Consider the following 49,314-nt stretch of genomic DNA (forward strand, 5'->3'; position numbering starts at 1 on the left):
CTTAGTGTTCGGCAAGCACCTGTACGGCGGCCTCGGGCAGAACCCGTTCAACCCGGCGATGCTCGGCTACGTGGTGGTGCTGGTGTCCTTCCCCCTGGAAATGACGCGCTGGCCCAGCCCAGACGCCGGCCTCGGCCTGGTCGACGGCCTGTCGCGCATCCTCGGCCTGGGCGCGCCGCCGCCGGACGCCTGGGCCGGCGCCACCGCGCTGGACGTGCTGAAGAACAACCACAGCCTGACCATCGACGAACTGGCGGCGCAGAGCGCGGCCTTCGGCCACGTCGGCGGGCGCGGCGTGGAGCTGGTCAACCTGGCCTTCCTCGCCGGCGGCCTGTTCCTGCTCTGGCGCAAGCTGTTCACCTGGCACGCGCCGCTGGGCATGCTCGGCGGCCTGTTCGTCATGAGCCTGCTGTTCTGGAACGGCTCGGGCTCGGATTCCCACGGCTCGCCGCTGTTCCACCTGTTCAGCGGCGCGGCCATGCTCGGCGCGTTCTTCATCGTCACCGACCCGGTTTCCGGCGCCACCAGCAACCGCGGGCGCCTGGTGTTCGGCCTCGGCGTGGGCATCGTCACCTACGTGATCCGCACCTGGGGCGGTTACCCCGACGGCGTGGCCTTCGCCGTGCTGCTGATGAACCTGGCGGCGCCGACCATCGACTACTACACCCGCCCGCGCACCTACGGGCACAAGAAGCCCAAGCGCGGCTTCAAGCTGGGGGAATGAGATGGCCGACAGCCGCCGTTCCATGCTGAAGAACGCCCTGCTGCTGGGAGCCTTCGCGGTGCTCTGCGTCGGCCTGGTGGCGGTGGTCCACCAGTTCACCCAGGCGCGCATCGAGCAGGCCCAGCGCGAGGCGCGCGGGCGCCTGCTGCTGGAACTGCTGCCCAAGGGCAGCTACGACAACCACCCGCTGGACGCCCCCGTCGAAGTCTTCGAGCCCAAGCTGCTGGGCAAGCCGCAGCCGGCCCAGGCCTTCGTCGCCCGCCTGCAGGGCCGCGCCACCGGCGTCATACTCCCGGCCACCGCGCCGGACGGCTACAGCGGCGCCATCGAGCTGCTGGTGGGGGTCAGCGCCGAAGGCCGCCTGCTCGGCGTGCGCGTGGTGGCGCACAAGGAAACCCCGGGCCTGGGCGACAAGATCGAGCCGGGCAAGAGCAACTGGCTGCACGGCTTCGACGGCCGCTCCCTGGCCGACCCGGACGAGGCCGGCTGGAAGGTGAAGAAGGACGGCGGCCGGTTCGACCAGTTCGCCGGTGCCACCGTCACCCCGCGCGCCGTGGTCAAGGCCACGCACAAGGCGCTGCAGTATTTCGACGCGCACAAGGCCGCGCTGCTGGCGCCGGCGGCCGGAGGCGAACAACATGAATAGCTACCGCGAGATCGCCCGCCAGGGCCTGTGGCAGAACAACCCCGGCCTGGTCCAGCTGCTGGGCCTGTGCCCGCTGCTGGGCACCAGCAACTCCATGGTCAACGCCCTCGGTCTGGGCCTGGCGACCATCTTCGTGCTGGCCTGCTCCAACGCCGCCATCTCCGCGACGCGGCGCTGGGTCGGCGCGGCGGTGCGACTGCCGGTGTTCGTGCTGATCATCGCCGCGCTGACCACCTGCATCGAACTGCTGATGCAGGCCTGGACCTACGAGCTGTACCAGATCCTCGGCATCTTCATCCCGCTGATCACCACCAACTGCGTGATCCTCGGCCGCGCCGAGGCCTTCGCCGCGCGCAACGGCGTCGCCCGCGCGGCCTTCGACGGCCTGATGACCGGCGCCGGCTTCGCCCTGGTGCTGCTGGTGCTGGGCACCTTGCGCGAACTCATCGGCCACGGCACCCTGCTGGCCGACATGAACCTGCTGTTCGGCCCGGCCGCCGCCGGCTGGAAGCTGCAGATAGCCAATTACCAGGGCTTCCTGCTCGCTGTGCTGCCGCCCGGCGCCTTCCTCCTGCTGGGCCTGCTGATAGCCCTGAAGAACCGTATCGATGAAAGCCTGGCGGAACGCGCCAAGGCGCAGGCGGGCAACGTACCCGCCGCAGAGCGCCAGCGCGTCCGCGTGACCGGAGTGATCGAATGAATGCCGCCAAGCGCGCGGAGATTTTCCGCCGTCTGCAAGAAGACAACCCCGACCCCAAGACCGAGCTGGCCTACGACTCGCCCTTCGAACTGCTCATCTCGGTGATCCTCTCCGCCCAGGCCACCGACGTCGGGGTGAACAAGGCCACCGCCAAGCTCTACCCGGTGGCCAACACCCCGGAAGCCATCTACGCCCTGGGCGTGGACGGGCTGTCGGAGTACATCAAGACCATCGGCCTGTACAACAGCAAGGCGAAGAACGTCATCGAGACCTGCCGCATCCTCATCGAGAAGCACGGCAGCCGGGTGCCGGAGAACCGCGAGGACCTGGAGGCCCTGCCCGGCGTCGGGCGCAAGACCGCCAACGTGGTGCTCAACACCGCCTTCCGCCAGTTGGCCATGGCGGTGGACACGCACATCTTCCGCGTCGCCAACCGCACCAACATCGCACCGGGGAAGAACGTCCTGGAGGTGGAGCGCAAGCTGCTCAAGTTCGTGCCCAGGGAATACCTGCTGGACGCCCACCACTGGCTGATCCTGCATGGCCGCTACGTCTGCAAGGCACGCAAGCCGCAGTGTGGCAGCTGCCGCATCGAGGACCTGTGCGAGTACAAGCACAAGACTTCCGACGATTGAGTGCTATCGTCAAAAGCATCGCCGCTCATTGAAAAAATCTTTTTTACCGCCCCGAGCTTTGTCGCTATAAGGGGCGCCAAGCACACCCCGCACGTTGGAGTGATCGTTATGGCCGATAAAGAAGATCTCGAGCTCGAAGACGAAGTGAGCACCGACGATGCCGACGACAGCGTCGAAGCTGCCGCCGAAGTCGCCAAGACCAACCTCACCAAGCGCCGCATCATCGACAACTACCTCGAAGAGCGCCGCCTGCAGCGCCAGCTGTCGGACTACGATTTCGACCTCTGAGCCTTGCGCCCAAGCTGAAAAAAGCCCCGCACTTGGCGGGGCTTCGTTTTTTTCGGTTCTCACCTCCGGCACGCACGGGTGCATGCCTGCGCTCATCGGAAAACCATATTGTCATCGGCCAGCGCGATGCGCCCTCCATACAGCGCCTGCAAGCGCAGCAGCAGGTCACTGCGCGCCTCCCCGTGCGTCAGCGCGTGGGTGCCGATCAGCAGCCTGGGCTGCACCTTGGCCATCAGCGCCGCCAATTGGGTTTCCGTGGTGTGGGCATCGAGCATGTAGTCGCGCCACTCGCCGGGAAGCTTCGCGGTGCCCGCCGAGCTCATGACTTCGCTGATGACGATGTCGCTGCCCGCGAGCTTCTCTTCCAGCGCCGGCGTCAGGCGGTACGAATAGTCGCCGGTGATGGATATCACCAGGTCCGGTGTTTCCACCCTGTACCCGTAGGTCCTGCCGGGATCCCAACTACCATGGACGACCTGGAAGGCGGAAACGCGAACGTGCTCATCGGAGAAGACCGGGCCAGGAGCTGAAAACTCCTTGGTTTCCACGGTGATGCCCGCCTTGTTCTTCGTTCTCGTCGAAGCCAGGCGATAGTCTATCCACTGCTTGTTCCCCTTCAGCACGCCGCGCACCAGCGCCTCCGTGCCCGGCGGGCCATGGACCCGGGCCGGCCCCTGGCGGCCATAGATCTAGAAGCGCAGGAGAAACGCCGGCACGTCGAGAACATGGTCGCTATCCAGGTGCGTCAGGAATAGCTTGTCCATGTAGCCGGCCCCCGGATACCCGGTAGGCATCTTCCACGGTGGGAAGACCTTGCCGTCGCCGTACCTGGACAGGTTGTTCATGCTGCCGTGCCCGGCATCGAACACGTAGACGCTGTCCCTGACCACGATCGCGATCGACTGCCCCGCCTTGTTCGGCTCGAGGATGGGACTTCCCGTCCCCAGGAAGACGATCCGCGTCTGGTATTCCCTGCCCGTCCCCATCGCTCGGCCCAGGTCGACGGTGCGGTAGAGGGGAGCCTCATCCTTCGACGCAGCGACGCTCGGCAAACCGAGGACACAGAGCGACAGCAACAACAGGATCAGCTTGTTGTTCATAGCCCCTCCTCAGAAGCCCTTGTGGATATTGGCGATCACCCGGGTGCCCTGGCCCCGGTTCCTGGCATCGAACTCCTCGTACCAGGCCACTCCGAAGCCCAGCCGCGCCTGGCGATGGAAATAGGAAAAGGCCGGTCCGAGCGCCGAGACGGACTCCTTCGAACGGCTGACCCTGCGCCCGTCGAGGCGATCGTCGTTCAGCTGTTCCAGCCTGTAGCCCGCCAGGCCCAACCTGAGGCGCTCCGACAGCAGATAGCCGCTCGACAGGCTCAGGTTCATGGCGGTGCCGGGCTGCGCGCTGCGGGCTCGACCGCCGACCGGATCGTCGTTGCGGTCGCTCCAGACGTATCCGAGGTTGAAGCTGTGGCTCCAGCGCCCACTGAAGTAGGTGCCGGCGAACATGGGGTTCAGGTAGAGGTAGTTGCTCCCGACATTGACGTACCGCTTGTCGTCGTATGCGCCGGTCGGCAGCGTCAGCGCCAGGATCGACTGCAGGGTGAGCCGTCCGGAACCCAGCGGCATGTCGCGCCAGGTCAGTTTCACCGGCCGCAGGGTGATGTCCCCCACGCCGGAATCGCGCCCCTTGGCTCCGCCTTCGACATCGATGTCCGAGTGGATGACAGGCACCCTGACGGTGAAACCGTACTCGGCGCCAAATATCTTCCATGGGGTATTGAGCGCGTACTGAAAGATACTGGTGCTTATCCGGTTGTTCTTCTCCCCGGGTGTTTCATCGCCTTCGCCGTCCTTTATGTTTTCGACTGAATAGAAGTTCTGTTGGAACATCAGGTGATGCCCCGGCCTCGCCAGTCCCTCGGAGAAAAAACCACCGCCGAGATTGACCGGCGGCAGTTTCACCGGGTCGATGTTCTTTGCCAGAACGGGCTGCTGCAACATACAGCCCAGGATGCCCAAGGCCAGAAGTGACGCTTTCATTTCCATTCCTTTTCTTGTTATTCGCTACCTTCGGGCAAAGCCGTCCCTTGACCGCGATCGTCACGTCGACGAGCAGCGCACAGGAGGCTCAGGAACCGAAATGGCTATTCAATGGAGCGCCACTGGCAGCGCTCCCCCGGCTCGTCCCTGAGCAAGGCTCTGACTCAGCTATTTCCCCCGCGAAACAATGTTTCCCTGAGAAAATTGCAGGAGGCATGCCAGCTCATGGAGAAGGAAGGGAAATGCCTGTTTCAGGCATTAAACCTTTGGAATCAGCCGGTTGAATGGAAACTCGCCAAGGACCGATATGCCGGCCGGTTTTCGATGTTTCACTACCGAATAAGCGGATGAAGGGATAGGCAGGGTGAGGCGATCATGCCCACGCCCCTGCCGGTGCGCGGCTCATTCGGTAACACCCGGCGCCTGGCCGGAGGGACCAGGCGGTTCGAACATGGCGTCGGAGGCGGTCGCCCCCAGGAACGACCTCAGTCCTTGCGCTGCGGCGACAGCAGCTCGATCTTGTAGCCGTCCGGGTCCTCGACGAAGGCCAGGATGCTGGTGCCGTGCTTCATCGGGCCCGGCTCGCGGGTGATCTTGCCGCCGCGCGAGCGGATGTCCTCGCAGGCCTTGTAGACGTCATCCACTTCCAGGGCGATGTGGCCGTAGCCGGTGCCCAGCTCGTACTTGTCCACGCCCCAGTTGTAGGTCAGCTCGATGACACTGTTCTCGTCCTCGGCGCCGTAGCCGACGAAGGCCAGGGTGAACTGGCCGTCCGGGTAGTCCTTGCGGCGCAGCAGGGTCATGCCCAGGACTTCGGTGTAGAAGGCGATGGACTTGTCCATATCGCCGACGCGCAGCATGGTATGCAGCAGTCTCATGGGGGTCGTTCTCCTCATCCGGCCCGTTTCGGGCGCATAAAAGCAAACCCCGGCTCGTGGCCGGGGCTTGTCTGGCTCAGGCTGGCAAGCTTATCAGAACAGCTTGCGGCCCTTGTTCGCGGCGATGCGCATGCGCAGCGCGTTGAGCTTGATGAAGCCCGCGGCGTCGGCCTGGTTGTAGGCGCCGCCGTCTTCCTCGAAGGTCGCGATGTTGGCGTCGAACAGCGAGTCGTCGGACTTGCGGCCGACCACGATGACGTTGCCCTTGTACAGCTTCAGGCGCACCACGCCGTTCACGTACTCCTGGGAGGCGTCGATCATCTGCTGCAGCATCTCGCGCTCCGGGCTCCACCAGTAGCCGGTGTAGATCAGCTTGGCGTAGCGCGGCATCAGCTCGTCCTTCAGGTGAGCGACTTCGCGGTCCAGGGTGATCGACTCGATGGCGCGGTGGGCCCTGAGCATGATGGTGCCGCCGGGGGTCTCGTAGCAGCCGCGGGACTTCATGCCGACATAGCGGTTCTCGACGATGTCGAGGCGGCCGATGCCGTTGGCGCCGCCGATGCGGTTCAGCTCGGTCAGCACCTGCGCCGGGGTCATTTCCTTGCCGTCGATGGCGACGATGTCGCCCTTGCGGTAGGTCAGCTCGATGTAGGTCGCAGCGTCAGGGGCCTTCTCCGGGGAGACGGTCCACTTCCACATGTCCTCTTCGTGCTCGGTCCAGGTGTCCTCCAGCACGCCGCCTTCATAGGAGATGTGCAGCAGGTTGGCGTCCATGGAGTACGGCGACTTCTTCTTGCCGTGGCGCTCGATCGGGATGCCGTGGGTCTCGGCGTAGTCCATCAGCTTCTCGCGGGACAGCAGGTCCCACTCGCGCCAGGGGGCGATGACCTTGACGCCCGGCTTGAGCGCATAGGCGCCCAGCTCGAAGCGCACCTGGTCGTTGCCCTTGCCGGTGGCGCCGTGGGAGATGGCGTCGGCGCCGGTCTCGTTGGCGATCTCGATCAGGCGCTTGGCGATCAGCGGACGGGCGATGGAAGTACCCAGCAGGTACTCGCCTTCATAAATGGTGTTGGCGCGGAACATCGGGAAGACGAAGTCGCGGACGAACTCTTCTCGCAGGTCCTCGATGTAGATTTCCTTCACACCCAGGGCCTTGGCCTTGGCGCGGGCTGGCTCGACCTCTTCGCCCTGGCCGAGATCGGCAGTGAAGGTCACCACTTCGCAGTTATAAGTATCCTGCAGCCACTTGAGAATCACCGAGGTATCCAGGCCACCGGAATACGCCAGGACTACCTTCTTCACGTCCGCCATGCCATCACTCCACGGGGGGTTGTCACGAAAACCCCCGATTCTACTGCTGCGTTTCAGGAAATTACAGAGGCGCGACAGCTTTTGACGACAAAGCGACAGATTCTATCGTGAGTGCGACTAGGCGCCACGGGCTGGCGACTGGCCCGGCGGCGCCGAAGCCGGGGCGTTGCCGGCCGGGGCCTTGGCCTGCGGGGCCGCGGGCGCGGGGGCTGGCGGCACGGGCGGCATCGCGTTGGGCGCGGCGGTGGGCGCCGGCGGGGTTTCCGGCACTGCCTCGCGGGACAGGTGCAGGGTCACCCGGCGGTTGCGCGCGCGGTTGGCCTCGGAGTTGTTCTTCACCAGCGGGTAGCGTTCGCCGTAGAAGCGCACGGTGATCTGCTCCTCGGGCACGCCGTGAGCCTTGAGGTATTCCATCACCGCCACCGCTCGGCGCCGCGAGATGTCACGGTTGCTCAGGCGGTTGCCGCTGTTGTCGGAATGCCCGTCCAGCTCGATGCGGTTCACCGTCGGGTCGGCCTTGAGGTACTGCAGGACGATGTCCAGCTTGGCGCGGGCCACGGCGTCCAGGGCGTCGCCGCCGCCGGGGAAGCCGACCTGCGCCTGGCGCACCTGTTCGAAGTTCACCGGCAGCATCTTCGTCGAGCAATCCTGCAACTGCGCGTAGCCATCGGCGAAGCGCGCCGGCAGCAGGCGCACCCGCAGGTCCTGGCCGCCCGTCGCGCGCAGGCGCACCTCGGGGCTGCGCCCTTCCAGCACGCCATCGAGCAGGCGTCCGGCCTGCTGCTGGCTGCTGGTGAAGGGCACATCGCCGGCGACCAGGGCCACCGAGCCCAGGTTGATGTCGCCCTGGGTCGGCCGCCACGGCGGCGCCGCCGCCAGGAGCGTCGCCGAACCGCCGCCGGGCCAGTTGCGCTGCGGCTTGAGACGGAAGGTCGGCTGCTCGCCGGCGCGCCAGACGAACTCGCCGACGCCGAAGCCGTCCACCTGTTGCGACAGGCGGCACTCGAACTGGTCGCCCGCCGCCGTCCAGCGCGCGTTCTCCAGGCGCGTCTGGAAGGTCAGCCCCCAGGCCGGCAGACTGGCGCACAGGCCGAGCAGGAGAAAGTAGGAATGGCGCACGGACGGCTCCGGGTAATGCTGGAAAGTACCCAGGAGATATCGGACGGTCCCGGCGAAACTTGATAGCGAGTGCCGGCGGCGGGCTTTTCCGGTAGCATTTCCCCACTTCAATTCCGCTGCAAATCGTCCTCTGGTATCCCCATGTCCGACCGCCTGACCCTGCTGCGCCCCGACGACTGGCACATCCACCTGCGCGACGGCGCCGCCCTCGCCCAGACCGTCGGCGATGCCGCGCGCACCTTCGGCCGCGCCATCATCATGCCCAACCTGGTGCCGCCGGTGCGCAACGCCGGCGAAGCCGACGCCTACCGCCAGCGCATCCTCGCCGCGCGCCCGGCCGGCAGCCACTTCGAACCGCTGATGGTGCTCTACCTCACCGACCGCACCAGCGCCGAGGACGTGCGCAACGCCAAGGCCAGCGGCTTCGTCCACGCGGCCAAGCTGTACCCGGCCGGCGCCACCACCAACTCCGATTCCGGCGTGACCAGCATCGACAACATCTTCCACGTGCTCGAGGCCATGGCCGAAGTCGGCCTGCCGCTGCTGGTGCACGGCGAGGTGACCCGCGCCGAGGTAGACGTGTTCGACCGCGAGAAGCGCTTCATCGACGAGCACCTGGCCCGCGTGGTCGAGCGCTTCCCGACGCTCAAGGTGGTGTTCGAGCACATCACCACCGGCGATGCGGCGCAGTTCGTCCTGGCCGCCCCGGCCAACGTCGGCGCCACCATCACCGCCCACCACCTGCTGTACAACCGCAACCACATGCTGGTTGGCGGCATCCGCCCGCACTTCTATTGCCTGCCGATCCTCAAGCGCAACGTGCATCAGGAAGCCCTGCTCGACGCCGCCACCAGCGGCAGCCCGAAGTTCTTCCTCGGCACCGACTCGGCGCCCCACGCCCGCCACGCCAAGGAAGCGGCCTGCGGCTGCGCCGGCTGCTACACCGCCTACGCCGCCATCGAGCTGTACGCCGAGGCCTTCGAGCAGCGCAACGCCCTGGACAAGCTGGAAGCCTTCGCCAGCTTCCACGGCCCGGACTTCTACGACCTGCCGCGCAACGCCGACAGCATCACCCTGGTCCGCGAGGAATGGCAGGCGCCCGCCAGCCTGCCCTTCGGCGACCATGAGGTGGTGCCCCTGCGCGCCGGCGAAAAACTGCGCTGGCGCCTGCTGGAGGCCGGCGCATGAGCGAGGAGCATTACGAAGAAGAGTTCGACGGCAACTTCCCCCCCGGCCCGCGCCACCCCATGGCGCGCCGCTTCCGCGGCTACCTGCCGGTGGTGGTGGACGTCGAGACCGGCGGCTTCAACTGCGCCACCGACGCCCTGCTGGAAATCGCCGCGGTGACCATCGGCATGGACGAGAACGGCTACCTGTTCCCGGAACATACCCATTTCTTCCGCGTCGAGCCCTTCGAAGGCGCCAACATCGAGCCGGCGGCCCTGGAGTTCACCGGCATCAAGCTCGACCACCCGCTGCGCATGGCGGTGGCCGAGGAGCAGGCGCTCACCGAGATCTTCCGTGGCGTACGCAAGTCGCTGAAGGCCAACGGCTGCAAGCGGGCGATCCTGGTCGGCCACAACAGCAGCTTCGACCTGGGCTTCCTCAACGCCGCGGTGAACCGCACCGGGCTCAAGCGCAACCCGTTCCACCCCTTCTCCAGCTTCGACACCGCCACCCTCGCCGGCCTGGCCTACGGCCAGACGGTCCTGGCCAAGGCCTGCCAGGCCGCCGGCATGGAATTCGACAACCGCGAGGCGCACTCGGCACGCTACGACACCGAGAAGACCGCGGAGCTGTTCTGCGGGATCGTCAACCGCTGGAAGGAATGTGGTGGGTGGATGGAGGATGAGGACTGATTCTGGTTCTTGGCCCTCTGCTATGAAAAAGCCCCGCCGGTGCGGGGCTTTTTTATTGGATCGATGCCGGGGGCTGTTCGTGCCACCGGGGCGTCCGGCGTGGCCGGTGAACCCCATCGCGGACGGAGTCCGCTCCTACGCCCGTACCTCCCTGAACCTCAGGCTTATGCCGAGGTGCTCTTCGTAGGATGGGTTGAGCTTGCGATACCCATGCTGCCGTGGTGATGGGTATCGCTTCGCTCAACGCCATCCTACGAAAAACCGTGCTTCCTGGAACCGGAGCGGACTCCGTCCGCGATTGGGCCCTTCCCCCCGAAAGACCGTTCGTCGACACGCCAAAAAGTCTCCCCTCAACTTTTGACAATCATTCTCATTAACATTAGTATCGACGCCAACAACCCCACACCAGTAGTGCCATCCATGTACGTCTGCCTCTGCCAAGGTGTTACCGATACCCAGATCCGCGACGCGATCTATGAAGGATGCTGCAGTTACCGCGAAGTGCGTGAAAGCACCGGCGTCGGCACTCAGTGCGGCAAGTGCGCCTGCCTCGCCAAGCAGGTGGTGCGCGAGACCCTCGGCGACCTGCAGGGCGCGCAAACGATGAACTACTCGCTGGCCTATGCCGCCAGTTGAGCGATGCCGATTCGGCATACGCCAGAAGAACCGGGCCCAGGCCCGGTTTTTTTATGCCCGTAATTCAAGGATTTAGCGTCTAACTGCGGAATGAAAACATTCGTATTCATATTCCTTTTTATAACTAAATCAATAGCTTACGTTTGACATCCGGTTATAAGAGGGCGAAAATTCCAGTCCTACCCACTCCACACGGCAGGACTCGGCATGAAAGGCGACAAGAAAGTCATCCAGCATCTGAACAAGGTCCTCGGTAACGAGCTGATCGCCATCAACCAATACTTCCTGCACTCGCGCATGTGGAACGACTGGGGCCTGAAGCGCCTCGGCGCCCACGAGTACCACGAGTCGATCGACGAGATGAAGCATGCGGACAAGCTCATCGAACGCATCCTCTTCCTCGAGGGCCTGCCCAACCTGCAGGACCTGGGCAAGCTGCTGGTCGGCGAGAACACCCAGGAAATGCTGCAGTGCGACCTGAACCTGGAACTCAAGGCCGCGAAGGACCTGCGCGACGCCATCGTGCATTGCGAAAGCGTGCATGACTACGTCAGCCGCGACCTGCTCAAGAACATCCTCGAGTCCGAGGAAGAGCACATCGACTACCTGGAGACCCAGCTCGGCCTGATCCAGAAGGTCGGCCTGGAGAACTACCTGCAGTCGCACATGCACGAAGACGACTGACGGTTGCGGGCGCCGCCTCGCGCGGCGCCCCCGTTCTTCCCTACCCCGCCTGCTGCGGGCGGCGCACCAGGTGCGCCCAGAACAGCAGCCCCGCGCACAGCCCCACCACCACCAGCAATGCCAGGCGCAGGCCGATGTGCTCGGCCAGGATGCCGATCAGCGGCGGCCCCAGCAGCAACCCGCCATAACCGAACGACGCCACCGCCGCGACCCCGCTCGATGCCTCCACGCCCGGCCGGTTGCCGGCCGCGCCGATGAGGATCGGCACCACCACCGACAGGCCCAGGCCGACCAGGGCGAAGCCCGCCACCGACAGCTCGACGCGGCCGCCGAACAGCGCCAGCAGCATGCCGGCGATGGCCAGCAGGCTGAGCCCGCGCACCAGGGCGACGTCGGCGACGTGCAGGCGCAGGCGGTCGCCGAACAGCCGGCCGATCACCATGGTCGCCGAGAAAGCGGCGAAGCCCAGCGCTGCCATCCGCTCCGAAGCGCCCAGCACGCTGTGCAGCAGCAGCGCGCTCCAATCCGCCACCGCGCCTTCGGAGACGAAGGCGCAGAGCGTCAGCAGCCCCAGGCCGACCAGCGCCGCCGGCGGCAGCCGGAGCCCCCGCCGGCGCGGTTGCGCGTCGGCCTGAGGTTCGCTGCGCCCTTCCAGCAGGCGCCGACCGAACAGCGGCAGGGCCAGCAGCGCCAGCACGGCGAGCAGGCTGAAATGCCGGAACGGCGTGAGGTCTGCCAGCAAGGCCGCGCCCAGCGCGCCGATCAGGCCGCCGAGGCTGTACATGCCGTGCAGGCTGGACAGGCAGGGCCGGCCCAGCAGGCGCTCCACCTCCACCGCCTGGGTGTTCATCGCCACGTCCAGGGTGGCGAAGGTCAGCCCTACCAGCAGCAGCGCGAGAGCCAGCGCCCACCAGCTCTGGCACAGCCCCAGCAGCGGGAACACCAGCAGCAGCGCCGCGGCGCTGGCCAGGGTCACCCGCCGGCTACCGAGGCGCCGCACCAACGTGCCGGCGAAGGAGAACGCCAGCAATGCGCCGAGTCCGGCGCCCAGCAGCGCCTGGCCCAGGCCCTGTTCGTCGACGCCGGTGAGGCTCTTCAGCGCCGGGATGCGCCCCATGACGCTGCCATGCACCAGCCCGCCGGCGCCGAAGCAGAAGGCGCAGGCCCAACGGGCCGCGCGGGCCCTCTTGCGGTCGTCCATCGGTTCGAATCCTTTCTCCGCACAAATGAAAAACCCCGCGCTGGCGCGGGGTTCTTCGCTACGACGGCTATGCCGTCGATCAGGCTTCGGCGTTGCCGACGGCCTGCTTGATCAGCGGCTGCAGTTCGCCCTTTTCGAACATCTCGACGAGGATGTCGCTGCCCCCGACCAGTTCGCCCCCCACCCACAGCTGCGGGAAGGTCGGCCAGTTGGCGTACTTCGGCAGGTTGGCGCGGATTTCCGGGTTCTGCAGGATGTCGACGTAGGCGAATTTCTCGCCGCAGGCCATCAGTACCTGCGCGGCGCGGGCGGAGAAACCGCACTGCGGAGCGTTCGGCGAACCTTTCATGTACAGCAGGATGGGGTTGTTGGCGATCTGCTCTTTGATGGTATCGATGATGTCCATTGGCTAACCTCGGCTGAACTTCGCTACTGCCCGGCAATGCAGCCGGTACTTTGCCGACAGTGTACCGGAAAGCCGAGCACAGCGCTCGGCTTTGCCGCGCGCCTCAGGCCGCCTCCACCTCCACCGGCACGCCGTTGAGCGCGGCGTTGCCGGACAGCGCGTCGAGGTGGCGCTCGTCGGTCAGGTCGTTGGCGCTGGCGCCGCCCTGCCCGCTGGCGATGGCCAGTTGCACGCCGGGGCGCGCATGGCCCCAGCCGTGGGGCAGGCTGACCACGCCAGCCATCACCTCGTCGCTGGCCGCCACCTCGATCTCGACGCTGCCCACCCGCGAACGCACCCGCACCCGCTGGCCATCCACCAGGCCGCGGCTGGCCAGGTCCTGGGGGTGCATCAGCAACTGGTGGCGCGGCTTGCCCTTCACCAGGCGGTGGTAGTTGTGCATCCAGGAGTTGTTGCTGCGCACGTGACGGCGGCCGATCAGCAGCAACTGTCCCTCGGCCGGCGCCGGGGTGTCGGCGAAGCGCCCGAGGTCGGCGAGGAACAACGCCGGCGCGGCTTCCACCTGCCGGCTGGGGGTCTTCAGGCGCGCCGCCAGGTTCGGCCGCAGCGGGCCAAGATCCAGGCCATGGGGATGCTCGCGCAGGCGCGCCAGGCTGAGCTTGTGCTCGCTGGCATCGCCATAGGGACCGAAGCGCAGGCCCATGTCGATCATCTGTTCCGGCGCCACGGTCGGCTTCAGCTCGGTGCCCTGGCGCGCAGCATAGGCCTTGGCCAGGCCGACGAAGATCTCCCAGTCGTGCAGCGCGCCGGCGGGCCTGGGCAGCACCGCCTCGTTGAAGCGGGTGACGTTGCGCACTGCGAAGACATTGAAGGTGCTGTCGTAGTGCTCGTGCTCCAGCGGCGCGGTGGGCGGCAGGATGAGATCGGCGTAGCGCGTGGTCTCGTTGATGTAGAGGTCGATGGCGAGCATGAACTCCAGGCCGTCGAGGGCCTGCTCCAGGCGCCGCCCGTTGGGGGTGGAGAGCACCGGGTTGCCGGCCACGGTGACCAGCGCGCGGACCTGGCCCTCGCCCTCGGTGAGCATTTCCTCGGCCAGCGCTGCCACTGGCAGTTCACCGCCGTACTCCGGCAAGCCCGACACCCGGCTGCGCCAGCGGCCGAAGGCACCACCGGAAGTGCTCGCCACCAGGTCCACGGCCGGCGTGGTGCAGAGACTGCCGCCGACGCGGTCGAGGTTGCCGGTGACCAGGTTGATCAGTTGCACCAGCCATTGGCAGAGGGTGCCGAAGCGCTGGGTGGAAACGCCCATGCGCCCGTAGCACACCGCCTTGTCGGCGGCGGCGAAGTCCCGGGCCAGCTCGCGGATGCTCGCCGCCGGCACGCCGCAGCGCTGCGCCATGGCCTCGACGCCGAAGGGCGCCAGCGCCGTGCGCACCTCCTCCAGCCCGGCCACCGGCAGGTGGCTGGCGCGCCCCAGGTTCTCACTGAACAACACGTCGAGGATGCCCAGCAGCAGCGCCGCGTCCTGCCCCGGGCGGATGAACAGGTGCTGGTCGGCCAGCGCCGCGGTCTCGGTGCGCCGCGGGTCCACCACCACCAGGCGGCCGCCGCGGGCCTTCAGGGCCTTGAGGCGTTTCTCCACGTCCGGCACGGTCATGATGCTGCCGTTGGAAGCCAGCGGGTTGCCGCCGAGGATCAGCATGAAGTCGGTGTGGTCGATGTCCGGGATGGGGATCAGCAGGCCGTGGCCGAACATCTGCTGGCTGACCAGGTGGTGCGGCAGCTGGTCCACGGAGGTGGCCGAGTAGCGGTTGCGCGTCTTCAACTGGCCGAGGAAGTAGTTGCTGTGGGTCATCAGCCCGTAGTTGTGCACGCTGGGGTTGCCCTGGTACACGGCCACCGCGTCGTTGCCGTGGCGCTCGCGGATCTCGGCCAGGCGCGCGGCGACCAGCTCGAAGGCCTCATCCCAGGCGATCGGCTGCCACTCGCCGCCGACCCGCCGCATCGGCTGGCGCAGGCGGTCGGGGTCGTTCTGGATGTCTTGCAGGGCCACTGCCTTGGGGCAGATGTGGCCGCGGCTGAAACTGTCCTGCGCATCGCCCTTGATCGACAGGATGCGCTGCTCCTCGGTTTCGATGGTCAGGCCGCAGATGGCCTCGCACAGGTGGCACGCACGGTGGTGGAGGGTCTTGCTCATGGCTCGCCTCTTGTTGTTGCGCCGGCCTTCATGGGCCGGTCGTTACCAGAGCGAGCACTATGGAACGGCGCCGCGGCGAACGCCACAAGCCTAAGTGCAGTGAATCGGGGGGTATAGACGTGAATCGGGCCGGCACGGGGCCGGCCCTCCACCAGGGGACGACGGTCGGCAGAGGGGGGATGCCGACCGTGCTGGCATCAGCGGATGCCGGCGATGTTGCCTTTGTTGCCGGTGACCTTGACGTCGACCTTCTTGAACACGAAGTAGTCCTGTACCGACACTTCGTAGCGCGGCGCGACGATCAGGTCGGCGCCGGAGCTCTTCACGGCCTTGAAGGCCGCGGCGGACTTGACGCTGGACACCGGGTCGAAGGACAGCAGCGAGCCGCCGTCGGTGCCGCCGTAGGCCACGCCGTCAGCGAACTGGTTGTCGCCGCCGAACTTGAGGAAGCCGAACAGGATGTTCACCGAGGATTGGCCGGTGATCGGCTCGCCGACGCGGACGTCGGCCTTGAGGTCGGTGCTCACCACGCCATCCATGGGCGCCGACGGCTGGTTGACGTTGTAGCTGGTGCAACCGCTGGCGGTCACGATCACCGCTGCCAGGGCGGTGCTCATCCATAGTTTCTTCATTGAAAACTTCTCCTAATGGCTTGTGCCGCCGGACTCGGCGGCGGCGAAAAGCTATCAAGGGAGACGCGGGCGTTTATGTAGTCCCGCTCGCCAGACCCAATAGGACCTTTCCGTTCGTTTCCGAAATGTTCCGAAACCCGCCGCCACCGGGCCCGGCGGGGCTCTCCGCGGCAAACTTGCGTGGATGCGTAATTTCCTTATAGGATCGCGTCTTCCCCCTAAATTTCCGCTGCATGCGGTCAGGCCGCAGGTTCAGTCCGTTTTTTCTCGAAAAGCCGGCCAGACCCTCGGTCGCAACTCTGAGAATAAGCAGTAGGTACTGAATCATGAGCGCAAGGCACTTCCTCTCGATGCTGGATTACACGACCGACGAACTCCTCGGTCTGATCCGCCGCGGCAGCGAGCTGAAGGACCTGCGCGACCGAGGCGTGCTCTACGAGCCACTGAAGAACCGCGTGCTGGGCATGATCTTCGAGAAGGCCTCGACGCGTACGCGGATCTCCTTCGAAGCCGGCATGATCCAGCTCGGCGGCCAGGCGATCTTCCTCTCCCCGCGCGACACCCAGCTGGGCCGCGGCGAACCCATCGCCGACGCGGCGAAGGTGATGTCGCGCATGGTCGACGCGGTGATGATCCGCACCTTCGCCCACAGCACCCTCACCGAGTTCGCCGCCAACTCGCGGGTGCCGGTGATCAACGGCCTGTCCGACGACCTGCACCCCTGCCAGCTGCTGGCCGACATGCAGACCTTCCACGAGCACCGCGGCAGCATCGCCGGCAAGACGGTGGCCTGGATCGGCGACGGCAACAACATGTGCAACAGCTACATCGAGGCGGCCATCCGCTTCGACTTCCAGCTGCGCGTGGCCTGCCCCGAGGGCTACGAGCCCAGCGCCGCGCTGCAGGAACTGGCCGGCGAGCGCGTGCGCGTGGTCCGTGACCCGCGCGAAGCGGTGGCCGGCGCGCATCTGGTGAGCACCGACGTCTGGGCCTCCATGGGCCAGGAAGACGAAGCCCAGGCGCGCCTGCGCACCTTCCGCCCCTACCAGGTGAGCCGCGAGCTGCTCGACGGCGCCGCCGCGGACGTGCTGTTCATGCACTGCCTGCCGGCGCACCGTGGCGAGGAGATCAGCGAGGACCTGCTGGACGACCCGCGCTCGGTGGCCTGGGACCAGGCGGAGAACCGCCTGCACGCGCAGAAGGCGCTGCTCGAACTGCTGGTCGAACACGCCCACTACGCCTGACCTTCACCCAGCCGCACGGCCCCGGCCCGCCGTGCGGCACGGGGTCGCCGCGTTCGCGCCGGCGAGTAATTCTCATTCGCCACGTGTAAACTCTCTGCCTCCGCTTCTTTCTCCACGGCCCGATCCATGACCCGACCGCTGTTGCTCGAACTCAGAAACCTCTCCTGTGGCTATGGGCAGCAGCGCGTGGTGCAGGACGTCAGCCTGCACCTGAACGCCGGCGACATCGGCTGCCTGCTGGGCCCCTCCGGTTGCGGCAAGACCACCACCCTGCGCGCCATCGCCGGGTTCGAGCCGGTGCAGGAAGGCGAGATCCATCTGGCCGGCGAGGCCATCTCGCGCCCCGGCTTCACCCTGGCGCCGGAGAAGCGCCGCATCGGCATGGTGTTCCAGGACTACGCACTGTTCCCGCACCTGACGGTGGAGGACAACGTCGCCTTCGGCATCCGCAAGCACCCCGAACGCCGGCGCATCGTCACCGAGCTGCTGGAGCTGGTGAAGCTCGACAAGCTCGGCCGGCGCTACCCCCACGAGCTGTCCGGCGGCCAGCAGCAGCGCGTGGCCCTGGCCCGCGCGCTGGCCCCCGAGCCGCTGCTGCTGCTGCTCGACGAGCCCTTCTCCAACCTCGACGTGGAGCTGCGCCGCAAGCTCAGCCACGAGGTCCGCGAAATCCTCAAGGCGCGCGGCACCAGCGCCGTGCTGGTGACCCACGACCAGGAAGAGGCCTTCGCCGTCAGCGACCAGGTCGGCGTGTTCAAGCACGGCCACCTGGAGCAGTGGGACACCCCCTTCAACCTCTACCACGAGCCGCAGACGCCCTTCGTCGCCAGCTTCATCGGCCAGGGCTATTTCATCCGCGGGCAGATGCTCGACCCGGACAGCGTGCAGACCGAACTGGGCGTGCTGCGCGGCAACCGCGCCTACAGCCTGCCCCAGGGCAGCGCGGTGGACGTGCTGCTGCGCCCGGACGACCTGGTCTACGCCCCCCAGGGCACCCTGAAGGCGCGCATCGTCGGCAAGTCGTTCCTCGGCGCGGCAACCCTGTACCGCCTGCAACTGGCCACCGGCACCCTGCTGGAGTCGATCTTCCCCAGCCATGCCGACCACCAGCCGGGCGAGGAAGTGGGCATCGGCGTGGCCGCCGACCACCTGGTGCTGTTCCAGGCCGAGGGCAGCGTGGCGCTGGACTCGCCGCGCTGACGCCGCCCCGGAGGGAGAGGGGCTGTTCGTGCCACCGGGACGTCCGGCGTGGCCGGTGAATCCCATCGCGGACGGAGTCCGCTCCTACGGTTCCAGGAAGCACGGCTTTTCGTAGGATGGCGTTGAGCGAAGCGATACCCATCCTACGGGGCTTCCCTGGAACTGTAGGACTCCGTCCGCGATAGCCGGAGCCACCAGCGCGATTCGCGGATGAGATCCGCTCCTACGCTGCCCCATCCACGCCATTCCCCTGTAGGAGCGCGCCCTGCGCGCGAGTCGCGGGCAGGGCCCGCTCCTACAGGTTGCCGGGAAGCACGGTATGCCTCCCCCGTAGCGGACCTTGTCCGCGATAGCCGGACGATCCGGCGCGATTCGCGGATGAGATCCGCTCCTACGCTGCCCCACCCACGCCATTTCCATGTAGGACGCGATTTCGCGGGCAGGGCCTCCTACAGGTTGCCGGAAAGCACGGCATGCCTCCCCCGTAGGAGCGGACTCTGTCCGCGATTCGGCGGATAACGCCGTAGTGATCAGCATTACGCCGCGGCTCAGGCCTTCTCCGCCTGCCCCGCCTCGACGATGGCCAGCACCGCCGCTTCGTCCACCACATCCATCTGCTCCGGCCGCAGGAAGCGCTCGCCGTACTCGCGGTACACGCCGCTGGCCACGAACAACCGGAACAGCCCCGCGTCCACATGGCGGTCGCGGGCCATGCAGGCGAGGATCTTCAGCGACTCGGACAGCGTCTTCGGCGCCTTGTAGGGACGGTCGGCGGCGGTCAGCGCCTCGAAGATATCGGCGATAGCCATGATCCGCTCGGGAATGCTCATCGCCTCGCCCGACAGCCGCCGCGGGTAGCCGGTGCCGTCCATCTTCTCGTGGTGGTTGGCGGCGATGGTCGGCACCCGGCGCAGGTGCCGGGGCAACGGCAGCGCGCTGAGCATCATCAGCGTCTGGACGATGTGCTCGTTGATCTTGAAGCGCTCCTCGTCGGTCAGGGTGCCACGGCGGATGCCCAGGTTGTACAGCTCGCCGTAGTGGCTGGCGAAGGCCGGCAGGCGCATGTCGAAGCCCCAGGTGTTGCGCGGATCGTCCTTGGCCACCGGCGGCTTGCGTTCGCCCCAGGGCACCTGGTGCGCGGGCTTGTCGGCCAGCAGGCGTTCCTCCACCGGCAGCGGCTCGACCGGCGTCGCGGCCAGGCGCTCGGCCTCGTCGTGGGAGATGCCGATGCGGTCGTCGAAGTGCCGCCACCAGCGGCGCTCGCCGATGCGCGCCAGGCGCTCGATGTCCTCGTCCTTCATGAACTCGCCGCCGACGTTGGCCTGGGCGACGAAGGCGAAGTCCTCGCGCAGCGCCTGCTGCTCGGTATCGAGCCGCTCGCGCAGCAGGCTTTCCTCGCCGCCCTCGGCGCGGCCGCGCCAGTAGCGGATGTCGGCGTCGCGCCAGAGCACCTCGAAGCGCATGCGGACTTCGTGCAGGCGGTTGTACAGGGTCTCCAGCTTGGTGGCCTTGTCCACCACGTACTCGGGGCTGGTGATCTTGCCGCAGTCGTGCAGCCAGGCGGCGATCTGGAATTCGTAGCGCTCGGCGTCGCTCATGGCGAAGGCCGCGTAGGGCCCGTCGCGGTCGTCGATGGCCTTCTGCAGCAGCATGTCGGCCAATTGCGGCACCCGCTCGCAATGGCCGCCGGTGTAGGGGCTCTTGGCGTCGATGGCGTCGGCCAGCAGCTTGATGATGGCGTCCAGCAGGCGCTGCTGGGCCTCGATCAGTTGGCGCGTCTCGATGGCCACGGCGGCGGCGCCGGACAGCTCCTCGACGAAGCGCTTGAACGGCCGCCGCGGCGTGCGCCGGCGCTCGCCCTCCTCCTGCAGCTGCAGCACCAGAATGCCCAGCAGCTCCTCGCTGCGGTTGCGCAGCGGCACCTCCATGTGCCGGCCGCGGCCGCTCAGGGCCTGGTCCAGCAGGCTGGCCAGCTGTGCCTCGTCGAAGCCCTCGATGAGCAGTGACTGCGGGTAGTGCTCGCCGTTCTCCGCGCAGGCCTGCACCAGGCGGTTGTCCTGTTCCTGCAGCAGATACACCGCGCCGCCCTGTACGCCTGTGGCCACCACCAGGCGCGACAGCACCTCGGCGAGCATGCTGTCCAGGCGCGTCTCGCGGCTCAGGCTGAGGGTGATGCCCTGGAAGTTGTGGATGGTCCGCGACATGCCGCCGAGCACCCGGCTCAGCTCGCGCACCTCGCGGATCTTCGAGTCGACGCCCACCGGCCGGGCGAAGTCGAAGGCCGCCAGCGCCCCCACCTGGTCGGCCAGGGCCCGCAGCGGGCGGGCGATGCGCCGGCCGATCAGCCAGCCGAGCAGCAACAGGGCCAGCAGCAGCGCACCGCTCCAGGCGGCCTGGTGCAACAGCATCTGCCGTGCGCCGGCCAGCAGTTCGTCGGCTGGGATGCCGATCAGCACCCGCGCCTGGCCGCTGGCGAAGTTCACCAGCGGCACCCAGATGCCGTACCAGTCCTGCCCCGCCACCTGGTAGCGCTGCGGCGTGCCGGGCGGGCCGCCAAGGTCCACCAGGCGTTCCAGGCTGGGCACGCCGAGTTCGTCGAGGTGAGCCAGGCGCACCTCGCCGCCCTGGTGCAGCAGCAAACGCTCCAGGTCCGGGTAGGCGATCACCGTGTTCTGCGCGCCGAGCACCGCCAGCTCGGTGTTGGCGGTCTGGCGCAGGCCGCCCATCTCGGTGGCCAGGTCGTCCACCGAGGCGTCCATGCCGATCACCGCCGCGCCGTCGACGCTGCGCAGGGCCAGGGTCAGGCCGATCTCCTGGGTGGTGAAGAACACGTAGGGCTGCGTCAGCACCGTGCCCTTGCCGGCGTAGGCGTCCTTGTACCAGGGGCGCTGGCGCGGGTCGTAGCGGTAGTCGGGGCGTTCCTGGCGCTGCAGCAGTTGCAGGCGCGCGTCGTAGAAGCGCCACTCGCCGACCAGCGCGCCCTGCTCGCCGAGGGTCTGGCTCTGCACCAGGTAGAAGGTCTTCTCCGGGGCCTTGAGCGCCTGGCGCGCCTTGGCCGTGCGCAGGGCGCGGATCAGCAGGAACTCGCCGTTCGGGTAGCCGATATAGAGCGCGCTGAGGGTGCGGTTGGCGCGCAGGTTCTCGGCCAGCATCGGCAGGCGCTCCAGGCGCGCTGGCAGGTTGTCGGTCTGCGAGATGCCGTCGTAGCTGAGCAGGCGCAGGGTGTTCTGCGCCGGGTCGAGCAGCCTACGGATGCGCTCGTTGACCGTCACCCCGAGCTGCGCCGCGGATTCCCCCGCCGCCGTCACCAGCGCCCCTTCCACGCCCCGGTAGCCCTGCACCAGCAGGGACACGGCCAGCACCAGCATGCTCAGGATGATGGCGCCGGTCACCAGGACCTGCAGGGGGATGCCGCGCTTGTCTGCCCTCATGGTGCCTCGTCCTGTCCGCCTTGCCCGTCGGGGGTCGGCCGGTAGCCGTTGTCGAGAAGCGACGCTGCGACGTCCAGCGGCGCGTTGCGCAGGAAGATGCGGACCAGCGAGCCGTCCAGCCGCAGGTCCTCGAACAGGCGCTGCCACTGCGCGCTCTGCGCCGCGCTGAAATGCCCGCGGGCCAGCACCAGGCTGCGCGGCACGCCGGGCCCGCGGGCCACGTCGATGCCACGGAAGCGGTGGCGCAGCGCCGGCTCGTGGAGCAGCCCGGACAGGCTCAGTTCGTGGCCGATCAGCCCGTCCACCTCGCCGCCCAGCAGGGCGTTGAAGCAGGCCGTCTCGTCGACGTATTCGCGCACCCGCCCCTCGCTGCGCAGGATGCGCAGCATGGCGTCCAGGTAGGGGCCGTGGTTGTAGCCGGCGACCGCGCCCAGGCGCACGCCCGGCAGCGCGTGGAAGTCGTCCAGGCTGTGCAGGTCGGCGGACAGGTCCAGCGGCACGATCAGCCGTTCGCGCAGGCGCAGGTAGGGCACGAAGTAGGCGTAGCGGCGCTGCTCGACGGTGGCCACGGCGCTGGTGGCCATGTCCAGTTCGCCGCGCTGCAAGGCCGTCCAGATCTGCGCCCGCGGCCGCACCGAGACCTCGAAGGCGCAGCCGGTGCGGCGCGCCAGTTCCGCCACCAGGTCGGCGTCCAGGCCCTTGCCGTCGTGGTAGAACACCTGGTTGCGGTAGAACGCCAGGCGCACCGGTTGCGCGCAGCCGTAGAGGTCATCCGCGGCCGCGGGCGGACCCGCGCAGGCCAGCACGGCGAAAACCAGCCCGGTTCGCAAAACAGGGTGCACGACCATGAATCCGACCCATCCGTTGTGTCGGCCAGGGAGGAGCGCAACGACCTCTTCCGCGGCAGGAGAGTTAGTTAGAAAGAGCTGTAGGAAAGTGTAATAGGACGCTGGCCTTTTGCCGGAAAAACGCAGTTCGTCGGATTCCACCCCGGCGGCGGCGGGAAAACGCCCGGCACAGGCTTGCGGCGGGCGAACCGTCCTGCTTAACTCTGCCCCATGCGTGACTCATCGGTCACGCATCACGTCCAAGAAGATTTTTTCCGCTCGGCACTTCCCGGCCCAGCCTTTCCTACCTGCCTCGAAAGCCCCGTGCACGGCCCTCCCGAAGAGGTTCGGCGCTTCGCTTTTGCACTTATAAGTTTTTGAAAATAAAAGAAATATGAACTTTCGCCGAGTGACATGAAGCTGTCACCTCGAGGCGTTTTCCTTCTGCCTGGTAGTTCTCTCGTACCCAATCGTGGGTGCATCCATTCGAGCTGCGTATGGAGGAAGCGACATGAGGCCGGAAACCGCCGTCGTCGAAATTCTGCAACACCGGGTCTACACGGAGTTCCACGCCAACAGGGAAGCACGCCAGACCATCATCCTGGTCAACGGCTCGCTGGCTACTACCGCCTCCTTTGCGCAAACGGTGAAATACCTGCAACCGCACTTCAACGTGGTCTGCTACGACCAGCCCTATGCCGGCGGGTCCAAGGCGCACAACGACTGCCGCGAATTCATCAGCAAGGAGTACGAGGCGCAGCTGCTGCTCGGGCTGATCGAGCACTACCGCGCCGACGTGGTGATGTCCTTCTCCTGGGGCGGGGTGGCCACCCTGCTGGCCCTGGCGCAGCGACCCAGCCGCATCCGCAAGGCGGTGATCAGCTCCTTCTCGCCGCTGCTCAACGCCTCGATGCTCGACTACCTGCACCGCGGCCTGGACTACCTGGGCGCCTGCGACCGGCCGAACGTCGCCAGCCTGGTCAACGAGACCATCGGCCGCTACCTGCCGCAGTTGTTCAAGCGCTACAACTTCCGCCACGTCGCCGGCCTGGACGAGCACGAGTACCGGCAGATGCATTTCCACATCTGCCAGGTGCTCAAGCTCAGCGCCGAGAGCTACATGGAGAAGTTCGCCGCCATCGACATCCCGCTGCTGTTCCTCAACGGCGAGCTGGACCTCTACACCACGCCGGCCGAGGCCAAGCTGTTCCAGCAGCTGATCCGCGATTGCGAGTTCCGCACCATCCGCAATGCCGGGCACTTCATCGATGTCGAGCACAAGCAGGGCTGGCACGACACCCGCGATGCCCTGCTCGGCTTCCTGAAGCCACAGCGCCAGCCGATCAGCCTGTCCCTGGGCAACGGCTACCTGCCCAACCAGCAGGGCATTCCGGTGGCCGCCCTGGCCGGCTGAACGCCCCGCCCCGTCGTCCGGCTCCCGCCTTCCCGGCGGGTGGCCGAGGCCTTCCCGCAGCCGTGATGGCAATCCGCAGGGCTCGCGGCCTCGCTCCCCACGCACTACTATCCGCTTAAGCCCCACCCTCACCGGGCCGCCCTTGCGGCCATCCCGGGGCAGGACACCGCCACCGCGCGGTCGAGTACCCAGGTGCCCTCCCGGGCATCCGCACCAATGGAAGCTGTAATGTCCCCCAGACCCACCATCAATGCCTCGGTCAGCCCCAAGGGCACCCTCGAAACCCTGTCCCAGCGCGAAGTCCAGCAACTCAGCGAAGCCGGCTCGGGCAGCGTCTACCAACTGTTCCGCCAGTGCGCCCTGGCCATCCTCAACACCGGCGCGCGCATCGACAACGCCAAGACCATCCTCGACGCCTACCGCGACTTCGAGGTGCGCATCCACCAGCAGGACCGCGGCGTGCGCCTGGAACTGGTCAACGCGCCGGCCGACGCCTTCGTCGACGGCGAGATGATCGCCGGCACCCGCGAGATGCTCTTCAGCGCCCTGCGCGACATCGTCTACACCGCCAACGAGCTGGACAACCAGCGCGTCGACCTGCACACCTCCCAGGGCATCACCGACTACGTCTTCCACCTGCTGCGCAACGCGCGCACCCTGCGCCCGGGCGTGGAGCCGAAGATAGTCGTGTGCTGGGGCGGCCACTCCATCAGCACCGAGGAATACAAGTACACCAAGAAGGTCGGCCACGAACTGGGCCTGCGCAACCTGGACGTCTGCACCGGCTGCGGCCCGGGCGTGATGAAGGGGCCGATGAAGGGCGCCACCATCGGCCACGCCAAGCAGCGCCACCACGGCGGCCGCTACCTGGGCCTGACGGAACCGGGGATCATCGCCGCCGAGGCGCCCAACCCGATCGTCAACGAACTGGTGATCCTGCCGGACATCGAGAAGCGCCTGGAGGCCTTCGTCCGCGTCGGCCACGGCATCATCATCTTCCCCGGCGGCGTGGGCACGGCGGAGGAATTCCTCTACCTGCTGGGCATCCTCATGCACCCGGACAACCAGGACCTGCCCTTCCCCCTGGTGCTCACCGGGCCGCGCAGCGCCTCGGCCTACTTCGAGCAACTGCACGCCTTCGTCGGCGCCACCCTGGGCGAGGCGGCGCAGCGGCGCTACCAGATCATCATCGACAACCCCGCCGAAGTGGCGCGGCACATGGCCCAGGGCCTGAAGGAGGTCAAGCAGTTCCGCCGCGAGCGCAACGACGCTTTCCACTTCAACTGGCTGCTGAAGATCGACGTCGGCTTCCAGCGCCCCTTCGACCCCACCCACGAACACATGGCCGCCCTGCAGCTGAGCACCGACCTGCCGGCCCACGAACTGGCCGCCAACCTGCGCCGGGCGTTCTCCGGGATAGTCGCGGGCAACGTCAAGGAAAAGGGCGTGCGCGCCATCGAGGAATTCGGCCCCTACGAAATCCACGGCGAACCCGCGCTGATGCGACGCCTGGATGAACTGCTGCATGCGTTCGTCAAGCAGCACCGGATGAAGCTGCCGGGTGGGGCGGCGTATGAGCCGTGCTATCGGGTGGTGGAGGGCTGAGTTACGCCGCGCGCCCTGCGCGCGAATCGCGGGCAGGGCCCGCTCCTACGGGAGCCGCTATTGCGCTCGGGTATTGGCCAGCTTTTCGTAAGAGCGAGCTTGCTCGCGAACGAGGTAACCGGCGGCTCCGCTGCCATGCCAACCTCCGCGCCCTCTCCCTAACCCTCTCCCTGAAGGGAGAGGGGACCGTTGGGCAGATACGGATGTTCTGGAGTTAGCCGGCAATACCGAAGGTTTCCAACTGAAACCATTCCTCCTCTCGGCACGGACAAGCCCCCTCTCCCTTCAGGGCGGGGCGCGCAGCCGAGGGCTGGGGAGAGGGAGCGCCCCCCACCAAAACCACCGGCGAGCCCCCACAAAAAACACCCCTCACTCCCCCTGCAAATTCGCCTCCACCCGCGCCAACAACCCCTGCAACTGCTCCCGCTCCTGCGCACTGAACCCCCGCACCGCCACCTCCGACAAATGCCGGCCCTGCCCTTCCACCTCGGCGTAAACCGCCTGACCCGCAGCGCTCAAGCTCAGGCACACGCTGCGCTTGTCCAGCACATCGGCGCTGCCCTCCAGCAAACCACGGTTGCGCAGACCCTGGATCAGCCGGGCGATCTGCGCCTTGTCGCGGCCGCTGTGTTCCACCAGTTGGCGCTGGGTGGCGCCCGGGCGGCGGGCGAAGAAGGCCAGCACCTTGAATTCCATGTGCGTCAGGTCGTGGGGGCCGTCGCGCAGTTCGCGGTATTGCCGCGAACGGTACAGGTGCATGACGGCATGGATGGTTTCGAGAACGTCGTCGGCTTTCATGGCTATACGGTTGACTTTATCAACTAATGATTCTTATGATCGTTGATATTATCAACCATAGCCCAAGAGGGCCACCCATGACCCAAGCCACCCAACAACGCCGCGTGCAACGCGTCCGCCACGAACTGCGCATGCGCGAAGTGAAGGTCGCCCGCCGCGAACAGCTCAGCCCGCACTTCGTCAGCCTCACCTTCGTCAGCCTCACCTTCGCCGGCGAGGCCCTGGCCGATTTCGTTTCCGCCGGCTTCGACGACCACGTCAAGTTCATGTTCGAGGACGACGACGGCAGCATCGTGCGCCGCGACTACACCCCGCGCCGCTTCGACGCCTCGGCCCGCGAGCTGACCGTCGAGTTCGCCCTGCACGGCCACGGCAAGGCCTGCCAGTGGGCCGAGCACGCCCAGGTCGGCGACAACGCGGTGATCGGCGGCCCGCGCGGCTCGATGATCGTTCCGCTGGACTTCGACTGGCACCTGTTCGTCGCCGACGCCACCGGCCTGCCCGCCGTGCACCGGCGCCTGGAGGAGATGCCGGCCGGCACCCGCGCCATCGTCCTGCTGCAGGTCGAGGCGGCCGATCGTCGCCAGTTCGCCAGCGCCGCCGACCTTCAATTGCACTGGTTCGATGACGGCGAAACCCTGCTGGCCGCCGTCGAGGCCCTGCACCTGCCTGCCGGCGAAGGCTTCGCCTGGGGCGCCGGCGAGGCCGCGGCCATGGTCCGCGTACGCAACCTGCTGCTGGAGAAGGGCCAGCCGAAGGAAGCCATGCGCGTCGCCGCCTACTGGCGTCAGGGCCAGGCCGACTACCACGAGGAACTCAGCCAGTGAAACCCGCCCGCCAGGCGTCGCCGGCCCCGGCAACGCCTGCGCAAGCGCCTCATAAACAAAACCGATACCCGCTTAAGGATTTCCCAGAGGCAGGCCCCGCCCCTTGAGCCTTACAGTCGCCCCACGCCGAAAAACGGCGAGGTGATTCCTGCCGGTCATCATCGTTTTCGAAGCCTGTTGGAATTTTCACCACTACAAGAACAAAAGGTGAACGCGAATGCTCAAGCAAAACCCCGGTGGCATGGAGACCGTCGATGTCAAAGACTGGATCGACAGCCGCCCGATCTCGGCCTACCAGTGGCTGATCCTGTCCCTGTGCTTCCTCATCGTCCTGTTCGACGGCTTCGACGTCGCCGTGATGGGCTTCATCGCCCCGTCGCTGATGCAGGAGTGGGGGCTGTCCCGCGCCGCCTTCGGCCCGGTGATGAGCGCCGGGATGATCGGCCTGGCCATCGGCGCGCTGACCGCCGGCCCCTACGCCGACCGCCTCGGCCGCAAGAAGGTGCTGCTGATCGCGGTGACCGGCTTCAGCCTGCTCAGCCTGGCCTGCGCCTTCGCCCGCAGCCCCTACGAACTGGCCTTCCTGCGCCTGCTCACCGGCGTCGCCCTGGGCGCAGCCATGCCCAACAGCACCACGCTGCTGGCCGAATACCTGCCCGAGCGCAGCCGCTCGCTGCTGATCACCATCATGTTCACCGGCTTCAACATGGGCTCGGGCCTGGGCGGCTTCCTCGCCGCCTGGCTGATCCCGCACCACGGCTGGCAGGCGGTGCTGCTCGCCGGCGGCCTGCTGCCGCTGGCCCTGCTGCCCTTGCTGCTGTGGCTGCTGCCGGAATCCGCCCGCTTCATGGCCGCGCACAAGGCCCCGGCCGAGCAGATCGCCGCGGCCCTGGCCAGGCTCGGCGGGCGCTTCGCCGCAGGCACCCGCTTCACCGTCAGCGAGCCGCCGGTGCGGCACAAGACGCCGGTGCGCCAGCTGTTCGACGGGCGCTTCCGCCTGGGCACCCTGGCGCTGTGGGCCACCTACTTCATGGGCCTGCTGGTGATCTACCTGACCATGGGCTGGCTGCCCACCCTGCTGCGCGACGGCGGCCTGTCCATCGAACGCGCCGCCACCATCACCGGGCTGTTCCAGATCGGCGGCACCGTCGGCGCCATCGTGGTCGGCTGGATCATGGACCGGCGCAACCCCAACCGCGTCATCGCCATCGCCTACGCCCTGGGCGGCCTGTGCATCGTCAGCCTCGGCGCGCTGAGCCTGGAATCCAGCCTGCTGGTGGTCGGCGTGACCGCCGCCGGCTTCTGCATGAGCGGCGCGCAGACCGGCCTCAACGCCTTCGCCCCGGGCTACTACCCCACCGAGTTCCGCGCCACCGGGGTAAGCTGGATGCTCGGCATCGGCCGCTTCGGCGCCATCTTCGGCTCGCTCATCGGCGGCGCGGTGCTCAGCCTCGGTCTGGGCCTGCCGCTGCTGTTCACCTTCCTCGGCCTGCCGGCGTTCGTCGCGGCCCTGGCGATCCTGGCCAACGGCCACGCCCGGCGCCGCGCGAGCCAGGCGCTGGCCGCGCAGTAACCTGAACCAGAGGACCCCGTCATGGCACGCATCATTGGTGGCCTAGCCGTCTCCCACACCCCGACCATCGGCTTCGCCGTCGACCACGACAAGCAGGAGGAAGCGGCCTGGGCGCCGATCTTCAAGAGCTTCGAACCGATCCGCGCCTGGCTCCAGGAACAGCGCCCGGACGTGCTCTTCTACATCTTCAACGACCACGTCACCTCGTTCTTCTTCGACCACTACAGCGCCTTCACCCTCGGCGTCGACGACCGCTACGGCGTCGCCGACGAGGGCGGCAACCCGCGCGAGCTGCCGCCGGTGGGCGGCCACGCGGCGCTGTCGCGGCACATCGGGCAGAGCCTGATGGCCGACGAGTTCGACATGAGCTTCTTCCGCGACAAGCCGCTGGACCACGGCTTCTTCTCGCCGATGTCGGCGCTGCTGCCCTGCGCAGACGGCTGGCCGCTGCAGATCGTGCCGCTGCAGGTCGGCGTGCTGCAGCTGCCGATCCCCAGCGCGCGGCGCTGCTACAAGCTCGGCCAGGCCCTGCGCCGCGCCATCGAGAGCTACCCGGAAGACCTCAAGGTCGCCATCGTCGCCACCGGCGGCGTGTCGCACCAGGTCCACGGCGAGCGCTGCGGCTTCAACAACCCGGAATGGGACGCGCAGTTCATCGAGCTGCTGGTCAACGACCCCGAGCGCCTGACCGAAATGACCGTCGCCGAATACGCCACCCTCGGCGGCATGGAAGGCGCCGAAGTGATCACCTGGCTGATCATGCGCGGCGCGCTGTCCGCCAGCGTCGACAAGCTGCACCAGGACTACTACCTGCCGTCCATGACCGGCATCGCCACCCTGCTGCTGCAGAACCGCGACCAGCGCCTGCCGGCCCCGGCCATCGAGCGCCACCGCCAGCACATGCAGCACCAGTTGGCCGGCGCCGAGAGGCTCGAAGGCACCTACCCCTACACCCTGGAGCGCAGCGCCAAGGGCTACCGGCTGAACAAGTTCCTGCACCGCATGATCGAGCCGCAGTGGCGCCAGCGCTTCCTCGCCGAGCCCGAGGCGCTGTACGCCGAGGCCGAACTCAGCGAGGAAGAGCGCGACCTGTTGCGCCGCCGCGACTGGCGCGGGCTGATCCACTACGGGGTGATCTTCTTCGTGCTGGAGAAACTCGGCGCGGTGCTCGGCGTCTCCAACCTGGACATCTACGCCGCCATGCGCGGCCAGAGCCTGGAAGACTTCATGAAGACGCGCAACCAGCAGGTGCGCTACTCGGTGGCCGGCAAGGCCCCGCGCTAACCCCGCTCCCCCCAGCTTCACCGCCCACCAGCGACGCCCCGCGCCGCTGGCCGGCGACGCTTTGCCCAAGAAACGGAGAACAACAACAATGATCCGCCCGACCAAGCACCGTCTCGTCTGCACCCTGGCCCTGGCCTCGGCCCTGCCGCTGGAGGCCCTGGCCGAAGGCTTCCTCGACGACGCCAAGTCCAGCCTGACCCTGCGCAACTTCTACATGAACCGCGACTACACCGGCGATGCCGCCCAGGGCAAGGCCGAGGAATGGACGCAGAGCTTCATCCTCGACTTCAAGTCCGGCTTCACCCAGGGCACCGTGGGCTTCGGCCTGGACGTGCTCGGCCTGTACAGCGTCAAGCTCGACGGTGGCCGCGGCACCGCCGGCACCCAGCTGCTGCCGGTGCACGACGATGGCCGCCCGGCCGACGACTTCGGCCGCCTGGCAGTGGCCGGCAAGGCGCGGGTATCGAAGACCGAGCTGAAGGTCGGCGAATGGGCGCCGGCGCTGCCGATCCTGCGTTCCGACGACGGCCGCTCGCTGACGCAGACCTTCCAGGGCGCGCAGCTCACCTCCAAGGAAATCGCCGGTCTGACCCTCTACGGCGGCGAGTTCCGCCAGAACAGCCCGCGCAACGACGCCAGCATGGAGGACATGAGCCTGTTCAACCGCACGGCCTACACCTCCGACCGCTTCGACTTCGTCGGCGGTGAATACCGCTTCAACCACGAGCGCACCCTGGTCGGCCTGTGGAACGCCGAGCTGAAGGACATCTACCAGCAGCAGTACCTGCAGGTGCAGCACTTCCAGCCCGTGGGCGACTGGGTGCTGGGCGCCAACCTGGGTTACTTCTGGGGTCAGGAAGACGGCAGCGCCAAGGCCGGCGACCTGGACAACCGCACCGCCTCGGGGATGTTCTCGGCGAAGGTCGGCGGCAACACCTTCTACGTCGGCCTGCAGAAGGTCATGGGCGACGACGAGTGGTTCCGCGTCAACGGCGCCAGCGGCGGCACCCTGGCCAACGACGCCTTCGGCTCCAGCTTCGAAAGCGCCAAGGAACACTCCTGGCAGCTGCGCCACGACTACGACTTCGCGGCCCTGGGCGTGCCCGGCCTGACCCTGATGAACCGCTACATCCACGGCGACAACGTACACAACGCCAGCACCGACGACGGCACCGAATGGGCCCGCGAGAGCGAGCTGGCCTACACCGTGCAGTCCGGGCCGTTGAAAACGCTGAACGTCAAATGGCGCAACTCCAACATGCGCCGCGACTGGGGACGGACCAACAGCTTCGACGAGAACCGGTTGATCGTGAGTTATCCGTTGAACCTGTTGTAGACCCCACGCCGAGGCGCTTTCGTAGGATGGGTTGAGCTTGCGAAACCCATCCTACGATTGTCAGGCGCCCCCTGTAGGAGCGGACTTTGTCCGCGATCGCGGATGGAATCCGCTCCTACGCTGCCCCACCCACACCATTCCAATGTAGGAGCGCGCCCTGCGCGCGAAATCGCGGGCAGGGCCCGCTCCTACAGGTTTCCGCGAGGCATGGCATTCTCCCCCCGTAGGAGCGGACCTTGTCCGCGATAGCCGGAACCTCCGGCGCAATTCGCGGATGAGATCCGCTCCTACGCTACGCCACCCACACCATTCCCATGTAGGAGCGCGCCCTGCGCGCGAATCGCGGGCAGGGCCCGCTCCTACAGGTTTCCGCGAGGCATGGCATTCTCCCCCGTAGGAGCGGACCTTGTCCGCGATAGCCGGAACCTCCGGCGTGATTCGCGGATGAGATCCGCTCCTACGCTGCCTCACCCGCACCATTCCCATGTAGGAGCGGGCCCTGCCCGCGATTTCGCGCGCAGGGCGCGCTCCTACAGGGTGTGGGGCCCTGTCCCCTGGATCACCTCGCGGATGCTCTGCATCAACGCCGCCGACACCGGCGAATGCAGGCAGCCGCTGCGGCAGGTCAGGCCGATGGCGCGGGTGGTCTGTTGCAGCTGCACCGGCAGGCGGCACAGCTCGCCGGAGGCGATCTCGTGTTCCAGCTGGTGTGCCGACACCGCCGCGAGCATGTCCGAGCGCAGCAGCAGGCCGCGGATGGTCGCCAGGTCGCCGCTCTCCACCACCGGCCAGGGCGCGGCCATGCCCGAGGCGGCGAAGCAGGCGTCGAGCAGGCCCCGCGCCGGGGAGCCCGCGCGCGGCAATACCCAGCGCGCCCGCTGCAGTTCCGCTAGCTCGCGGGGGCCTTCCAGCAACGGGTGGCCACGGCGCGCCAGCAGCACCATCTCCTCGGTGAGCAGCGCCTCGCCGGCCAGGTCGCTGGCGTAGTCCGCCGAGCGCAGGGCGCCGAAGACGAAGTCCAGGTCGCCGGCGCGCAGCTCGGTGGCCAGCAGGTCGAACGGACTTTCGTTGGTGATCACCCGCACGCCGGGATGCTCGGCGGTGAGGCGGACGATGGCCTCGGGCAGGATGCGCGTGCGCCCCAGCGGCAGCGCGCCGACGTGCACCACGCCCTGCAGGCTGCCGCGCATGGCGCTGAGGTCGGTCTCGATGTGGCGCAGCTCGTTGAGCGCGCGGCGGATCGGAAAGAGGATCTCGTGGCTCGCCCGCGTCGGCTGCAGGCCGCGCGGGGTGCGCTCGAACAGTGGCCGGCCGCAGCCGCCCTCCAGCACCTTGAGCGCCGAACTGACCGCCGGCTGGCTGAGGCCGAAGTGGCTGGCCACGGTCTGCATGTGGCGCGTCTCGCAGAGCTTGACGAAGACCTCCAGGCGCCGCCCCTGGAACAGGTACAGCGGCTCTACCGGCGCCGCGCCCAGCACCCTGGGCACGCTCTCCAGCTCGGCCAGCACGCGGCGCGCGCGGGGCAGCACGCAGTCGCCGTAGTCGGTCAGGCGCATGCCGTTGGCGTGGCGCTCGAACAGCGGCGCGTCGAGCCGCGCCTCCAGCTCGGAGATGGCGCGGGTGACCACCGACTGCGCGCGGAACAGCGCCTCCGAGGCCCGCGACACGCTGCCCAGGTCCGCCACGCGGACGAAGGCGCGGACCTGCATCAGGTTCGGCAGCTCAAAGTCGCTCATATCCCCTCCCGGCGCGCAGCCCTACTCCGACGGGACTATGCCCAGCCCTCCCGACAAGCGCAATAAGCAGAACGCATACCTCCAACAACTGAACGCATTAGTCCGCCGTGGCCCTCGGTGACATCCTCGACACATTCCCAACCGGAGCCCACCCACATGAACGCAGCACAAAAATCCGCCCTGGTGGTCAGCGCCCATTCCGCCGATTTCGTCTGGCGCGCCGGTGGCGCCATCGCCCTGCACGCCGAGCAGGGCTACGCCGTGCACATCGTCTGCCTGTCCTTCGGCGAGCGCGGCGAATCCGCCAAGCTGTGGCGCAAGGGCGAGATGACCGAAGAGAAGGTCAAGGCCGCGCGCCGCGAGGAAGCCCTGGCCGCCGCCGAAATCCTCGGCGCCAGCGTCGAGTTCTTCGACATCGGCGACTACCCGATGCGCGCCGACCAGGACACCCTGTTCCGCCTGGCCGACGTGTTCCGCCGCGTGCAGCCGGAATTCGTCCTCAGCCACTCGCTGAAGGACCCGTACAACTACGACCACCCGCTGGCCATGAACCTCGCCCAGGAGGCGCGTATCATCGCCCAGGCCGAAGGCTACAAGCCGGGCGAGAAGATCGTCGGCGCGCCGCCCGTATACGCCTTCGAACCGCACCAGCCGGAGCAGTGCGAATGGCGCCCGGACACCTTCCTCGACATCACCGGCGTGTGGGACAGGAAGTACGCCGCCATCCAGTGCATGGCCGGCCAGGAACACCTGTGGGAGTACTACACCCGCGTCGCCCTGCAGCGCGGCGTGCAGGCCAAGCGCAACGTCGGCATCACCAGCGCGCGCAACATCGTCTACGCCGAAGGCTTCCAGAGCATCTTCCCGCGCGTGACGGAGAACCTGGCATGAGCGCGCTGATCGGCAAGACCGGCATCGTGGTGCGCAACATCCCCCGCGCAGCGCCGGAAGTGATCGACGAACTCGGCCGCCTCGGCGTGGCCACCGTGCACGAGGCCCAGGGCCGCAAGGGCCTGCTGAACACCGGCATCCGCCCGATCCAGCAGGGCGTGGCGGTGGCCGGCAGCGCGGTGACCGTGCTGGTGGCGCCGGGCGACAACTGGATGTTCCACGTCGCCGTCGAACAGTGCCGCCCCGGCGACCTGCTGGTGGTGGCGCCCAGCTCGCCGTGCAGCGACGGCTATTTCGGCGACCTGCTGGCCACCTCGCTCAAGGCCCGCGGCGTGCGCGGCCTGGTCATCGACGCCGGCATCCGCGACAGCCACACCCTGCGCGAAATGGGCTTTGCGGTCTGGTCCAGGGCCATCAACGCCCAGGGCACGGTGAAGGAAGTGCTCGGCTCGGTGAACCTGCCGCTGCTGTGCGCCGGGCAACTGGTGAACGCCGGCGACATCATCGTCGCCGACGACGACGGCGTGGTCGTGGTGCGCCACGGCGAAGCGGCCCAGGTGCTGGAAGCCGCACGCAAGCGCGCCGATTTGGAAGAACAGAAGCGCCTGCGCCTGGCCGCCGGCGAACTCGGCCTGGACATCTACGAGATGCGCCCGCGCCTGGCCGCCAAGGGCCTGCGCTACGTGGACAGCCTCGACGAACTGGGAGGCTGAACATGAGCCAGACCCGCATCCCCTGCCTGCTCATGCGCGGCGGCACCTCCAAGGGCGCCTACTTCCTCGGCACCGACCTGCCCGCCGACGCCGGGTTGCGCGAGCGCGTGCTGCTGGCGGTGATGGGCTCGCCGGACAAGCGCCAGATCGACGGCCTCGGCGGCGCCGACCCGCTGACCAGCAAGGTCGCCATCGTCCAGGCCTCGCGCCGCGAGGACGCCGACGTCGACTACCTGTTCGCCCAGGTGCTGGTGGACGAGGCGCGGGTGGACTACGGGCAGAACTGCGGCAACATCCTCGCCGGCGTCGGCCCCTTCGCCATCGAGCGCGGCCTGGTGCCGGTGCGCGGCGCCAGCACGGCGGTGCGCATCTTCATGGAGAACACCGGGCAGATCGCCGTGGCGCACGTCCCCACGCCCGACGGCGAGGTGGAATACGCCGGCGAAACCCGCATCGACGGCGTGCCCGGCAGCGCCGCGCCGCTGGTGGTGGAATTCGCCGACGTGGCCGGCTCCAGCTGCGGCACCCTGCTGCCCACCGGCAACGCCCGCGACACTTTCGACGGCATCGAGGTCACCTGCATCGACAACGGCATGCCGGTGGTGCTGCTGCGCGCCGAGGACCTGGGCCGCAGCGGCTGCGAGAGCCGCGAGGAACTGGACGCCGACGCCGAGCTGAAGGCGCGCCTGGAATCCATCCGCCTGCAGGCCGGCCCGCGCATGAACCTGGGCGACGTCGGCCAGCGCAACGTGCCGAAGATGTGCCTGGTCTCGGCGCCGCGCCAGGGCGGGGCGATCAACACCCGCTCGTTCATCCCGCACCGCTGCCATGCCTCCATCGGCGTGTTCGGCGCGGTGAGCGTGGCCAGTGCCTGCCTGGTGCAAGGCTCGGTAGCGCAGGACGTCGCTCGCGCTGGCAAAGGCGAGGTGCGGCGCCTGGCGGTGGAACATCCCAGCGGCGAATTCAGCGTGGAAATCCGCCTGAACGACGGGCGCATCGCCGGCTGCGGCCTGGTGCGCAGCGCGCGCCTGCTGTTCGACGGCCAGGTGTGCATTCCCCGCGCGGTGTGGGCCGGCCACTGACCCGGGCGAACCGCGCGGCGCTCTGCCGCGCGGCTTTGACACAAATCATCGCAGTTGTAAAAAAACGGTAAATGCGAGTGATTCCAACTCGCTTCTGTCGTATCTATGGGCGTTTCCCAACCGCCCGCCATCTTCGGCGCCTCAGGAAAACCTCCATGCAAGCCCGAGCCCTTCCCCTCTCCCGCCGCCTGCTGGCCTGCGCGGCCGCCGCCGTCACCAGCGCCTTCCTGCTCCTCCACCCCGCCGGCGCCAGCGCCGCCAGCCTGGACACCGCCTTCGGCCCGGTGCAGGTCAAGGACCACCCGCAGCGCGTGGTGGCCCTGGGCGAGAACACCCTCGACGCCGCCCTCGCCCTGGGCGTGCAGCCCCTGGGCGCGCTGGCCAGCCGCGGCGGCAGCGACATTCCCGAATACCTCAAGGCCAAGGCCGGCAAGCTGCCGCTGGTGGGCACCGTGCGCGAGGTCAACCTGGAGGCCGTGCTCAAGCTGCGCCCGGACCTGATCCTGGCCAGCCCCGGCCTGACCCGCGAGCAGTACGCCAAGCTCAGCCTGATGGCGCCCACCGTGGTGCCCAAGGGAGGGGCCCTGGAGGACTGGCGCGCGGCCTTCCGCACCTACGCCGCGGCCCTGGACAGGAACGCCGAGGCCGAGCAGCGCCTGAACGAACTCGACCAGCGCATCGCCGGGCTGCGCCCGCGCCTGCCGGCCGACGCCAGCCTGAGCGTGGTGCGCTGGAACCCGCAGGGGCCGATCATGATGTCCAGCCACCTGTTCGCCGGCCAGTTGCTCGACCAGTTGGGCCTGCGGCCCAACCCGCTGGCGGCGCAGCAGACCCAGCGCCCGCACACCGACATCCTCAGCCTGGAGAACCTGTCCAAGGCCGATGCCGACTGGATCTTCCTCGCCACCCTCAACCCCGACGGCGAGAAGGCCCTGGCCGAAGCCCGCCAGCAACCGGCCTTCACCCGCCTGAAAGCGGTGCGGGCCGGGCACCTGGCAAGCGTCGACGGGCAGATCTGGAGCAGCAGCTCCGGCTACCTGGCTGCCCAGCAGGTGCTGGATGACGTGGAGAAGGCGCTGGCCAACTGATGCTGCCCGCGCGCCTGCCCCAGCCGCTGGCCCTCGGGCTGGCGGCTTCGCTTCTGTTGTTGCTGTGCCTGGCCAGCCTGCTGCTGGGCGCTGGCGACGCCGGCCCCTGGGCCAGCCTGCAAGCCTTGTTCGGCGGCGCCGACGAAGACACCCGCTTCGTCGTCGGCGTGCTGCGCCTGGCGCGCACCGAGCTGGCCCTGCTGGTGGGCATGGCCCTGGGCGCCGCCGGCCTGCTGTTGCAATCGGTGACACACAACCCGCTGGCCGAGCCCGGCCTGCTGGGCGTCAGCGCCGGCTCGGCCTTCGCCGTGACCCTGGCGATCAACCTCGGCGCCACTGCCGCCGGCCTCAACCTGGCGGTGGCCGTGCTCGGCGCCCTGGGCGGCTGCCTGCTGGTGCTGGCAGTGTCGCGCCTGCGCGGGGTGGGCGACGACCCGGTGCGCCTGGTGCTGGCCGGGGTGGCCTTCTCCGGCCTGCTCACCGCCCTGAGCAGCCTGGCGCTGCTGTGGGACCAGCGCACCGCCGACGAAGTGCGCTTCTGGGTGGTCGGCAGCCTCGCCGGCCGGCCGCTGGACACCCTGCACTGGAGCCTGCCGGGGCTGCTGCTCGGCCTGCTGGTGGCACTGCCGCTGGTCCGCCCGCTGGCCGCCCTGGCCCTGGGCGAACGCGTGGCCAGCGGCCTCGGCCACCACCCGCAGCGGGTGCGCCTGGCCACCCTGCTGGCGGTGGCGCTGCTGGTGGGCACGGCCAATGCCGCCGCCGGCCCCATCGCCTTCCTCGGTCTGATCGTGCCCTTCATCGCCCGCCGCCTGGTGGGCAGCGACATCCGCAGCTGCTTCGGCCTGTGCCTGCTGCTGGGGCCCTGCGTACTGCTGCTGGCCGACATAATCGCGCGCCTGCTGGTGCGCCCCTACGAGATGCCGGTGGGGGTGGTCACCGCCTTCGTCGGCGCGCCCATCCTCATCGCCGTGGTGCGCTCGCACCGCCTGCCGACGCTGCAACGCCAATGAACGCGCCCTCTCCCCACGGCTACGGCCTGCTGCGCCTGGGCCGGCTGTCGCTGCTCTGGCACCGCCGCAGCCTCATGGTCGGCCTGGCGTTGCTGGCGGCGCTGGCCGCCGCCTTCGTGTTCTGCCTGAGTGGCGACGGCCTCGGCGCCGGCCAGGCCATCGCCACCCTGCTCGGCCAGGGCGACCCCTTCCAGCAACTGCTGGTGCGCGAGCTGCGCCTGCCGCGCCTGCTCGCCGGCCTGCTCAGCGGCGCCGCCCTGGGCGCCGCCGGCTGCCTGATGCAGACCCTGGCGCGCAACCGCCTGGCCACCCCGGGCATGGTCGGCCTGGACAACGGCGCCACCGCCTTCGCCGTGGCCTCCATAGTCGCGGTGCCGACCAGCCTGGCGCCCTCGGCCCTGGCCCTGACCGGCGCCGCCAGCGCTGCCGCGCTGACCTTCCTGCTCGCCGCCGGGGCCGGCGCCCGCGGCTATCGCTTCATCGTCGTCGGCCTGGGCATAGGCGCGCTGTTCGGCGCCCTGACCAACCTGATGCTGGCCCGCGCCGACATAGACGCGGCCAACGCCGCCTATCCCTGGACCGTCGGCAGCCTCAACGCCCGCCCGCCGCTGGCCGTGTGGCTGCTGGCCGGCGGCCTGGCCCTGGGCCTGCCGGCGGCGCGCCTGCTGACGCGGCCACTGACGACGATGCGCTTCTCCGACAGCGTGGCCATCGGCCTGGGCGTGCGCCTGGGCGCCATGCGCATCGCCACCCTGGCGCTGAGCGTGGCCCTCACCGGGCTGGCCGTGGCGGTGGCCGGGCCGGTCGGCCTGGTGGCGCTGATCGCCCCCGAGGCAGCGCGCTACCTGGGCGGCCAGCACGGCGTGCCGGTGCTCAACGCGGCCCTGGCCGGCGCCCTGCTGACGCTTTTGGCCGACTGGCTGGGGCGCACCCTGCTGGCGCCCATCGAAATCCCCGTGGGCATCGTCATGGCGGTGATAGGCGCGCCCTACCTGCTGTGGATCATCCTGCGCCAACCCTCCGGGAGACAGCCATGAACCCGAACCCCAGCGCCCCGCTGGAAACCCGCGGCCTGTGCATGGCCTACGGCAAGCGGCCGATCATCGAAGGCCTGGACCTGCGCCTGCCGGCCGGCCAGGTCACCGCCATCGTCGGCCCCAACGGCTGCGGCAAATCCACCCTGCTGGCGGGCCTGGCGCGCCTGCAGAAGCCCAGCGGCGGCGCCGTGCTGCTCGACGGCAAGGCCATCGCCAGCCTGCCGTCGAAGGAAGTGGCGCGGCGCCTGGCGCTGCTGCCCCAGGACGCCAGCGCCCCGGACGGCCTCACCGTGGCCGAGCTGATCCGCTTCGGCCGCCAGCCGCACCAGGGCCTGTTCCAGCAATGGAGCGCCGAGGACCAGAAGGTGGTGGACACCGCCCTGGCCGCCGCCGACCTCGGCGAGCTGGCCGAGCGGCCGCTGGAATCCATGTCCGGCGGCCAGCGCCAGCGCGCCTGGATCGCCATGGCCATCGCCCAGGACACCCCGCTGCTGCTGCTCGACGAACCCACCTCGGCGCTGGACCTGGGCCACCAGATCGAGGTCTTCGAATTGATCCGCCACCTGGCCGAAGCCGGCAAGACGGTAGTGATGGTGGTCCACGACCTGTCCAGCGCCTGCCGCTACGCCGACCACCTGGTGGCGATGAAGGGCGGCCAGGTGCTGGCCGAGGGCGCGCCGGCCCGGGTGGTGACGGCGGAACTGGTGGAGGCGCTGTATGGCGTGCGCTGCACCCTGCTGAGCGATCCCTACAGCGGCACGCCGCTGATCGTTGGGGCCAGTCGGGTGCGAGCTTGCTTTTCGTAGGAGCGAGCTTGCTCGCGAATGGGGTTTCCCGGGATTTCGGCGCCAAGACTGAGAGCACCCTCTCCCTAACCCTCTCCCTGAAGGGAGAGGGGACCGTTGGGCAGACACGGATGTTCTGGAGTCAGCCGGCAGCACCGTTGGTTTCCGACTGAAGCCATTCCTCCTCTCGGCACGGACAAGCCCCCTCTCCCTTCAGGGAGAGGGCTGGGGAGAGGGGACGGGCTTCGACATCGCTCCGGAGCAAGGCTTGACGCCATTGTTCGCGAGCAAGCTCGCTCCTACGAGAAAAGCACCATCCCCCCCAGCACCTCAGATGCGACGAAATGCCAGCACCCAGCCATTGCCCCGCCCCCACCGCCAATGGGATCATTTGCAATTGCTTTTTGTTCTCATCCATGGCTGATCACGTGTCACCGCAACTACTCCTCGTGGAAGACGACGCCCACCTGCGCCCGGACCTGGAACGCCACTTCCTGGCCCGCGGCTTCGCCGTGCGCGCCTGCGAGAACGGCACCCAGGGCCTGGCCGCGCTGCGCGAGGGCCGCTTCGACCTGGTGCTGCTGGACATCATGCTGCCCGGCGTCGACGGCCTCAGCCTGCTCGACGAACTGCGCCGCCGGCAGACCGTGCCGGTGATGCTGATGTCCGCCCTGGGCGCCGAGCAGGACCGCATCAGCGGCTTCACCCGCGGCGCCGACGACTACCTGCCCAAGCCCTTCAGCCTGGCCGAGCTGGACGCCCGGGTCGACGCCCTGCTGCGCCGCGTGGCCCTCGACCGGCGCCCGGCCGAGCCGCGCAGCGAAGGCGGCCTGAGCCTCGACGAAGAGGCCCGCGATGTCACCCACCAGGGCCGCGCCGCCGGCCTCACCGGCTCCGAATACCGCCTGCTGGCGACCTTGCGCGCCCACCCCGGCGAGGCGCTGAGCAAGGCCTTCCTCTACCAGAGCGTGCTGCACCGCGCCTACACCCGCCTGGACCGCGGCCTGGACGTGCACGTCTGCAACCTGCGCCGCAAGCTCACTGCCATCGGCGCGCAGCACCTGCAGATCCAGGCGGTGCGCGGCCAGGGCTACGTGCTGGTCGAAACGGACGGCGCCTGATGCGCCGCCACCCGCTGCTGTGGAAGCTAGCCCTGCTGCAGGTGGGCTTCTGCCTGACGCTGACCTGGCTGATCTGGAACTGGGGCCTGTCGGTGGAACGCAGCACCTACTTCCTCGACGAAGCCGACCGCCTGTACCTCGCGCGCTACGCCCTGCAGGCCGAGCAGGCCTGGCGCCAGGGCGGCGCGGCCGGCGCCGAAGCCTTCCGCCGCCAGCTGGAACGCGAGGAAGACACCTGGGTCGCCCTGGTCGGCCCGCGCCTGGAAAGCCTCGGCACCACCGCGCTGAGCGCCGAGGAAGCCAGCCACCTGACCTTCATGCGCAAGCTCGACTGGCCCATGAGCCGGCGCCTGCAGGACGAGCTGCCCTACGTCAGCATCGAATTCCCCGAACGCCCCGAGGACGGCCGCCTGGTCATCCAACTGCCCGAGCGCCTGCTGCCCAGCGGCCTGACGCCCTGGACCCACGTCATCACCCACGGCGTGGCGCCGACCCTGCTGGCCCTGCTGCTCGGCCTGGCCCTGTACCGCCACCTGGTGGTGCCGCTCAACCGCCTGCGCGACCGCGCCGACGCCCTGCGCGCCGACGACCTCGACAGCCCCGGCCTGCCGCTGCAGGAACGCCGCGACGAACTGGGCGAGCTGGCCCAGGCCTTCGAACACATGGCCGCGCGCCTGCGCCAGAGCCTGGCCCAGCAGCGCCTGCTGCTGCGCACCCTGTCCCACGAACTGCGCACGCCCCTGGCGCGGCTGCGCATCGCCCATGACAGCGAGCTGCCGCCGGAGCAGTTGCGCCAGCGCCTGGGCCGCGAAGTGGCCGACATGCAGCGGCTGCTGGAAGACACCCTCGACCTGGCCTGGATGGACACCGAGCACCCGCAACTGCCCACCGAACCGGTGCTGGTGCTCTCGGTGTGGGAGGCGCTGCGCGAGGACGCCTGCTTCGAAAGCGGCTGGGAGCCAGCGCGCCTGCCCTGCTCGCTGGGCACCGAGTGCTGCGCGCAGGTGCACCTGGACAGCCTGGCCCAGGCCCTGGAGAACCTGCTGCGCAACGCCATCCGCCACTCACCGGCGGGCGGCCGCGTCAGCCTCGACGGCTGGCGCGAGGGCCGGCACTGGCACCTGTGCCTGCGCGACCAGGGCCCCGGCGTGGCCGAGGCCGACCTGGAGCGCATCTTCGAGCCCTACCAGCGCCTGGAAGGCAGCGGCGCCGGCTTCGGCCTGGGCCTGGCCATCGCCCGCCGCGCCATCGAGCTGCAGGGCGGCCGCCTGTGGGCCACCAATGCCCACCCCGGCCTGTGCCTGCACCTGCTGTTGCCGGCGGCCTGGAAGTGTTTAGAAAGTTAATGCGCTTTACTCGCAATTGTGAGTAATTATCATCTTCGATCTCTCGCCTTCAGGCTGAACTTCCGGAGATCGAAGATGTCGTCCCGTGCCCAACCCCTAGTCCCCTTCCTGCTGCTGTCCAGCTGCCTGCTGGCCAGCGCCGTCCACGCCGCCAGCCAGGACGAGCAGCCCGTCGAACTGGACAGCCAGACCGTGGTCGCCACCGCCCAGGAAGAGACCAAGCAGGCTCCGGGCGTGTCCGTCATCACCGCCGAGGACATCGCCAAGCGGCCGCCGGCCAACGACCTGTCGCAGATCATCCGGACCATGCCGGGGGTCAACCTGACCGGCAACTCCACCAGCGGCCAGCGCGGCAACAACCGGCAGATCGACATCCGCGGCATGGGCCCGGAGAACACCCTGATCCTGGTCGACGGCAAGCCGGTCAGCAGCCGCAGCTCGGTGCGCTACGGCTGGCGCGGCGAGCGCGACACCCGCGGCGACACCAACTGGGTGCCGGCCGACCAGGTCGAGCGCATCGAGGTCATCCGCGGCCCGGCGGCGGCGCGCTACGGCTCCGGCGCCATGGGCGGGGTGGTGAACATCATCACCAAGCAGGCGGCCAAGCAAACCCACGGCAACCTCACCGTCTACCAGAACTTCCCGCAGCACGGCGACGAAGGCGCCAGCAAGCGCGTGAGCTTCGGCCTCAACGGCCCGCTGACCGACACCCTCAGCTACCGCGTCTACGGCAACCTGGCCAAGACCGACGCCGACGACTGGGACATCAACTCCGGCCACGAATCGGCGCGCACCGGCAACCAGGCCGGCACCCTCCCCGCCGGCCGCGAAGGCGTGCGCAACAAGGACATCAACGGCCAGCTGAGCTGGAAACTGGCGCCCAACCAGAGCCTCGAGTTCGAGAGCGGCTTCAGCCGCCAGGGCAACATCTACACCGGCGATACCCAGAACACCAACAGCAACGCCAACGTGAAGAGCATGCTGGGTCACGAGACCAACATCATGTACCGCGAGAACTACTCGCTCACCCACCGCGGCGACTGGGACTTCGGCAGCTCGATGGCCTACCTGCAGTACGAGAAGACGCGCAACAGCCGCATCAACGAAGGCCTGGCCGGCGGCACCGAGGGCATCTTCAGCAACACCGACTTCTACACCTCGACCCTGCGCGACCTGACCGCCCACGGCGAAGTCAACCTGCCGCTGCACGCCTGGCGCGACCAGACCCTGACCCTGGGCAGCGAGTGGAACCAGCAGAAGCTCGACGACCCCAGCGCCAACACCCAGACCACCACCGAGGGCGGCTCGGTCGCAGGCCTGACCAGCAGCGGCCGCGACACCACCTCGCAGGCGCAGATCTTCTCGCTGTTCGCCGAAGACAACATCGAGATCCTCCCCGGCACCATGCTCACCCCGGCGCTGCGCTTCGACCACCACAGCATCGTCGGCGACAACTGGAGCCCGTCGCTCAACCTGTCCCACGCGCTGACCGACACCCTCACCCTGAAGGCCGGCATCGCCCGCGCCTACAAGGCGCCGAACCTGTACCAGCTCAACCCCGACTACCTGCTCTACAGCCGCGGCCAGGGCTGCTACGGGCAGACCACCAGTTGCTACCTGCAAGGCAACGAGGACCTCAAGGCCGAGACCAGCGTCAACAAGGAACTGGGCATCGAGTACAAGGACGACGGCTGGGTCGCCGGGCTGACCTACTTCCGCAACGACTACAAGAACAAGATCGACTCCGGCCTGACCCCGGTGGGCAGCGCGACCGGCGGCACCGGCAGCTACGCCAACGCCGCGATCTACCAGTGGGAGAACGTGCCCAAGGCACTGGTCGAGGGCCTGGAAGGCACCCTGAGCATCCCGCTGGCCGCGCAGCTGACCTGGAACAACAACTTCACCTACATGCTGCAGTCGAAGAACAAGGAAACCGGCGACGTGCTCTCGGTGACGCCGAAGTACACCCTCAACTCCATGCTCGACTGGCAGGCCAGCGACGACCTCTCGCTGCAGCTGAGCGTGGCCTGGTACGGCAAGCAGAAGCCGAAGAAGTACGACTACCACGGCGACCGCGTGACCGGCAGCGCCAACGACCAGCTCTCGCCCTACGCGCTGACCGGCGCCAGCGGCACCTACAAGATCAGCAAGAACCTCAGCCTCACCGCCGGCGTCGACAACATCTTCGACAAGCGCCTGTACCGCGCCGGCAACGCCCAGGGCGTGACCAACATCGCCGGCGCCGGCGCCGCCACCTACAACGAACCCGGCCGTACCCTCTACACCAGCCTGACCGCGTCCTTCTGAGGACCACCCGGCCCCCGCTCCCGGCGGGGGCCGGCAGACGAGATCGCCTGATGAAAACCACCACCCTGCCCCTGGTCCTGGCGCTGGCACTGGCCGCGCCGGCCCCGGCGGCCCTGGCGCAACCGGCGCCGGACCAGAAGATGGACACCACCTTGCTGCAACGCCAGGACCTGGCCTACCGCTTCACCCAGCTGGACCTCGACTCCGCCGACGGCCGGCGCCACTACCGCCTGTGGGTCGGCAAGCCCCAGCGCCCGGCGCCCGCCGCCGGCTACCCGGTGCTGTGGATGCTCGACGGCAACGCCGCCCTCGGCGCGCTCGATGCCGCCAGCCTGGACAAGCTCGCCAGCGGCCAGGCGCCGCTGCTGGTCGCGGTCGGCTACCAGACCGAGCAGCGCATCGAACGCAACGCCCGCACCTACGACTACACCCCGCCGCTGCCCGGCGAAGCCAGGCAACTCGACCCGCTGACCGGCCAGCCCAGCGGCGGCATCGACGCCTTCCTCGACCTGCTGCGCCAACGCATGCGCCCCATGGTCGCCGCCGTCGCCCCCATCGACGCCAGCCGGCAGACCCTCTGGGGCCACTCCTACGGCGGCCTGGCCGTGCTCCACGCCCTGTTCACCCGCCCCGGCGAGTTCAACACCTACGCCGCCGCCAGCCCCTCGCTGTGGTGGCACGACGGCGCCATCGTCCGCGAAGCCGCCGGCCTGCAACAACGCCTGGGCGAAAGCCGCCCGCGCCTGCTGCTGATGCGCGGCGGCGACGAACCGGGCAACCCGCGCGGCCCGCTGAAAGGCGACGCCGAACGCCCGGCCCGCGAACTGAGCGCCGACCTGGCCAAGGTGCCGGGCCTGCAGGTGCAGTACCAGCGGTTCGATGGTCTGGGTCATGGGCCCATGTTGCCGGCGTCGCTGCGTTATGTGCTGGAGCATTACCCGTAACCGAGGCGCGCCGGGGAGCAAGGTCAAACGGCGGATAACCGCGAACGGTTATCCGCCCTACGCCAGGTCCACCCGGTGATGCAGGGCGTACAACCGTTCGCAGAAATGACGATGTACAAGGATGACACCTGACCCCCAGCCCACTCAGGACAGCCCCCTCTCCCTTCAGGGCGGGGCGCGCAGTCGAGGGTTGGGGAGAGGGCGTTCTTATCCCCAACACCTACGCCACCGGTAACCCCTGTTCGCGAGCAAGCTCGCTCCTACGAAAAGCCAAAAAGCCGAAAAGCCAAAGCCATCCCCTCCGCTCTTCCCCCTTTTCCACACTGGCAATGAAGTTTGCGGCAGGAGCACAATCCGGAGTTCGCCCCTCCCCAGGAAGCCCCCGGATGCCCGACAGCCTGCATGCGGCCCTGCGCCACTTCGTTTCCACCCTGCGCCACGACCCGGCCTTCCGCTCCCTGCGCCTGGTGCAGCGGCACAGCCTCGATTGCGGCGTGACCCGCGACCAGCCCGACCCGGTGCGCCACGGCCTCGACCAGGGCGCCATGCTCTGCGCCGAGGTCGATGGCGTGGAAGCCTTCGCCGCCACCAGCGACCTGAGCGAACAGGGCCTGCGCCAGGCCTTCGAACGTGCCCGCCAGCTCGCCGCCGGCATCGCCGCCCGCGCCCTGCCGCGCCCGGCCCAGGCCGGCGCCGACCTCGGCCGCCAGCGGCGCAGCAGCCCGAACCTCGACACCCCGCTGCCGGACCTGGCGCAATGGCTGGACCTGCTGCGCGCGGAATGCGCCGCGGTGCCGCGCGAGGAACGCATCGTCGACTGGAGCGCCAGCCTGCGCGTGGTGCGCGAGCAACAGCTGTACCTCGACCGCCACGGCAGCGACCTGCTGCACGAGACCCAGCGCCTCTACCCCTGGCTGTCGGTGACCGCCTTCGACGGCCGCCAGAGCCAGACGCGCACCTTCGACGTGGCGCGCCAGGGCGGCGCCGAGGTGGTGCTGCACAGCGGCTTCGCCGGCGCCGCCGCGCGCATCGCCGACGAGGCCCTGCAACTGCTGCTGGCGCCCAACACCCCGGAAGGCACCCGCGACCTGCTGCTGATGCCCGACCAGATGATCCTGCAGATCCACGAATCCATCGGCCACCCGCTGGAGCTGGACCGCATCCTCGGCGACGAGCGCAACTACGCCGGCACCAGCTTCGTCACGCCGGACATGTTCGGCCATTACCAGTACGGCTCGCCGCTGCTCAACGTCAGCTTCGCCCCGGACGTGCCCGACGAACTGGCCAGCTACGCCTACGACGACGAAGGCACCCCCGCCGAGCGCCGGCTGCTGATCGCCGGCGGCATCCTTCAGCGCCCCCTGGGCGGCGCCCTGTCCCAGGCCCGCAGCCAGCTCGCCGGGGTGGCCAACAGCCGCGCCAGCAGCTGGAACCGCGCGCCCATCGACCGCATGGCCAACCTCAACGTCGAGCCCGGCGACCAGAGCCTGGCGCAACTGATCGGCGGCATCGAAAAAGGCATCCTCATGGCCACCAACCGCTCCTGGTCCATCGACGACGCGCGCAACAAATTCCAGTTCGGCTGCGAATGGGGCCAGCTGATCGAAAACGGCGAACTCGCCGGCGTGGTGCGCAACCCCAACTACCGCGGCATCTCCGCGCAGTTCTGGCGCAGCCTGGGCGCGGTGGGCGACGCCTCCACCTTCAGCGTGCTGGGCACCGCCAACTGCGGCAAGGGCGAGCCCAACCAGGCGATCACCGTCGGCCACGCCTCGCCGGCCTGCGTGTTCAAGGACGTCACCGTGTTCGGAGGGCAGGCCTGATGCAACTGCGACTGTCCCCCGACCACCTGCGCGAACTCGCCGACTGGCTCAAGGGCCGGCTGCGCGGCGACGAGGAATTCAGCCTGTGGCTCGCCGCCGAGGACTCCGACTTCGTGCGCTTCAACCACGCCCGGGTGCGCCAGGCCACCCGCGTGCTGCAGATCGAGGCGCAGCTGCGGCTGATCCGCGGCGCGCGCCACGCCAGCCTGGAACTGAGCCTGACCGGCAGCGCGGAGGAAGACCGCCAGCGCCTGCAGCAAGGCCTGGAACAACTGCGCGGCACCCTGGAAGTGGTCCCGGAAGACCCGTACCTGCTGCTGGAGGACGAGCCCTGGACCCGCGTCCAGGAAGCCCCCGGCCGCTTGCCGGAAGTCCGCGAGGTGATCGACCAGGTGGACGCCCGGGCGCAAGGCCTGGACCTGGTCGGCATCTACGCCGGCGGCCCGCTGTACCGCGGCTTCGCCAACACCCGCGGCAGCTTCGGCTGGCACGCCGCCGGCAGCGCCAGCCTGGACTGGAGCCTGTTCGCCAGCAACGGCGAGGCGGTGAAGACCACCTACGCCGCGCGTGACTGGGATGCCGCCGCCCTGGGCCAGGCCTTCGTCCGCGCCCGCGAGCAGCTGGACTACCTGCAACGCCCACGGCGCACGCTGCAACCCGGCGCCTACCGCGCCTACCTGGCGCCGGCGGCGCTGGAGGAAATCATCTCGCTGCTGTGCTGGGGCGGCTTCTCCGCCCGCGAACTGGCCACCCGCCAGAGCCCGCTGCTGTCGCTGCACCTGGGCCATGCCAGCCTGTCGCCGCAGGTCAGCCTGGAGGAAGCGGCCAGCGCCGGCCTGGAACCGCTGTTCGACAGCGACGGCTTCCTGCGCCGCGACCAGGCGCTGATCGAGGGCGGGCGCATGGTCGGCCAACTGGTCAGCCCGCGCTCGGCGAAGGAATTCAACCTGCCCGCCTACGGCGCCAACAGCCACGAGACGCCGCAGTCCCTGGTCATGGCCGCCGGCGAACTGCCCGAGGACGAAGTGCTGGCGCGCCTGGGCACCGGCCTGTACATCGGCAACCTCTGGTACCTGAACTACTCGGACCTGGCCGCCGCGCGCATCACCGGCATGACGCGCTTCGCCAGCTTCTGGGTGGAAGACGGCCGGATAGTCGCGCCCCTGGCCAGCATGCGCTTCGACAACAGCCTCTACAGCCTGCTCGGCGAACACCTGCAGGCGCTGACCCAAGAACGCTCGCTGCGCATCGACACCAACACCTACGGACGCCGCAGCGCAGCCACCCAGCTACTGCCAGGCGCGCTGGTGGAGCGTTTCACGCTGACGCTGTAGGGCGTACAACCGTTCGCGGTTGTACGCCGTTACACCCATCTCGACGTTGGCCTCCTAGTCAAGCCCGGAGCGCTCGGAAACGGGAGCTTCGGGTTCGAATCCGGCGCGCCCTGGGGCCAAGGTCAAACGGCGGATAACCGCGAACGGTTATCCGCCCTACGCCAAGCCCACCCGGTGATGCAGGGCGTACGACCGTTCGCGGGAATGACGATGTGCAAGGATGGCACCTGACTTCCCGCCCGCAGAGGACAGCCCCCTCTCCCTTCAGGGCGGGGCGCGCAGCCGAGGGTTGGGGAGAGGGCGCTCTTACCCCCAACACCGCAGCCACCGGGAGACACCCTTCGCGAGCAAGCTCGCTCCTACGAAAAGCCAAAGCCGCGCCCAAGGCCGTACGGCCAAACGGCGGATAACCGCGAACGGTTATCCGCCCTACGCCAGGCCCACCCGGTGATGCAGGGCGTACAACCGCTCGCGGGAATGACGATGTGCAAGGATGGCACCTGCCTTCCCGCCCGCTCAGGACAGCCCCCTCTCCCTTCAGGGCGGGGCGCGCAGCCGAGGGTTGGGGAGAGGGCGCTCTTGAACCCAACACCTGCGCCACCGGTA

General features: G+C 68.4%; 44 protein-coding genes (1 of these 44 running past the window's edge). 30 read left to right on the top strand and 14 right to left on the bottom strand.

Annotated features, from left to right (window positions below; all coding sequences use genetic code 11):
- The 5 genes from BM060_RS01565 to BM060_RS01585 form a co-directional block, all read left to right on the top strand.
- Positions 1–724: the 3' portion of an RnfABCDGE type electron transport complex subunit D gene (locus BM060_RS01565; RefSeq protein WP_074976676.1), read on the top strand. 314 nt of this gene lie to the left of the window's left edge; 724 of the gene's 1,038 nt are visible here — the last part of the coding sequence; its start codon lies off the left edge, out of view; its stop codon occupies positions 722–724.
- A gap of 1 nt (position 725) precedes the next feature.
- Complete coding sequence (rsxG, locus tag BM060_RS01570) at positions 726–1,370, top strand: electron transport complex subunit RsxG (RefSeq protein WP_074976678.1); 645 nt, start codon at positions 726–728, stop codon at positions 1,368–1,370.
- Complete coding sequence (locus tag BM060_RS01575; RefSeq protein ID WP_074976681.1) at positions 1,363–2,070, top strand: electron transport complex subunit E; 708 nt, start codon at positions 1,363–1,365, stop codon at positions 2,068–2,070. The genes rsxG and BM060_RS01575 overlap by 8 nt, the downstream gene beginning before the upstream one ends.
- A complete protein-coding gene (gene nth / locus BM060_RS01580) occupies positions 2,067–2,705 on the top strand; it encodes an endonuclease III (protein WP_074976684.1) in 639 nt (212 codons plus the stop codon). The genes BM060_RS01575 and nth overlap by 4 nt, the downstream gene beginning before the upstream one ends.
- A 108-nt stretch (positions 2,706–2,813) precedes the next feature.
- On the top strand, positions 2,814–2,993 hold the full coding sequence (locus BM060_RS01585) for a PA3496 family putative envelope integrity protein (RefSeq protein ID WP_074976686.1): 180 nt from the start codon (positions 2,814–2,816) through the stop codon (positions 2,991–2,993).
- A gap of 92 nt (positions 2,994–3,085) precedes the next feature.
- On the opposite strand, the gene BM060_RS01590 is transcribed toward BM060_RS01585, so the two are convergent.
- The 6 genes from BM060_RS01590 to BM060_RS01615 all read right to left on the bottom strand — a co-directional run bounded on the left by BM060_RS01590 (position 3,086) and on the right by BM060_RS01615 (position 8,337).
- Positions 3,086–3,625 carry an MBL fold metallo-hydrolase gene (locus tag BM060_RS01590; protein WP_074976688.1) on the bottom strand — a complete coding sequence of 180 codons (540 nt, stop codon included), beginning with the start codon at positions 3,623–3,625 and terminating at the stop codon, positions 3,086–3,088.
- 57 nt (positions 3,626–3,682) lie between these two features.
- Positions 3,683–4,093, bottom strand: coding sequence for an MBL fold metallo-hydrolase (locus BM060_RS01595; protein ID WP_074976690.1), 411 nt, complete (start codon positions 4,091–4,093; stop codon positions 3,683–3,685).
- A gap of 9 nt (positions 4,094–4,102) precedes the next feature.
- Positions 4,103–5,029: a SphA family protein gene (locus tag BM060_RS01600; RefSeq protein WP_074976692.1), complete on the bottom strand. Its 927-nt coding sequence runs from the start codon at positions 5,027–5,029 to the stop codon at positions 4,103–4,105.
- A 485-nt stretch (positions 5,030–5,514) separates the two neighbouring features.
- Complete coding sequence (gene gloA, locus BM060_RS01605) at positions 5,515–5,907, bottom strand: lactoylglutathione lyase (protein WP_009618415.1); 393 nt, start codon at positions 5,905–5,907, stop codon at positions 5,515–5,517.
- Between the two features lie 93 nt (positions 5,908–6,000).
- Entirely contained in the window at positions 6,001–7,218 is a 1,218-nt protein-coding gene (locus BM060_RS01610; RefSeq protein WP_074976697.1) for an argininosuccinate synthase, read from the bottom strand.
- A 117-nt stretch (positions 7,219–7,335) separates the two neighbouring features.
- Positions 7,336–8,337, bottom strand: a complete 1,002-nt coding sequence (locus BM060_RS01615) for a flagellar protein MotY (RefSeq protein WP_074976698.1) — start codon at positions 8,335–8,337, stop codon at positions 7,336–7,338.
- A gap of 141 nt (positions 8,338–8,478) precedes the next feature.
- Here BM060_RS01615 and pyrC point away from each other — a divergent pair, with 141 nt between their 5' ends.
- The 4 genes from pyrC (at position 8,479) to bfrB (ending at position 11,516) form a co-directional block, all read left to right on the top strand.
- Positions 8,479–9,525, top strand: a complete 1,047-nt coding sequence (gene pyrC / locus BM060_RS01620; protein ID WP_074976701.1) for a dihydroorotase — start codon at positions 8,479–8,481, stop codon at positions 9,523–9,525.
- The gene (gene rnt / locus BM060_RS01625; RefSeq protein ID WP_074976703.1) at positions 9,522–10,196 is read left to right on the top strand and encodes a ribonuclease T; all 675 of its coding nucleotides are present in this window, start codon (positions 9,522–9,524) and stop codon (positions 10,194–10,196) included. The genes pyrC and rnt overlap by 4 nt, the downstream gene beginning before the upstream one ends.
- A gap of 420 nt (positions 10,197–10,616) precedes the next feature.
- Positions 10,617–10,832 carry a bacterioferritin-associated ferredoxin gene (locus tag BM060_RS01630; RefSeq protein WP_009618406.1) on the top strand — a complete coding sequence of 72 codons (216 nt, stop codon included), beginning with the start codon at positions 10,617–10,619 and terminating at the stop codon, positions 10,830–10,832.
- A 207-nt stretch (positions 10,833–11,039) separates the two neighbouring features.
- Positions 11,040–11,516: a bacterioferritin BfrB gene (bfrB, locus tag BM060_RS01635; RefSeq protein WP_009618404.1), complete on the top strand. Its 477-nt coding sequence runs from the start codon at positions 11,040–11,042 to the stop codon at positions 11,514–11,516.
- A 40-nt stretch (positions 11,517–11,556) separates the two neighbouring features.
- Here bfrB and BM060_RS01640 read toward each other — a convergent pair whose 3' ends face one another.
- The 4 genes from BM060_RS01640 to BM060_RS01655 form a co-directional block, all read right to left on the bottom strand.
- The gene (locus BM060_RS01640; protein WP_083426704.1) at positions 11,557–12,717 is read right to left on the bottom strand and encodes an MFS transporter; all 1,161 of its coding nucleotides are present in this window, start codon (positions 12,715–12,717) and stop codon (positions 11,557–11,559) included.
- 79 nt (positions 12,718–12,796) lie between these two features.
- Positions 12,797–13,123, bottom strand: a complete 327-nt coding sequence (gene grxD, locus BM060_RS01645; RefSeq protein WP_058070522.1) for a Grx4 family monothiol glutaredoxin — start codon at positions 13,121–13,123, stop codon at positions 12,797–12,799.
- A 103-nt stretch (positions 13,124–13,226) separates the two neighbouring features.
- Positions 13,227–15,320, bottom strand: a complete 2,094-nt coding sequence (locus tag BM060_RS01650; protein ID WP_074976707.1) for a molybdopterin oxidoreductase family protein — start codon at positions 15,318–15,320, stop codon at positions 13,227–13,229.
- 197 nt (positions 15,321–15,517) lie between these two features.
- Complete coding sequence (locus BM060_RS01655; protein ID WP_009618388.1) at positions 15,518–15,952, bottom strand: hypothetical protein; 435 nt, start codon at positions 15,950–15,952, stop codon at positions 15,518–15,520.
- A 326-nt stretch (positions 15,953–16,278) separates the two neighbouring features.
- Between BM060_RS01655 and argF the strand changes: the two genes are divergently transcribed.
- Together argF and BM060_RS01665 are read left to right on the top strand one after the other, a co-directional pair.
- Positions 16,279–17,196 (top strand): ornithine carbamoyltransferase, encoded by a 918-nt coding sequence (gene argF, locus BM060_RS01660; protein WP_009618386.1) that lies wholly within the window; start codon positions 16,279–16,281, stop codon positions 17,194–17,196.
- A 126-nt stretch (positions 17,197–17,322) separates the two neighbouring features.
- Positions 17,323–18,396, top strand: a complete 1,074-nt coding sequence (locus BM060_RS01665; RefSeq protein WP_074976711.1) for an ABC transporter ATP-binding protein — start codon at positions 17,323–17,325, stop codon at positions 18,394–18,396.
- A 548-nt stretch (positions 18,397–18,944) separates the two neighbouring features.
- Here the strand turns inward: BM060_RS01665 and BM060_RS01670 are convergent.
- Positions 18,945–21,827 (bottom strand): HD domain-containing phosphohydrolase, encoded by a 2,883-nt coding sequence (locus tag BM060_RS01670; RefSeq protein ID WP_074976713.1) that lies wholly within the window; start codon positions 21,825–21,827, stop codon positions 18,945–18,947.
- Positions 21,824–22,675 (bottom strand): substrate-binding periplasmic protein, encoded by an 852-nt coding sequence (locus tag BM060_RS01675; protein WP_074976716.1) that lies wholly within the window; start codon positions 22,673–22,675, stop codon positions 21,824–21,826. Before BM060_RS01675 ends, BM060_RS01670 begins: the two co-directional genes overlap by 4 nt.
- A 490-nt stretch (positions 22,676–23,165) precedes the next feature.
- Between BM060_RS01675 and BM060_RS01680 the strand changes: the two genes are divergently transcribed.
- Together BM060_RS01680 and ppnN are read left to right on the top strand one after the other, a co-directional pair.
- Positions 23,166–24,068, top strand: a complete 903-nt coding sequence (locus BM060_RS01680) for an alpha/beta fold hydrolase (protein WP_074976717.1) — start codon at positions 23,166–23,168, stop codon at positions 24,066–24,068.
- A gap of 228 nt (positions 24,069–24,296) precedes the next feature.
- Complete coding sequence (gene ppnN, locus BM060_RS01685; protein ID WP_074976719.1) at positions 24,297–25,673, top strand: nucleotide 5'-monophosphate nucleosidase PpnN; 1,377 nt, start codon at positions 24,297–24,299, stop codon at positions 25,671–25,673.
- Positions 25,674–26,042: 369 nt separating this feature from the next.
- Here ppnN and BM060_RS01690 read toward each other — a convergent pair whose 3' ends face one another.
- Positions 26,043–26,471 carry a MarR family winged helix-turn-helix transcriptional regulator gene (locus tag BM060_RS01690; RefSeq protein ID WP_074976723.1) on the bottom strand — a complete coding sequence of 143 codons (429 nt, stop codon included), beginning with the start codon at positions 26,469–26,471 and terminating at the stop codon, positions 26,043–26,045.
- 77 nt (positions 26,472–26,548) lie between these two features.
- Here BM060_RS01690 and BM060_RS01695 point away from each other — a divergent pair, with 77 nt between their 5' ends.
- From BM060_RS01695 to BM060_RS01710, 4 genes are all read left to right on the top strand, one after another.
- Positions 26,549–27,298, top strand: a complete 750-nt coding sequence (locus BM060_RS01695) for a siderophore-interacting protein (protein WP_074976725.1) — start codon at positions 26,549–26,551, stop codon at positions 27,296–27,298.
- Between the two features lie 217 nt (positions 27,299–27,515).
- Positions 27,516–28,871 carry an MFS transporter gene (locus tag BM060_RS01700; protein ID WP_074976726.1) on the top strand — a complete coding sequence of 452 codons (1,356 nt, stop codon included), beginning with the start codon at positions 27,516–27,518 and terminating at the stop codon, positions 28,869–28,871.
- 21 nt (positions 28,872–28,892) lie between these two features.
- Entirely contained in the window at positions 28,893–30,155 is a 1,263-nt protein-coding gene (locus BM060_RS01705; RefSeq protein ID WP_074976728.1) for a gallate dioxygenase, read from the top strand.
- Positions 30,156–30,243: 88 nt separating this feature from the next.
- Entirely contained in the window at positions 30,244–31,491 is a 1,248-nt protein-coding gene (locus tag BM060_RS01710) for an OprD family porin (protein ID WP_074976730.1), read from the top strand.
- A gap of 530 nt (positions 31,492–32,021) precedes the next feature.
- Here BM060_RS01710 and BM060_RS01715 read toward each other — a convergent pair.
- Positions 32,022–33,227, bottom strand: coding sequence for a LysR family transcriptional regulator (locus BM060_RS01715; protein ID WP_074976732.1), 1,206 nt, complete (start codon positions 33,225–33,227; stop codon positions 32,022–32,024).
- Between the two features lie 156 nt (positions 33,228–33,383).
- On the opposite strand from BM060_RS01715, the gene galB reads away from it, so the two are divergent.
- From galB to BM060_RS01780, 13 genes are all read left to right on the top strand, one after another.
- The gene (gene galB, locus BM060_RS01720; RefSeq protein ID WP_074976735.1) at positions 33,384–34,118 is read left to right on the top strand and encodes a 4-oxalmesaconate hydratase; all 735 of its coding nucleotides are present in this window, start codon (positions 33,384–33,386) and stop codon (positions 34,116–34,118) included.
- Positions 34,115–34,831: a 4-carboxy-4-hydroxy-2-oxoadipate aldolase/oxaloacetate decarboxylase gene (locus tag BM060_RS01725; RefSeq protein WP_074976737.1), complete on the top strand. Its 717-nt coding sequence runs from the start codon at positions 34,115–34,117 to the stop codon at positions 34,829–34,831. The genes galB and BM060_RS01725 overlap by 4 nt, the downstream gene beginning before the upstream one ends.
- 2 nt (positions 34,832–34,833) lie before the next feature.
- Complete coding sequence (locus BM060_RS01730; RefSeq protein ID WP_074976739.1) at positions 34,834–35,913, top strand: 4-oxalomesaconate tautomerase; 1,080 nt, start codon at positions 34,834–34,836, stop codon at positions 35,911–35,913.
- A gap of 155 nt (positions 35,914–36,068) precedes the next feature.
- Positions 36,069–37,001 carry an ABC transporter substrate-binding protein gene (locus BM060_RS01735; RefSeq protein WP_074976741.1) on the top strand — a complete coding sequence of 311 codons (933 nt, stop codon included), beginning with the start codon at positions 36,069–36,071 and terminating at the stop codon, positions 36,999–37,001.
- Positions 37,001–38,011: a FecCD family ABC transporter permease gene (locus tag BM060_RS01740; protein WP_174672462.1), complete on the top strand. Its 1,011-nt coding sequence runs from the start codon at positions 37,001–37,003 to the stop codon at positions 38,009–38,011. The genes BM060_RS01735 and BM060_RS01740 overlap by 1 nt, the downstream gene beginning before the upstream one ends.
- Complete coding sequence (locus tag BM060_RS01745; RefSeq protein WP_074976743.1) at positions 38,008–39,048, top strand: FecCD family ABC transporter permease; 1,041 nt, start codon at positions 38,008–38,010, stop codon at positions 39,046–39,048. The genes BM060_RS01740 and BM060_RS01745 overlap by 4 nt, the downstream gene beginning before the upstream one ends.
- On the top strand, positions 39,045–39,854 hold the full coding sequence (locus tag BM060_RS01750; RefSeq protein ID WP_074976745.1) for an ABC transporter ATP-binding protein: 810 nt from the start codon (positions 39,045–39,047) through the stop codon (positions 39,852–39,854). Before BM060_RS01745 ends, BM060_RS01750 begins: the two co-directional genes overlap by 4 nt.
- Positions 39,855–40,249: 395 nt before the next feature.
- Complete coding sequence (locus tag BM060_RS01755; RefSeq protein WP_074976747.1) at positions 40,250–40,954, top strand: response regulator transcription factor; 705 nt, start codon at positions 40,250–40,252, stop codon at positions 40,952–40,954.
- On the top strand, positions 40,954–42,300 hold the full coding sequence (locus BM060_RS01760) for a HAMP domain-containing sensor histidine kinase (RefSeq protein ID WP_074976752.1): 1,347 nt from the start codon (positions 40,954–40,956) through the stop codon (positions 42,298–42,300). The genes BM060_RS01755 and BM060_RS01760 overlap by 1 nt, the downstream gene beginning before the upstream one ends.
- A gap of 75 nt (positions 42,301–42,375) precedes the next feature.
- Positions 42,376–44,607, top strand: a complete 2,232-nt coding sequence (locus BM060_RS01765) for a TonB-dependent siderophore receptor (RefSeq protein WP_074976754.1) — start codon at positions 42,376–42,378, stop codon at positions 44,605–44,607.
- A gap of 50 nt (positions 44,608–44,657) precedes the next feature.
- Positions 44,658–45,551, top strand: a complete 894-nt coding sequence (locus BM060_RS01770) for an alpha/beta hydrolase (protein ID WP_074976756.1) — start codon at positions 44,658–44,660, stop codon at positions 45,549–45,551.
- A 386-nt stretch (positions 45,552–45,937) separates the two neighbouring features.
- The gene (locus BM060_RS01775; protein WP_074976758.1) at positions 45,938–47,374 is read left to right on the top strand and encodes a TldD/PmbA family protein; all 1,437 of its coding nucleotides are present in this window, start codon (positions 45,938–45,940) and stop codon (positions 47,372–47,374) included.
- On the top strand, positions 47,374–48,708 hold the full coding sequence (locus BM060_RS01780; protein WP_074976760.1) for a TldD/PmbA family protein: 1,335 nt from the start codon (positions 47,374–47,376) through the stop codon (positions 48,706–48,708). The genes BM060_RS01775 and BM060_RS01780 overlap by 1 nt, the downstream gene beginning before the upstream one ends.
- The last annotated feature ends 606 nt before the right edge of the window (positions 48,709–49,314 follow it).

It is taken from the genome of Pseudomonas citronellolis, assembly GCF_900112375.1.
Lineage (GTDB): Bacteria > Pseudomonadota > Gammaproteobacteria > Pseudomonadales > Pseudomonadaceae > Pseudomonas > Pseudomonas citronellolis.

Excerpts from the sequence above, each read along its gene's own strand:
- BM060_RS01670 (WP_074976713.1), bottom strand. The coding sequence starts at position 21,827 with ATGAGGGCAGACAAGCGCGGCATCCCCCTGCAGGTCCTGGTGACCGGC.
- gloA (WP_009618415.1), bottom strand. The coding sequence starts at position 5,907 with ATGAGACTGCTGCATACCATGCTGCGCGTCGGCGATATGGACAAGTCC.
- BM060_RS01775 (WP_074976758.1), top strand. The coding sequence starts at position 45,938 with ATGCCCGACAGCCTGCATGCGGCCCTGCGCCACTTCGTTTCCACCCTG.
- rsxG (WP_074976678.1), top strand. The coding sequence starts at position 726 with ATGGCCGACAGCCGCCGTTCCATGCTGAAGAACGCCCTGCTGCTGGGA.
- galB (WP_074976735.1), top strand. The coding sequence starts at position 33,384 with ATGAACGCAGCACAAAAATCCGCCCTGGTGGTCAGCGCCCATTCCGCC.
- BM060_RS01700 (WP_074976726.1), top strand. The coding sequence starts at position 27,516 with ATGCTCAAGCAAAACCCCGGTGGCATGGAGACCGTCGATGTCAAAGAC.
- BM060_RS01630 (WP_009618406.1), top strand. The coding sequence starts at position 10,617 with ATGTACGTCTGCCTCTGCCAAGGTGTTACCGATACCCAGATCCGCGAC.
- BM060_RS01730 (WP_074976739.1), top strand. The coding sequence starts at position 34,834 with ATGAGCCAGACCCGCATCCCCTGCCTGCTCATGCGCGGCGGCACCTCC.
- rnt (WP_074976703.1), top strand. The coding sequence starts at position 9,522 with ATGAGCGAGGAGCATTACGAAGAAGAGTTCGACGGCAACTTCCCCCCC.
- BM060_RS01610 (WP_074976697.1), bottom strand. The coding sequence starts at position 7,218 with ATGGCGGACGTGAAGAAGGTAGTCCTGGCGTATTCCGGTGGCCTGGAT.
- BM060_RS01745 (WP_074976743.1), top strand. The coding sequence starts at position 38,008 with ATGAACGCGCCCTCTCCCCACGGCTACGGCCTGCTGCGCCTGGGCCGG.
- pyrC (WP_074976701.1), top strand. The coding sequence starts at position 8,479 with ATGTCCGACCGCCTGACCCTGCTGCGCCCCGACGACTGGCACATCCAC.
- BM060_RS01760 (WP_074976752.1), top strand. The coding sequence starts at position 40,954 with ATGCGCCGCCACCCGCTGCTGTGGAAGCTAGCCCTGCTGCAGGTGGGC.
- BM060_RS01650 (WP_074976707.1), bottom strand. The coding sequence starts at position 15,320 with ATGAGCAAGACCCTCCACCACCGTGCGTGCCACCTGTGCGAGGCCATC.
- grxD (WP_058070522.1), bottom strand. The coding sequence starts at position 13,123 with ATGGACATCATCGATACCATCAAAGAGCAGATCGCCAACAACCCCATC.
- ppnN (WP_074976719.1), top strand. The coding sequence starts at position 24,297 with ATGTCCCCCAGACCCACCATCAATGCCTCGGTCAGCCCCAAGGGCACC.
- BM060_RS01740 (WP_174672462.1), top strand. The coding sequence starts at position 37,001 with ATGCTGCCCGCGCGCCTGCCCCAGCCGCTGGCCCTCGGGCTGGCGGCT.
- BM060_RS01715 (WP_074976732.1), bottom strand. The coding sequence starts at position 33,227 with ATGAGCGACTTTGAGCTGCCGAACCTGATGCAGGTCCGCGCCTTCGTC.
- BM060_RS01780 (WP_074976760.1), top strand. The coding sequence starts at position 47,374 with ATGCAACTGCGACTGTCCCCCGACCACCTGCGCGAACTCGCCGACTGG.
- BM060_RS01680 (WP_074976717.1), top strand. The coding sequence starts at position 23,166 with ATGAGGCCGGAAACCGCCGTCGTCGAAATTCTGCAACACCGGGTCTAC.
- BM060_RS01750 (WP_074976745.1), top strand. The coding sequence starts at position 39,045 with ATGAACCCGAACCCCAGCGCCCCGCTGGAAACCCGCGGCCTGTGCATG.
- BM060_RS01755 (WP_074976747.1), top strand. The coding sequence starts at position 40,250 with ATGGCTGATCACGTGTCACCGCAACTACTCCTCGTGGAAGACGACGCC.
- BM060_RS01770 (WP_074976756.1), top strand. The coding sequence starts at position 44,658 with ATGAAAACCACCACCCTGCCCCTGGTCCTGGCGCTGGCACTGGCCGCG.
- BM060_RS01705 (WP_074976728.1), top strand. The coding sequence starts at position 28,893 with ATGGCACGCATCATTGGTGGCCTAGCCGTCTCCCACACCCCGACCATC.
- BM060_RS01710 (WP_074976730.1), top strand. The coding sequence starts at position 30,244 with ATGATCCGCCCGACCAAGCACCGTCTCGTCTGCACCCTGGCCCTGGCC.
- BM060_RS01735 (WP_074976741.1), top strand. The coding sequence starts at position 36,069 with ATGCAAGCCCGAGCCCTTCCCCTCTCCCGCCGCCTGCTGGCCTGCGCG.
- BM060_RS01640 (WP_083426704.1), bottom strand. The coding sequence starts at position 12,717 with ATGGACGACCGCAAGAGGGCCCGCGCGGCCCGTTGGGCCTGCGCCTTC.
- bfrB (WP_009618404.1), top strand. The coding sequence starts at position 11,040 with ATGAAAGGCGACAAGAAAGTCATCCAGCATCTGAACAAGGTCCTCGGT.
- BM060_RS01765 (WP_074976754.1), top strand. The coding sequence starts at position 42,376 with ATGTCGTCCCGTGCCCAACCCCTAGTCCCCTTCCTGCTGCTGTCCAGC.
- BM060_RS01725 (WP_074976737.1), top strand. The coding sequence starts at position 34,115 with ATGAGCGCGCTGATCGGCAAGACCGGCATCGTGGTGCGCAACATCCCC.
- BM060_RS01585 (WP_074976686.1), top strand. The coding sequence starts at position 2,814 with ATGGCCGATAAAGAAGATCTCGAGCTCGAAGACGAAGTGAGCACCGAC.
- BM060_RS01600 (WP_074976692.1), bottom strand. The coding sequence starts at position 5,029 with ATGAAAGCGTCACTTCTGGCCTTGGGCATCCTGGGCTGTATGTTGCAG.
- BM060_RS01655 (WP_009618388.1), bottom strand. The coding sequence starts at position 15,952 with ATGAAGAAACTATGGATGAGCACCGCCCTGGCAGCGGTGATCGTGACC.
- BM060_RS01695 (WP_074976725.1), top strand. The coding sequence starts at position 26,549 with ATGACCCAAGCCACCCAACAACGCCGCGTGCAACGCGTCCGCCACGAA.
- BM060_RS01575 (WP_074976681.1), top strand. The coding sequence starts at position 1,363 with ATGAATAGCTACCGCGAGATCGCCCGCCAGGGCCTGTGGCAGAACAAC.
- nth (WP_074976684.1), top strand. The coding sequence starts at position 2,067 with ATGAATGCCGCCAAGCGCGCGGAGATTTTCCGCCGTCTGCAAGAAGAC.
- BM060_RS01595 (WP_074976690.1), bottom strand. The coding sequence starts at position 4,093 with ATGAACAACAAGCTGATCCTGTTGTTGCTGTCGCTCTGTGTCCTCGGT.
- BM060_RS01675 (WP_074976716.1), bottom strand. The coding sequence starts at position 22,675 with ATGGTCGTGCACCCTGTTTTGCGAACCGGGCTGGTTTTCGCCGTGCTG.
- BM060_RS01665 (WP_074976711.1), top strand. The coding sequence starts at position 17,323 with ATGACCCGACCGCTGTTGCTCGAACTCAGAAACCTCTCCTGTGGCTAT.
- BM060_RS01690 (WP_074976723.1), bottom strand. The coding sequence starts at position 26,471 with ATGAAAGCCGACGACGTTCTCGAAACCATCCATGCCGTCATGCACCTG.
- argF (WP_009618386.1), top strand. The coding sequence starts at position 16,279 with ATGAGCGCAAGGCACTTCCTCTCGATGCTGGATTACACGACCGACGAA.